We start from the raw sequence: 56856 nt of genomic DNA on the forward strand, positions 1-56856 counted from the left end.
CCCCCCCCCCCCCCCCCCACCCCCGCCCCCCCCCCCCCCCCCCCCCCCCCCCCCCCCCCCCCCCCCCCCCCCGGCCGCCCCCCCCCCCCCCCCCCCCCCCCCCCCCCCCCCGCCTGCAAGGCAGACTGTTACGGCGTCACAATGTTGAACATCGGATTGAAGCTGTCCAGCATGCTGAACAATTCAGTCACCTTCTGCGAATCGCCGGCCACCTTGGCCTTACCCGACTGCGTTTCCTTGTCGAGCGTCTGGCCACCCATCAACAACGATGCGAACCCATCCTTGCTCATGGTCAGCGTGGCGTCCGCATTCGGCAGCGTCGCGTCCGGCGTGTAGATCAGCACCGAATTGCGCAACTCGATTGCGTACTTCTCGCCGTTGCCGAGATCCCAGTTGATCGTGGTGTGCTTGCCGTCCGCCTTCGGACCGTTCAGGCGGATGCCCATGTAGTCCAGCAGCAGTGAGGGGCTCATTGCGGCGACCGCGTCCGGCGTCACCGTGTTCACGCCAGGCACCTTCGGCACACCATTACGCAATTCGTACGCGCCCATCAGATACTCATTACGCCACGTCGGGTTTTCGGTCTGATAGCCGAGTTGCTCGAGCGCGTCCGCTTCGAGATTGCGCGCCGCCTTGTTGTCCGGATCGGCGAACACCACCTTGTTCATTGCGGTGGCGACCCAGCGGTAGTTACCCTTGTCGAAGTCCTGCTTCGCCTTCGTCATCACTGCATCCGCACCACCCATGTAGCGCACGAATTCCTTCGACTCCTGTTCTGGCGGCAGCGGATGCAGGTTCGCCGGGTTCGAGTCGTACCAGCCCAGATAACGTTGATACACGGCCTTCGAATCGTGGTTCACCGAGCCGTAGTAGCCGCGGTTGTACCACTTCTTGCCGGTCGTATCCGGCACCTGGACCTGCTCGCCGATCTCCGTCATCGTGTAGCCCTCGTTCGCGAGGCGCAGCGATTGATCGTGGATGTACTTGAACATGTCACGCGTGCCGGCGATATAGCTGACCGCACGCTCCTGCCCCCACGTCGGCCACTGATGCTGCGAGATGACGACGTCGGTCTTGTCGCCGTAACGCACGATCGCCTCGTTCAACACCTTCCACCAGTTCGCCGCATCGCGCACCTGGGCACCGCGCAGCATGTACAGGTTGTGCAGCGTGTGCGTCGTGTCTTCGGCGGTATCGAGCAGCTTGAATTGCGGCATGTAGATCAGCATTTCGGACGGCGCTTCCGTGCCCGGCGCCAGCTGGAATTCGAACTGCACGCCACCGATGGTGCGTGTCTCGCCCGTCTTGCTGATCGTGTCGGTCGGCGCAATCAGGCCAAGCGTGCCGAACGAGGTGGTCTTGCCGAGGCCGGCATCGACCTGACCGCGCGGGCTGGCCGGCAGAAACGCACCGTACTGATAGAGCGTGCGGCGGCCCATTGCATTGCCGGCGAACACATTTTCGCTGACGGCTTCGGCGAGGAAGCCTTCCCGCGCGATGATCTTTACTTTGCCGCTCTTTACGTCCGCTTCGTCGACCACGCCCTTCACGCCGCCGTAGTGGTCCGCGTGGCTGTGCGTATAGATCACGGCCAGCACCGGCTTCTTCGGACGATGCTGGTAGTACGTTCCGCAGCGCCGCGGATCTCGAAGGCCGTACGAAGGCTGTCGGACCGTCGCGCGCGGGTTGGACGGCCGAAAGGGCGCGCTGTACTCGACGTGGCCTATCATTTTTCTGTACGCGACATTATGTCCGATGCGTCGGTCCGTTGATGGGCCGTAGGCGACATTCGCGCAGCTGCGAGTTTGGGCCTCCGCGAAAGGCCGCTATCCGGAAAGTTCGAATGCATCACGATGCACGAGCGACGTCCTCCGTAATGCAGTGGCGAATTGGTGGGCCACTTTCGAGGGTGTGTTTAGGCGTCGGGAATTGGAACCCGGGACGAAGACTTCACTTCGCGCAGCGCAAGGCTGGATTGTATCGACGCGATGCCTGGCTGCCGTCGTAGCACCCGCTCGACAAATTCACCGTATGCGTCCAGATCCGCGGCGACCACCTGCAGAATGTAGTCCGCGTCACCTGTGATTTTGTGGCACGAGAGGACCTCCGGTCGACTGCGAATGACTGCTTCGAAGTTGTCCGCGGTCTTGTCCGAGTGCACGTTAAACCGGAGATGCACGAACGCAAGGAGATTCAAGCCGACCGCGCGCCGGTCAACGTTCGCCTGGTAACCGGTAATTACACCTTCGTCTTCCAAGTGCTTGCGCCGCCTCCAGCATGGCGTCACGCTCAGCGAGAGTTTCTCCCCGAGTGCGGCATTTGATACGGCACCATCGTCCTGAAGCAGGCGCAACATTGAGCGGTCGACCGCGTCCATTTCGATTTTTGGGCGATTTGTGCTCATCTTTCATTCCCTCTAGAAAAATTTCCCAAAATTCTAGGCTTTTCCGCATCCGAAAGCAAAATCAATGCGCCGGTCGCTCAATAAACTGTTGGCTATCTTCAACGCGGTAGTCAGCCATGCTTACCATCTACAGTAGCGATCATCGCTTGCACCATGGCGTCGAACTCAAGGACGGCGCAATCTCCGATTCCTTCGAGAAGCCCCTTCGAGCCGAGACGGTGCTTGCGCAAGTCAGGGCAACCGGACTCGGCGATGTCATCAGCCCGAAGCCCTACGAACGCGCGGACTATGTAGGCGCGCACAGCCAGCGGTACATCGACTTTCTGGCAGCAGCGTGGCAAGAGTGGCTTGCGACGGGCAGAACTTGTCAGGCTCTGCCACTCGTTTGGCCCGTGAAGGGGTTGCCCAGTAACGAGTTGCCTGAATTCATCGATGGCAAGCTTGGCTTCTTTTCGATGGACGCAGGTTCCCCCATCAACGCCGGTACTTGGGGCGCGATCACCTCCAGTGCCAACTCAGCGTTGACTGGCATGGATGCGCTGTCGAGTGGCGCGCACGCCGCATTCGCGCTTTGCCGCCCGCCCGGCCACCACGCTGGTCGTGAATACATGGGCGGTTATTGTTATCTGAACAACGCGGCGATTGCGGCCCAGCATTGCATTGACGGCGGCGCAAAGCGCGTAGCCGTTCTCGACATCGACTTCCATCACGGGAACGGCACGCAGGACATTTTCTACGATCGACCTGATGTTCTGTTCATATCGATTCACGGTGATCCAACGGTTTCCTATCCATATTTCTCGGGGCATGCCGACGAACGTGGCGTCGGCGCCGGGGTGGGATTCAATCTGAACATCCCTCTTCCGAGAGGAACGGTCTGGGAGGGCTTCTACCATGCGTTGCGCCACGCCGGCATCGCGATCGGGCGGCACGCACCCGACGCTCTTGTCATTTCTCTCGGGGTCGACACGTTCGAAGACGACCCTATCAGTCACTTTCGCCTGCGCACGCCTGACTATCTGCGCGTCGGCGAGGCAATCGCAAGGTTCAACGTCCCCACGCTTTTCGTGATGGAGGGCGGATACATGGTCGACGAGATTGGAATCAACGCAGTCAACGTTCTGCTGGGCTTTGAAGGCAGAGCCTGATGTTGTTTCACCGCAGGTGGCGTCTTCGATGCCTGGACGTAAGGCGCGCAGCGCGCGATGAGGGGATTGACCAGCAGGTCGCTGGAGACGCGCACGTTGCCAGCCATAACTTTCAGCTAATGCCAAAGAGGAAGCGCCGCTTACTGGATCACCTAGCCCGCGTTCGCAATCTCGGCGGCACCGCTCTGGTCCGCGTACCAATGCACAAGACATTCCTTATCATGATGGCACACTGAAACTCGGCTATCCGCGCGAACTACGATGAAGGGTGGAGAACCGGTTCGTTGTATAGCGGATCCAAGATGCGTCGCGGGACGGTCGTCGACGCTAATGTCCGTAAGACCGAGAACTCGGTCCTCGAACGAACTTACAGGTCCGGCACGTATCTACGTTCTCCGTCAACGTTGTTGACAATCGGTTTTAGATGCAGTGACCGCCATTCCGCGCCATTTCCGACACGTTTTCAAGATCTGTTTGCACGATCGGGCTTGCCCAACCTCCGTGTGAATGTTCCGTCACCTGCGGCGTCAGCGCTCTGGTATTTAACGTGCTCGATGAACGCGCGCAATTTGGGCAAAACTTGGCGTCTGCCTGAGTGGTATAGGAAAACCCCGGGCGTTGTGACGGCGAAGGGCGTCAGCAACGCCCGCAATCGGCCGTCGGCAATTGGCGCTGCGGCAAGCGGTCCGGGCACTTGTGCAAGTCCCACACCTTGAATCGCCGCTCCGAGGAGTGTGGGATAGTCGTGGGCGATGAGCGGCCCGGAGACGATTGCCTCAACGGCCTTGTTGGCGTCGACAAAGCGCCAAGGCGCGATCGACCCGTTCGAGCGACGCATGCGCAGGCAAATGTGGTCACGCAGATCGTCGATGCGCTCCGGCCGATTTCGCCGACGCAGATAATCGGGGCTGCCAACGACCTCGAACGGGAACGGCGGCGTCAGTCGCACCGCGACCATGTCGGCCTCGATGAACTGGCCCATCCGGACGCCGGCGTCAAACCCTCCGGCCGCGAGGTCGACCAACTCCGCGCTTGCGACGATCTCAACCTCGACCTCAGGATAGGCCCGGCAGAAGGATGCGATCAGCGGCTCCAACACGATTGGCACGACCGCGCTCGGCACCGAGAGGCGCAACAGTCCGGTCGGTCGCTGTCCGAGTTCACGCGCCACCTCGCTTGCACCGACGAGTTCCTCGAAGGCCGGCTTCGCCCGCGAAAGGAATCGTTCACCGGCTTCGGTCAGGCCGACGCTCCGCGTTGTGCGTATGAATAGCGCGGCGCCGACGCGCGCCTCAAGTAGACGTACCGTTTGGCTGATGGCCGAAGGCGTCACCCCGAGCTCCGCGGCCGCTCTACGAAAGCTGCGGTGCCGGGCGACGCTCAGGAACGCCTCGACACCGTCGAGCGCGCCTTGCCGGACTGTGAAGTTTTGCTTCATAACCCGTCAATAGTATCGTGGATAGTCGCTCGCCGGAAGCGGTCCTAGAATCTGCTTGCGGATCAGGGAAGGCCGGCTCTGCATCCTGCCCGCGGTGTTCGATGCCACGTGGAGCAACCCCTGCCAGGAGTTCTGCAATGTCACCCGAAACCCTCTTCCAGACACAACTCGTTCTAGGCTATGTCGCGTGGCTGCCTTGCATCATCGTGTACGTCCTGCCCAAGCTTAAGACGATGGACCGCGCAGGCGCGCAACGGGCCATCGCTACGCTGCACAGCTTCCGCTTCTTCGGGCTTGTTTTCATCCTTCCAGGCGTCGTCGGTCCCGGTCTGCCAGCCGGCTTCGCCCAGTTCGCCGCTTATGCTGACTTCGGAACCGGAGTGCTGGCCATCCTGGCCGTGCTCACGTTCAAGGTACGTCGGCTCTTCTGGTTCTTTGTGTTCGCCTTCAATCTCGTGGGGGCGGCCGACATCATCGTCGACTATTACCACGCGACCCGGATCGGCCTTCCTGCAGTGGCGGGGCAACTTGGCGCCGCCTACGCGATCCCGATCATCTACGTGCCCCTGCTGATGATCACGCACTTCGTCGCATTCTATTTGCTAATGCGTCCGCTGCCCAAGGCGGCCTCATATCGCCGGTCCGCGACGAACCTCCGAGGTCGTTTAAGACACTATGACTTTCCGTGAGGCAGAGGCTGGTCCGCCGTGAGGAATCAATCGCGGGTTAGCATTTCTGCCAGAGCCGCATGGTGTGGACAGCGCCACACCCGGCGATTTCCGGCACGGAGGCCAGGATGGAAAACAATAGCACGGTGTACGTGGGACTGGATGTTCACAAGGAGTCGATCACGGTTGCCTACGCGATCGGTCCGGGCGAAGTGGAACTGCTGGGCAAGACCGGTACGACGAAGACTGATATCGACCGCCTGTGCATACGCCTGCGGTCGAAGGCGAGAGACGTACACATCGTCGATGAGGCGGGCCCTTGCGGTTACTCGACCAATTATCTGATTGACCTGCATGCAGGGATCATCGTTGACGTCGAGGCTACGCCCGCGAACCGCTCGCACGAGGTGGAGTCAACCAGGACGATGATTGACCGCGTATGGCTCAGCAGCGATGCTTGCCTGGATGATCGAAGAGAAGGAAATTGCACCACATGTTCCGGTCTGGAACAAAACGACGCGCAAGGACAATGCATTGTCCAGCAGCGAGTTCCAATGGGATGAACTGGCCAATGAATATCGCTGTCTTACCGGGCACGCACTACGCAGTGATCGGCGCAAATTCAGAAATCCGCGGAACGCGGCGCTGGTCGAGCTAGACGCGGCCGTCGTCGCCGTGCAGTCGCTCAACCATCAGGTCAAAAAGCTGCACAAGGGGATCAGCGATTCCGCGGTTGGTTCGCACGCCGTCCGTGCGTCACCCCGCAATGAGCCGCTTCTCCAGCCAGCGCGTGAATTGCGAAATCGGATAGCAATAAGCAAAAAAGATCACCAGCGTGGCGACATACGTGAGCACGGTAAAACTCGAACGAGCCACTGTGCTGCTCGCTATCTGCGCGGTGTCGATCAGATCGTGAATGCCGACCGATGACGACAGCGCCGTGCCCATCGTGATGATCGCGTATACGTTCATCCACGGCGGCAGCATGCGCCGAACGCATTGCGGCAGCACGATATGTAGCAGGATCTGGCTGCGCGAGAATGCCAGAGAACTTGCGGCTTCCCACTGGGTGGTCGGAATGGACGCCACCGCGCCGCGAAATACCTCGGCAATGTTCGCGCTGGCTGGCAGCGCGAGGCCGAGCGTCACCTTGAGCCAGTCAGGAAAGGGCAGCGTCGCACCGAATAGGGTGAATTCGAATGGAAACACATACGTGGTGAAGTAAATCAACACCAGCCACGGCGCGTTGCGAAACGCCTGCACCCACAGTCTTGGAAGGCGTCCCGCGAAGGAGTGGGACAGCGCGAGCGCGCCGGTCGCAAGGCCAATGATCGAACCGATCGTGATGGCGCCCAGGCTGATCAGCACATTCAATGCAAAGCCGTGCCCAAGCGCGGGCGTCCATTCGACAAAGCGTGCAAGCGTTTCGCCGCGCGAGCACGATCAAGTCGGGCGCCGGCCATATCCTGCTGGTCGATCGAGACACTCAGATTCCCGCGCTCAACGTATGGACCACGACATCCGCGGACCTGAAAGACCCGGCCAAGGTCGCGGCGCTCAAAGATTTCTTTTCGCGGATGTCGGGCTATTGGGCATGGCATGACGCGCATAAGGACGAAGTGATTGGCGTGCTCAAGGACACGCCGAAGATTTCTGACGACCGCGCCGCGTTCGAATACCAGGTGCGCAGCGGCAGCTTCGTCAAATTCGATGCCGGACTGCTCGATCAGGAGCAGAAAATCGCCGACATTCTGTACGACGGCCACGCGATCAGGAAGACGATGAAGGTCGATGTTGAATACGACCCGCAGTTCAACGCTGTGCAAAAGGCTATCTGGCCAATCAAGTCTAAAGACTGATACAGCATCGCAACCTCGCTGGGCGCAGATCTGATCAGAACGATCGCACTCGCGACGAGTCACCCGCGAGTGATATCGATATGAAAAATCGACTGTTGGCGCGCAGGCAAACCGGCGATACGATGAAGCGTCTCCTCTTCGACACTCCTCAAATTGGGATTTGCCCCGTTGCCTCGCGGTGACGGGGTTTTTTCTGCGTGCGTCCAGTATCTCTCCCCGTTCATCATGATCAATCGTTCTTTGCGAACTGCAACGCCGATGTATCCAGGAACGGGTCAACTGCGGGCCAGCCTGCGTTGTTGAGTGTGCGGTTACGCAACCGGATCGAGGCCGGTGTTCGTGTGAACATCCAGGGGCATGGTGTCGTTGCGGTCGGCGTGGCGGATGCAAAAGAGACGTGACGCACAGATTGCGACGGCTGGCGCAGCGGCGGTGTGGATTGACTGCTCAGCCGAACAATACCGAATCACCTTTCTCGACGTACGCCTGCAGCAAATGATGGGCAATGGCGAACGGCTTGGGCGTCGACAGTCCGCCCGCATGCGTTCCCGCGAGCATCGCCGCAACCTCTTGGCGTGAGAACCAGCGGGCATCTTCGAGTTCGTCCGTATCGACGACGATGTCAGTGTCGTTTGATTGCGCAAAGCACCCGATCATCAGCGATGAAGGAAACGGCCACGGCTGCGTCGCGAAGTAGACAACCCGTGCACACTTCACGCCAGCCTCCTCCATCACTTCGCGGCGCACGGCGTCTTCCGCGGTCTCGCCCGGTTCAACGAAACCGGCAAGCGCCGAGTACATTCCCTTGGCGAAATGGCGCTGACGGCCGAGCAGACACCGTTCGCCGTCTATCACCAGCATGATCACGACTGGATCCACCCGTGGGAAATGGCGTGTGCCGCAAACATCGCAGATGCGTTGCCAGCCCGCGTTCGTGACGCGGCTTGCGGAGCCGCAGTTCGCGCAGAAGGCATGGCGGCGATGCCAATCGAGCATCGACTTGGCCTCAGCCAGAATCCCGAGCGCTCCAGCGGCGACGAGGTCTTGCAGCGCGAGCGAGCGAAGGTCGATGCGTCCATACCCGGTGTCTGGCGCTGGGTCCGCTGGCGCGAAGCCGAGCGCGAAACGCCCGCTGCCGTCGCTTTCTTCCCCCAGGAAAACGCTATGAAGCGGCTGGCCGAAGGCAGCGGTTTCGCCGGCGACGAACCACGGGTCATACTCGCTGCCTCGCTTGAGCAAGGGCACGTCGCCGTCGAAGACGAGAAAGCGCGCGGCCGGATCGCTGCGTAGATGTTCGATCCAGGCGTGGTCGTCCCGCTTGTCGGAGCGGCGGTCGAGCGGGTTGAGGTTAAAGCCGATGGACGCGGAAATGGCGGTCATCACGGTCGTCGACATGTGGGCAAGAAGATCCGCAAGTATGGCACGGGGTCAGTCCGATCGCTAATTAAGGTTCAATTGGCACGGACACGAAGGCGCCAGTCGGCCTCGCAGGAGGTGATCACCACGTCGACAATGCCATCATCATCGCGAGCCTTCCTATTCGTGCCGTCTCGACTTTTCCTGATTTTCGTTACCGCGACAGATCCGATCATGGATGGCCGGGCAGGGCTCTGGCTTTATTTCGGGCAGTTGGTGGCGATGCAGGTGCGCGCGTGGCTGGTTGCGCGGCCACTGGCGCGTTTGCTGTTGATGCAATTGGGGCTGGCGCTGGCGGCAGTGCTGCTCATCGGTGTCTCGTAGTACAGCTTGCCGGCGCGGCGCCCGGCACCACTACGTTTTTCAGTGGCGATCAACGTCGATCTTTTTGACCATTGATCTGCGCGGTGCAATCAGCGCGGTAACCGATAGAATTGCGGTTTTAGCCCGGAATACGCCCATGTCTTTTGCTTCGCTTGGCCTGATCGATCCCTTGCTGCGTAATGTGCAGGACCTCAATTACCAGACACCTACGCCGGTGCAGGCCAAGGCGATTCCTGCTGTGCTCAGTGGCAAGGACGTCATGGCTGCGGCACAGACCGGCACTGGCAAAACGGCGGGTTTTGCGCTGCCGCTGTTGCAACGGCTGGTGCAACATGGCCCGGGGGTGTCCAGCAACCGCGCGCGTGTTCTGGTGCTGGTGCCCACGCGTGAACTGGCTGAACAAGTGCTGCAAAGCTTTATCGATTACGGCAAAGGCCTCGACTTACGATTTCTGGCCGCCTACGGCGGTGTGAGTATCAACCCGCAGATGATGAAGTTGCGCAAAGGCGTGGATGTGCTCGTTGCCACGCCGGGCCGTTTGCTAGATCTCAATCGCCAGAACGCAGTGCAGTTTGATCAAGTGCAAACGCTGGTGCTGGATGAAGCCGACCGCATGCTGGATCTGGGCTTTGCGCGCGAACTCAACGCCGTCTTTGCTGCCTTGCCCGCTCAGCGCCAGACCCTGCTGTTCTCTGCCACGTTTACCGATGACATCCGCGCCATGGCGGCGAGCATTCTGCGCGGCCCCGTCAATATCAGCGTCAGCCCGCCCAATGCGACGGCCAGCAAGATCAAGCAGTGGGTGGTGCCGGTGGATAAAAAGAACAAGCCTGAGCTCTTCATGCACCTTGTGGCTGAGAACAACTGGGAGCACGCGCTGGTGTTCGTCAAAACCCGCAATGGCGTGGATTACCTGGCGGCCATGCTGGATGAAGCGGGTTATGCGGTCGACACCATCCACGGCGACAAACCGCAACCCGCGCGCCTGCGTGCGCTGGAGCGCTTCAAGACGGGCGAAGTACCTATGCTGGTAGCTACCGATGTGGCGGCGCGCGGGCTGGATATCGACGACTTGCCGCTGGTGATCAACGTTGATCTGCCGATCGTGGCGCAAGACTATGTGCACCGTATTGGCCGTACCGGCCGCGCGGGCGCCAGCGGCGTGGCGGTGTCCCTTGTGTGTGCCGATGAAGCGCCGCAACTGGCTGCGATTGAAGCGCTGATCCGGCAAACGCTGCCCCGTAAAGAAGAGCCGGGTTTTGAAGCCGAACACCGCGTACCGCAAACTAGCGTGACGGGCCAGATCATCAAGAAACCCAAAAAGCCCAAGAAGCTCAAAGTGCCGCAAGCTGCGCCGGGCGCCGTGCAGGTGCTCAGCAAAAAACCGCGCCCGCAAAGTGGCGAAAACAAACGCAAGCCTGCGGCGCAACGCGCGGTGGCCGTAGGTAAAGGCACAAGCTTGACCAGCGGTAGCCCATTCAGCGTGCAAAAGCCACGCAGCAAACCCGCCAGCAAGCCAGCTGCGGGTTCACTTAAGCCGGCTGGCAAACCCGCTGGTGGCCGCGGCAAACGCCAACCCTGATCCGTGGGGACGAGTAACGCTAGCCCTGGAACAGGCTGGCGGTTTGTGGCCCGCTGGCCAGGCGGTCACAAGCGCGTCGAGGGACGCTAGCTCCTTGTCACGAGATCCCAAACGCTGAAGCAGCGAAATGTACTCCCTTCGCACCGCAATCACGCCTTCAGGCGTCACCAGGGCTTGCTCAACTTCGCGGAGTTGCCGTCGCAGCTCATCGGTCATTTCAATCCTCCCGACGGACGAACGCATCCTGTCCGTACGGGACACGCTCCACTGACTCCAGTGCCCCTGGCTCTCGTCGCTGATGCAGAAGGCTGCGGATAACCCGGCGAACTTCCCTGACTCGCATTAGCACTCTCTTAAGGGCGTAGTGGATTGACGCGGACTCCCTGGCGCAACGTGATCGTAAGGGCACGGTCTCGCTTGAGGCGTTCTCTCGCGTCCATAGGGACTCGCCAAAGTACTGTTTAAACGTACAGTATCGCGAGTTGCACGTAAAGGCCTAGACTTATTATTCCGACGCAAACGCGGAGCGCGCCAGGGTCATCACGACCGTCCGCTGGGCATTTTCCGGTCTGACTTCGGCGTTTTCGCCAAGTCCGAAGGGCAAGCAAGGGGGCGCATAGACCGTGAAATCGGCCCAGCAACGCGCCGACGAAGCTTGGAGACGCACGACGCACGGAGTCCTAAAGATCCGAAAGCATGATTTTTGGAAACCAGAAGCAGGACCGAGCCTGCCGTCCGAATTAGCTGTGATCGAAGCCGGAGACGAACCATGACTGCGCCGCAAAAACTTCACGGTGTGACGCTGAAGCCCCAGGCCAAGGCTCCGCGCAAGCTGATCGAAGTCCCCGACCCAGAGGCGCGCCCCGACCTTTTGGAAGCTGTTCGCCGAGCCGTGACGGAGAATCGGGAAGCTGGGGAACGACGACCCCGAGAATAATTCGGCCTGGTATGGTGGCCATGGCACATGCGATTTGAACTACCAGACATGGTCGCTCGGGTTGGAAAAACGATCGAATCGGGTTGCCTCGGGTTGCCTATGGATATGGCGTAGGGAATCGCTCCACGCCTAAAAGCAAAGGTCGGATGGCGGCCAAAGGTAACGCCGGGCAATATGGCGCGGTCGGACAGGGACTTCGCGAACTGGCCGTCAGATTCAAAGTAGGTTGGTCCGTCTCTAAAACCAATGTCTCTTTCCGAGCCTGGACGCGTCCCTCGACTGCAATCGGTCAACGGCTAAGTTGGGTCGACTCGAGCCCATCGCGTCAGGCCGTGCCCGGTCAACCCCCGGTCCCACGCCGCGCGGAAGCTGACATTCGCAGAATGCTGAACGACGGATCTCCGATAACCGCGTGGCCGATAGCGTGACGAATGTGACTGATGCGACAAACGGCTTCGGCGTATAGGGCCTAAAATTAAATATAGCGCCGGTCCCTTTGTGTGGGGCGGCTCGCCTTATCCTCTTCCATCAACGGCGGGGGGCCATGAACACTCACGATGTGCGTTTCGTTCGCCCGGCGCTGGCCGCACTTTGCGGGGCTTCGCTCGCGACACTCGTCGCGTGTGGCGGAAGCGCCTGCTTCGGCCTCGACGGCTGTGTCGGCGGAAACGGGATGCCAAACGTCGCTGTATCCGGCACGGCAGCCATTGGCAAGGCGCTCGCCAGCGCGATGGTTACCTTCAGTTGTGCGTCGGGTTCGGGCTTCACCCTGTCAGACGGCGGTGGACACTACAGCATTACGTTCAACGCCACGCTTCCCTGCATCCTCGCTGTGACCTCCGGCGGCACGACCCTGCATTCGCTGGCATTCACCGGCGGCACTTTCAATACGACACCCGAGACCGAACTGATGTTCGTCTACCTCGCTTCGCAACTTGCCCATGTTGAATCCGCGATCCCGATGACGGGCGCTTCCTGAGCTCGCGCCTTGAACTGCGGAAGCCTGGCTATCGGCACGAATCAACGATGCCCTGCCACGGCGCAGCTCGTCTGTTCATTCACTGCAATAGCCAGCGCAGTCTTTGCCTCTTCGACCCGGAATTCCCCCGGCAATGCCACACCGTTCTTGACCGCCGTCACCTCGGCGAGTATCGACACCGCGATTTCCGGTGGTGTGCGGCTGCCGATATAAATACCCACAGGCCCGCGCAACCGGGCAACTTCGTCTTCGCGAAGATCGAAATGCGTTTCGAGCCGCTCGCGTCTGGCGGCATTGTTCCGGCGCGAACCCAGCGCGCCGACGTAGAACGCAGGCGTCCTGACCGCTTCCATCAGCGCGAGGTCGTCGAGCTTGGGATCGTGCGTGAGCGCAATCACGGCGCAGCGCTCGTCGAGTTTCATGTCCAGCACGGTGTCGTCCGGCATCGTGCGCACGAGCGTCGTGCCCGGCACGTGCCATACGTCGGTGTATTCCTCGCGCGGATCGCAGACCGTCACCTGATAGTCGAGCCCGAGCGCGATCTGGCAAAGATACTTCGAGAGCTGGCCGGCACCGATCACGAGCATCCGGTAACGCGGACCGTGAACGGTCAGGAGCCTGCGTCCGTCGAAATCGACGCCGTCGGTCGAGTGCGCTGGCGCGAGCCTCGCCGCGCCGCTCTTCATGTCGAGCGAACGCGCGACGAGTCGCCCGGCAACCACCCGGCGGCACAGATCGTCGATGCCGCTCGCGCGCGTCAGCGTTTCGAGCACCAGCTCGATCGTGCCGCCGCACGGCAAGCCGAAGCGGTGCGCCTCGTCGGCAGAGATGCCGTATTTGAGGACTTCCGGGCGCGTCTGTTCGATGCCGAGCCGGCGCACGCGGTCGATCAGGTCGTCCTCGATACAGCCGCCGGACACCGAGCCGACAACCGAGCCGTCCTCGCAAATCGCCAGCATGGCCCCGTCGGGCCGCGGCGACGAACCCCACGTCCTGACCACGGTAACGAGCAGCACGCGATGGCCGCTTTCGATCCAGCGAACGCTCGCCTTCAGCACTTCGAGATTGACACTATCCATGAAAATACCGAGTGGTTGCCTGACCTGGGCTTCGGAAGACACCCGTTAGTGTCGCGACAGCGCCGAACGCAAGGACATTTCTCGTGCTGCTTCCGGCGTGATGGTTCTGTTGAGCATGAAGCAGGCGACACCTGCCGCCAGCAACGGCAACGCACCGAGAAGGAAGATCGTCCCGATCGGCGTTCCGACGGCGATCAGGACACCGGCAAGCAGCGGGCCGACGATGGCGCCGATGCGCGCCACCGCGAAGGAGGCGCCGGTCGCGGTCGAGCGGATAAAGGTCGGATAGATCATGCTCGAAATGGCGTTGAGGCCGATATTCCCACCCAGGACCAGCAGACCCGAGACCAGCGCCATCGCCATGGTGAGACCGGCGCTCGTACCGACGGCCAGCCCCAGGGCCGCCACCGGAATGGCGCCGAGGATCATCGTCAGCGTCATCACCCGTACGCCCTTCCTGTCGATCATCCAGCCGAAGAACCAGCTGAAGCCGGCACCGAGCTGGAACAGGGCCTGGCTGCGGGCGGCATTGGCGAAGCCGATTTCGTCGGTCAGCAGCGTCGTCATCCACTGCGACAGGAAGAAGTGGGTGACGAAGGAAAAGCCAAGCGCGAGCCACAGGAAGGCGGTCATGGCCGAACGGCCCTCGGTGAAGAGGTGCCTCACCGGCACACCCGTGCGCGCCTGCTCCTGGATGGTGAAGCGCGTGTCGTCCGCGAACTGCGCGCTGGGCTTCAGCTTGCGGGCATAGGCGAGGATGCGGTCGCTGGTGGGATTGCGCAGGCTCAGATAGCGGATCGATTCAGGCAGTCCGACGAACAGGATGATGACCGCCACCACGGCGCCCGCTCCACCGAGATAGAAGACCGAGCGCCAGCCATACGCCGGGATGATCTCCGCCGCGAGAAGGCCGCCGCCGGACGAGCCGGCGGTGTAGCCGAGATAGAGGAGGGTAATGATCAGCCCACGCTTACCCGAGCGGGCGTAGTCCGTGATCAGCGAGACCGCCATCGGCATGCCGCCGCCGATGCCGAGCGCGGCGCAGAAGCGCAGGATCGACAGTTCGACCAGATTGTGGGCGAAGGGCACGGCGAAAGTGAAGCCGCCGAACAGCGCGGTAGCCAGCAGGATGGCGCGCCGCCTGCCGATGCGGTCGGCCAGCATGGCGAAGACGACCGAACCCGCCATCCAGCCGACGATGCTGATGTTAAACACGGGCGTCATCAGGGCCCGGTTGATGCCCCATTCCTTGATGATGCCGGGGGCGGCGTAATTCAAAGCCTGATTGTCGAAGCCGTCCGCCAGCATGACGAGGGCGCACAGAACGAAGAGGGTCACGGTGAACCAGCTGCGCTCCTGCGTCTCGACGACTTGGGCGATATCGACGGTATTCTTTTGAGTCATGTCGGTCTCCGGATGCCTCTGCTCCTGGGGTTGTTCACAGTCGGGCGGCGCGTTGGCGCTCACTCGCTGTGGCCGCCCGACGCATCGCGCACCGGTGTTTCCGGCTTCACGCCGCCGCGCCGGTTGGCCCAGGTCCGCTCGCCCGTCTCGCGCCAGCCGCCAGAGGTAGCCGCTTCTGCATACTCATCCCAACGCTTGTCCCAATCGCCCAGGTGATAGCCATGCCATGGCGGCTGCGGTGTGAGGACGGGGAGTTCCAGCTCTTCCCAGATCTTGCGTGCCGCGGTCATGTACTGCTCCTTCGGCAGGGCCAGCGGCGGCATGGCGTGCTTCAGCGTCGCGTCGATCAGCAGCGTACTTTCGAGTGGCGCGCGACCGGACTTGGGACCGTGGCCGCTGGCGCGGTAGGGCGTCACGTGCAAGTCATGTGTGAAGTCGGCCCGATAGGCCAACGACCAGAAGATCGCATCGGCGTTTTCCGGGTTGATATCCTCGGAGACCGCGATCACCAGCTTGCCGCACTGCGCCTGGAGCGTCGCGGCACCTTGCAGGCCCCGCCACACCTCCGCCTGCTGTGTGCCGCGCGCGAACTGGAGGAAGATCACCTTGCGCAGATTGGTCAGCGGCTCGTGCATCACCACCCGCTCGATGCCGCGCACGCCCATCACCTTGCGCAGATGTTCGAGGTACAAGGGCTCGTAGGCGACTTTCTTCAGCACGGAGCTTTCGCTGGGCGTTACCTGACTGATGATCGAGACGAAGACGGGCTTCTTCTTCATCGTGATCGCGGTGACGTGCATGGACATGTTGTAGTCTTCGAGCGCGATGTGGCCGTGGCTTTCGCCAAACGGGCCTTCGGGTTCGAGCGCATCGGTGTCGATCAGGCCTTCGATCACGATTTCGGCATCGGCGGGAACGACGAGATCGATGGTTTTGCAGCGCACCACCTCGACCGGCGCGCGCATCAGGCCACCGGCAACGGCCATCTCGTCCTGATCGATCTGCAGCTTCTGCGGCCCGGTGAACAGCACGGCGGGCGCGCAGCCTAGCACGATGGCACACGGCATCTGCTGGCCCTTGGCCCGATATTTCTCCCAATGGAGATAACCACCCGCTCCCGACAGGCGGCTCGCCATGCGCACACCCAGCCGGTTCTCCGACTTCAGCGCGGCGCGGTAAGTGCCCATGTTCTGGACGCCACTTTCCGGATCTTTGGTCACGCAGAGCGTGGCGGTCAGATAGGGCGCCGCGTCGAAGCCGGGCGTGGAAACCGGCACCGGCAGGCGCGACAAGCCTTTTTCCTTCAGTGCATCGCCGCTGATCACCACCTCCTGGCAGGGCGCCTGCGTCACCATGACGGGTGGAACCGGCTCGGCGATCGCCTCTGTCCAGGCCTTGCCAATCTGCTCGACCGGCAGACCCAGGCCAGTAGCGTAGATCTCCGGCGAGGCGGCAAGCCCGCCGATCAGCACCGGGATGTCATAAGTCTGGCCGTCGCCGTCGACCACGTTGGTGAACAGGAAAGCGCGGCGCTGATCTTCGTGCAGGCCGCCCTGGAACTGCCAGCGCGCCAGCGGGTGCAGTTCCGTATCCTTGTTGATCGGCCGCTCGATGCGGGTCAGCAGCCCCTTGGCCTCCAGCCGGGCGATATGTTCCTGCAGGTCGCGCGGGGCACCGCCGGCAGTTGCCGTTCGCGAAAGATCGTGAGGCGATGATGACATTCTGTCTCCTTACTGTGAGACCCAGCGGGTGGGTAAGTTCGTGTGATTGTATGATTGCATAACAGGATCGCGGATGTCAACGCGCGTTCGGCCATCGACGCCCGGTGCCGCGGCGGTGGGCTGGACTGCCGTCGAACGACTGCCGGGCGCCGGTCCTGACGTGATGGATTCGGTCGGTAACCGGCGGCCGCCGCGGCATTGCTCAGAGACCACCCATGCATAGGTACTTGATCTCGAGATATTCCTCGATGCCGTACTTCGAGCCTTCGCGACCGAGGCCGGATTGCTTGACGCCGCCGAACGGCGCGACTTCGTTCGAGATCAGGCCCGTGTTGATGCCGACCATGCCGTATTCGAGCGCCTCGGAAACACGCCAGATCCGGCCGATGTCGCGGCTGTAGAAGTAGGCGGCGAGACCGAACTCGGTGGCGTTTGCGGCTGCGATTGCCTCTGCTTCATCGTTGAAGCGGAAGAGCGGGGCGACAGGGCCGAAAGTCTCCTCGGTTGCGAAACGCATCGACGCGGTGACGCCATCCACCACGGTCGGCTCGAAGAAAAGCTTGCCCGCCGCATGACGCTTGCCGCCAGTGAGCACGCGCGCGCCGTGCGCCACGGCGTCGGCGATGTGCGCTTCGACCTTCTCGAGCGCCGCCTCGTTGATGAGCGGGCCCTGCGTCACGGCGCTTTCAAAACCGTTGCCGACCTTGATGCGACCGACCGCCGCCGCGAATTTTTCGGCGAAGGCGTCGTACACGCTGTCCTGCACGTAGAAGCGGTTCGTGCAGACGCAGGTCTGACCGGCATTGCGGTACTTCGAAGCAAGCGCGCCCTCGACGGCCGCATCGAGATCGGCGTCGTCGAATACGATGAACGGCGCGTTGCCGCCGAGTTCGAGCGAAAGTTTCTTGACCGTCGGCGCGCACTGACTCATCAACAGGCGACCCACCGGCGTCGAGCCCGTAAACGAAAGCTTGCGCACGATGGGGTTGCTGGTCATCTCCGCGCCGATCGAGCGAGGATCGCCGACGACCACGCTGAACACGCCGGCCGGCACGCCCGCGCGATGGGCGAGTTCGGCCAGCGCGAGTGCCGACAACGGCGTGGCTTCAGCGGGCTTCACGATCATGGCGCAGCCGGCGGCGAGCGCGGGCGCGACCTTACGCGTGATCATCGCGGCCGGGAAGTTCCATGGTGTGATCGCGGCGCAGACGCCGATCGGCTCCTTCGTCACCAGCATCCGCTTGTCGGCGGCCGGTGAGGCGAGCACGTCGCCGTCGATCCGTTTGGCCTGTTCCGCGAACCATTCGATGAACGACGCCGCGTAGCCGATCTCGCCTTTGGCTTCGGCGAGCGGCTTGCCCTGCTCGGCCGACATGATGATCGCGAGGTCGTCCGTACTCGCGACCATCAGCGCGTGCCAGCGCTTGAGGATCGCCGCGCGTTGCGCCGCGGTGAGCGCGCGCCAGCCGCGCTGCGCGCGTTCGCCGGCTTCGATCGCGCGGCGTGTCTCGACGCCGGTCATGAGCGGCACGTCGGCGAGCTTCTCGCCAGTGGCGGGATCGTCGACGGCGAACGTGCGGGCATCGTCGGCGCCGCACCATGCACCGTCGACATAGGCGAGCGAGCGCAACAGGCTCGGATCGGCGAGCCGGGAAAGCGGATTGGATTCAGTCATGGTCATCGCAAGAGGCGGCTCGCCGGCAGCGCTGCGCGGCGGGCCTGTGAGGTGGGTGGTGAAAGCGGGGCGATGCGTGGGTTACGACTCCTGCGGCTGGTCTTTCCAGCGCTTGACCACACCGGTTTCGATGTCGAACAGATCGAGCATGCGGCCAATCGTGTGATCGACGATGTCGGCGATCGTTTGCGGCTTCGAATAGAACGCCGGGACGATCGGCGCGATGATCGCGCCCATGTCCGAGAGCTGCACGAGCGTGCGCAGATGTCCGCCGTGCAGTGGCGTTTCGCGCACGCCGAGCACGAGAAGCCGGCGCTCCTTCAGCACGACGTCGGCTGCGCGGCTGATCAGCGAGCTCGTAATGCCGGTGGCGATCTCGCTCATCGAGCGCACTGAGCACGGCACGATCAGCATTCCCTTCGTTTTGAACGAGCCTGACGAAATGGCCGCGCCGATGTCCGCGGGCGCATACCATTTCGATGCGCGCGCGCGCAAATCGGCGGCGCGGATGTCGGTTTCGTAGGTCATCGTCAACTCGGCGGCCTTGCTGACCACGAGATGCGTCTCGATGCCCGCCTGGGCGAGCAGTTCGAGCGCGCGAATTCCGTAGATCACGCCCGACGCGCCTGTGATGCCAACGATGATCCGTTCCGGCGTGCCGTTATTCGTCGCCATGATCGCCCTCGATGCCGCGCACCGGCGAATTTGGTTCGACGCCGCTCTTGCGGCGCGCCTGGTAGGACGCATCGCGCTGCATCCATTCGCCGCGCGTCGCCTGTTCGGCGTTGCGGTCCCATTCGTCGGTCCAGTCTCCGAGTGAGTAGCCGTACCACGGCGACTCCGGCTTCAGCTTAGGCAAGCCGAGGCGCTCCCACAGCACCTTGGCGTTCTCCATGTATTCCTTCTTGGGCAGCGCGAGCGGCGGCATGGGCGCCTTCATGGTCGCGTCGATCAGCATGGCCGAATCGAGGCCGGTCGCGTGGTCCGAGCGCGGCCCGTGGCCCGGCTCGCGGTAGGGAATCAGCTTCACGTCTTCGACCGGATTGCAGCGATACCCCATCGCCCAGAAAACGGCGTCGGCGTTGTCCGGATCGATGTCGTCGTCGATGGCGATCACGAATTTGCCGATCGCGGCCTGCAGCGACATCGTGCCGTACAGCGCGCGCCAGACTTCGGTGCGCTTCGCGCCGCGCTCGAACTGCAGGAACACGAAGCGGCGCAGATTGGTCAGCGGCTCGTGCAGCGACACCTTCTTGATGCCGCGGATGCCGAGATGGTCGCGCAGGTGGCGCAGGAACATTGGCTCGTAGGCGAGACGCTTGATGACGCTCGATTCGGACGGCGTGACCTGCGAGATGATCGAGGTCAGCACCGCGTCCTTACGGCGCGTGATCGCCGTGACTTCGATCGAGAGGTTGTAATCCTCGAGCGCGACGTAGCCGTGGCTTTCGCCGAACGGACCTTCCGGTTCGAGATATTGCGGATCGACGTAACCCTCGACGACGACTTCCGCCTCGGCCGGCACCAGCAGATCGACGGTGCGGCCCTTGACGACGCGGATCGGCGCACCGGCGAGGCCGCCTGCGACGCTCAGTTCGTCGACGTTCGGGCGCAGCTTCTGCGGCCCCTGGAACGCGACGAGCGGCGGCGCGCCGAGCACGATGGCGACCGGCATCTTTTCGCCCTTCTCCGCGTACTTGCGCCAGTGGTCGAGACCGCCCGCGCGCAGGTTCACGAGCATCATCATGCCGAGACGCGTCGCCGACTTCAGATGGCCGCGGTACGTGCCCATGTTCTGCACGCCGGTGTCCGGATCGCGCGAGATCACGCCGGTCATGGTCATGTACGGCGCGGCATCGAAGCCCGGCGTCGAGATCGGCAGCGGCAGCGATTCGAGTCCGTTGCCTGGACCTTCGAGGTCTTTGCCTTCGATCACGATGTCGTGCACGGGGCCGCTTTCAACGAGAACGGGCGGCACCGGATTGTCGATCGCGCGGTTCCAGGCGTCGCCGATGTCGTCGAGCGTCGGCACGTTCATGCCGATCCGGTAGATCTCCGGATTCGCCGCGATGCCGCCGACGATGACCGGAATGTCGTACTTCCGGCCTTTGCTGTCGACGATATTCGTGAAGAGAAAAGCCTTGCGATCGGTTTCAGGAATGCCGCCGCGAAACTGCCAGCGCACGAGCGGGTGCATTTCGGTGTCTTTGTTGACGGGCTCGTCGATCCGGTACAGCAATCCTGCTGCTTCGAGGCGCGCGATGTGTTCGTGCAGGTCCGCGTAACCCGGGTTCGCGGCAGACGTGGAAGTGGTGTCTTGTTCAGCCATGGCTAGAAGTCCCGTGTAGCACCGCATTGCGCGGCGCCCGTATTGCTTGAAGTGTTGCCCGGCGCGGGCGGATATTGCGTGTTCGATCTGTTCCGTAGGTGCCGGGCGAATGTGTCGCGACGGCGCCTCACTGATGGTGCGCTTGCGTCTTAACGGCGCATCGACGTCATTGCATTCGCGAGCGAGGCTCCCGCCACTTCGCTCGCCAGCGAGAAGTCGGGAATCGTGATCTCGCGGAAGTACGTCTTCAAGGCCGCGATGGCAATCCGGTCGCGTGTGCAGATCGAGGCGACCATTGCGTCGGCGCGTTCGCTCAGGCTCGCGGCCGGCACGACTTCGGCGACGATGCCCCACTCGCGCGCATTCGCGGCGTCGATGGTCTCGGTCAGGTAGACCATGTGCGCGGACGCTTTGGGCGGCACCTTGTAGCGCAGCACGGACAGCACGAGCGTAGGCGGCAGGTTTTTCTGCAGCTCGGGCAGGTTGAAGCGCGCGCTGTCCGAGGCGACGGCCATGTCGCACGCGGTGACGAGCGCACAGCCAAAACCTTCGGCATCGCCTTGCACTTCGGCGAGCAGCGGCACTTCGCTTTCGTGCATCGCGCGGTAGACGTCGAGAATCGGATCGGCCACGTTGCGGCGGAACTGCGCGGAGGTCGGCGGCGTGGCGGGCGGCGCGCCGACCGCGCGGCCGCGGCAGAACGCGGGACCGGATGCGCGGATCCGGATGATTTTTACGGCACTGTCGCGGCCGGCCTTGCGGATTTCGGCGGCCAGTTCGCGCATGGCGTCGAGCGTCAGCATGTTGCCGAGTTCCGGTTGGGCAAGGGTGATCCGGTATTCGGATTCGTGGAGCGCTGCGGTGAATTCGGTCGTCATGGAGAAGAGGTCCAAACAATGAAAACAGGGGATTGGCGCCGGCGACGAGCCGGCGCTGCGCAGGTCAGCGCGCGTAGGCGCCGGCCTCCTTGAGTTTCTGAAACACGCGCTGCGGGACGAGCGGCGCTTCGGTGAATTCGACGCCGTATTCCGAGAGCGCGTCCTCGATGGCCGCGACGATCGCCGCCGCGGCCGGGATCGTGCCGCCTTCACCCGCGCCCTTGACGCCGAGCGGGTTCAGCGGCGACGGTGTTTCGAGGTGCACGATGTCGACGTTCGGCACGTCGGTCGCCATCGGCAGCAGGTACTCGCCGAAGTTCGTCGTGGTCGGCTGCGCGTTCTCGTCGTACTGCATCCATTCGAGCGTCGCGTTGCCGATGCCGTGCGCGACCGAGCCGATCACCTGGCCGTCGACGATCATCGGATTGATGAGCTTGCCCGAATCGTGCGCCATCACGTAGTTGAGAATGTTGATATGGCCGGTCTCGCGATCCACTTCGAGTTCGACGACGGCGGTGCCGTTGCAATACGTCGACTGCGCGGGCGAGAAGTACTTGGTTTCCTCGAGGCCTGCGGTGAGGCCTTTGGGCATCGTGAAACCGGGCATGCCCTGCGAGATCTTCGCCAGCTCGCCGTAGCTCATGCGCTGTTCGATGCCCGAGCGGCGCGCCACGTGACCCTCGACGAGCACGAGGTCGCTGGTTTCGCACTTCCACAGGTGGGCGGCGAGCGTGAGCATCTTTTCGCCGACAGCCTGGGCGGCGATGTAGACCGAGTTGCCTGCGTTGACCGTCGCGCGGCTCGCGAACGTGCCGACACCCATCGAGATGCCGCCCGTGTCGCCGGTAATGACGTCGATCGTTTCGAGGGGCACGTTCAGCTGCTCGGCACAGATCTGCGCGAAGGTCGTCTTGTGGCCTTGACCTTGCGGCGATGCGCCGGTAATCACCACGACGCGGCCGCTCGCCTGCACGCGCACCGTCGCGCCCTCAAACGGGCCCATGCCGGTGCCTTCGACAAAGCTCGCCATGCCGATGCCGATGAAGCGGCCCTGACGGCGCGCCTCGGCCTTGCGCCCGGCGAAGCTCGCGTAGTTCGCGCGATCAAGCGCCGCTTTCTGACAGGCGGGATAGTCGCCGCTGTCGTAACGCAACGGGCTGCCGTCGCGATAGATGAAGCCCGCGTCGTACGGCATCTGTTCCGGCTGGATCAGATTGCGCCAGCGCAACTCCGCACGGTCCATGCCGAGCGTGCGCGCGGCCTTGTCGAGAATCCGCTCCATGGCGAACACGGCTTGGGGACGGCCCGCGCCACGCACCGGCGAGGTTGCGCACTTGTTCGTGTAGACGACGTCGAGTTTGGCGTGCATCGCGGGGATCACGTACGGGCCCGGCGTCGTCGTGATCGAGATGTAGGGCGTGATGATGCCCCACGGCAGGAACGCGCCGTTGTCGTGCACCATCTCCAGCTTCACGCCGCGGATTTTGCCGTCGTTCTCAAGCGCCATGCGCACGGTCCACCACTGGTCGCGCTCCTGCGTGACCGCGAGGAAGTGCTCGCGCCGGTCCTCGATCCATTTGATCGGACGCTTGAGCGCCACCGCCGCGATCGCGACGAGTGCCTCCTCGGGATAGAACGGCAGCTTCGGACCGAAACCTCCGCCGACGTCGTTCATCAGTACGCGCAGTTTCTCGGGATCCCACTCGAGCAGTTCGACGAGGTTCTTTTTCTCGTGGTGCGGCGCCTGACCCGACGACCAGACGGTCAACTCGCCGTTGGTAGCGTGATATTCGGCGAGATAACCGCGCGTCTCCATCGGATGCGCGGAACCGCGGTTCTGCCAGTAGGTTGCCTCGACGACATGCGGCGCATCCCTGAAGGCGGCGTCGATGTCGCCGAAACCCATTTCGATATGCGCGACGACGTTGTCTTTCGCGTCGGTGTGGCACAGCGGCGAATCGGGAAGCAGGCCAGCGCGGCACTCGGCGACGGCGGGCAGCGTGTCGTACTCAATTTCGATCAGACCGCACGCGTCTTCCGCGATGTAGCGGTTGTCCGCGACGACGAACGCCACCGCTTCGCCCGCGAACGTGACTTCCGTCGAGGCGAGCAGTTCCTGGGTGCGTTCGAAGCGGATCGCGGGGTTCGGCAGCATCGACGGCGCGCGGCCACGTGCCCGGCCGCTCAGATCCGCATGCGTGTAGACGGCATGCACGCCCTTGAGTTCGCGAGCGGCGGTGCAGTCGATCGAGACGATCTTCGCGTGCGCGTGCGGGCTGCGCAGCACGGCGGCCTGCAGCATGTTCGGTAGATGCACGTCGTCGACGTAGGAGCCTTGGCCCTTCAGCAGCTTCTTGTCCTCGGTGCGCGCAACGCGCTTGCCGATGAAGCGCTGGTCGGTGGGGGCGCCTTTCAGGTCGGAAATTTCCATCGAGTTACTCCGTAGCGTGTGCCGCCGGTGCGGCGGCACGCTGGTCGCGGATGCGTTGCGCGGCGAGCAGGGCCGCGGCGACGATCGGCTGGTAGCCCGTACAGCGGCACAGATTGCCCGTGATCGCTTCGCGGATCTCGGCTTCGCTAGGGGCATCCGTTTCGTTCAGCAGTTCGGTCAGCGTCATCAGCATGCCGGGCGTACAGAACCCGCACTGCAGCGCGTGCGTTTCGCTGAAAGCTTTTTGCAGCTCGTTGAGCGTGCCATCCGTGTGGGCCAGCCCTTCGACGGTGGTCAGCGAGCGGCCATTCACCTGGGCCGCGAGCGTCAGACAGGCGCGCGCGGTGCGGCCTTCAATCAGCACGGTGCAGGCGCCGCATACGCCGTGTTCGCAACCGTAGTGCGTGCCGGTGAGTTCGAGGTCGTGACGCAGGAAGTCACCGAGCATGCGGCGCGATTCGACCTCACGCTCGTAAGCGGTGCCGTTGACAACGACTCTGACAGTACGAGTCTCCATGTCCATCTCCTTTGTCACTCTACGATTGTCTTGCGACCCGCGAGAACGCCGTCTTCAGCGCTCTTTCGGTCAGGACGCCGGCGAGATGCTGGCGGTAGTCGGTACTCACGTGCGCGTCGGTCATCACGTCGAGCGCGCGTGCGGCGTCGCTCGCGATGCGCAGCGCGCTTTCGTCCATTGGGCGATCGCGCAGGGCGGTTTCGACGTCGTGCATCCGCACAGGGCCGGGCGCGACGCCGCAGATCGTCAGCGAAACGCGGTCGAGACGTCCCTGTGCATCGGCGGTGCAGAGCGCCGCGACGCCGACGATGGCGTAATCGCCATGACGCCGCGCAAACTCTTCGAATGCGTAGCCGTGGCCCTCGGGCCAGATGTCGAGCGAAATGCCGGCCAGCAGTTCGCCTTCTTCGAGTGCGGGCGTCATGTACATCAGCGCCCACTCGGACATGGGCAGCTCGCGGTGCGTGACTGTGCCGTCCTCATAGCGCGCGATCGTCAGTACGCCGTCGAGCGCGGCCGTGAAGCATGGCTGCTCCGACGACGGATCGAGCTGGCACAGGCTGCCGCCGAGCGTGCCGCGATTGCGGATCTGCTTGTGGCTCACGAGCTGGTACGCCTCGCGGATCAGCGGCGCGCGTTTCGTGACAAGCGGCGACAGTTCGATGTCGCGCTGCCGCGCCATGGCGCCGATGTGAAGGCGGCCGCCGCGCTCCTCGATGCGGGTCAGAGCCTCGACGCCGTTCAGGTCGATCAGGTGACTCGTCATCAGATACCGGAAGTTCATCATCGGCATCAGCGACTGGCCGCCGGCGAGCACTCGGGCATCCTCGAGCGTACCGAGCAACTGCGCGGCTTCGTCGACGGTGGTCGGCGCGTGATACAGAAATTCACTGGGTTTCATGCGTGCTCCGATAGTGCAGCAGTGGCTTCTTCAATGATGCTGTTTGACGCCGAAGAGCCGCGCGAAGAAATTCCGGATCGACTGCCACATTGCCTTGCGCATCAGAGCGCCTGCGTCGAGCGGCACGACCGGCGCAGGTGCGGGCGGCGGCCGGCGCGCTTCGGCGGCCGGGCGGGGCGCATCCGCTGTGGCAGCCGTGTTCGGCACACCGGGCTCGCTAGCCGTGTCCGGCGCCGCGGTTCGAGTGGCTTGAGTGATTTGAGCGGATTCGGCGGCTTGCGCAGGTGCGGCGGTCTCGGCGGCATATGCCGCGTCCGACTCGATCAGCGCCGTCAGGTTCTTCGCGAACTGGTTCAGCAGTTGCTGCGAAAGCGCCTCAATCATCCCGGCGCCGCGCCCGTACTGCGCGACCGTGCCCGACAGGTTCACGTCCGAGACGACGTCGACCTTTGTCTTGCCGCCGTCCGCGTCGGTGACGGCCGCGTTGATCTGCGCATCGGCGCCGCCGCGGCCTTTCGTGTCGGTGCCGCTTGCGGACACCACGACCGTGCGGTCGGCGTCGTTCTGTCCAGCGATCTTGAATTTGCCCGCGAACTTCAGCGTGAGCGGGCCGAGCTTGACGGTGAAGCCACCCTTGTAGCTGCCGTCGGGCTGCTGTTCCTTGAGTTCCGCGCCCGGAAAACACGGCGCGGACCGTTCGATGTCGATCATGGTCTTCCAGACGTCCGAGGGCGGTGCATCGACGGTGAAAGACGAACGGATTGTGATTGCCATACTGCCTCCTTGGCGCGATCGGCCCTGATGGACGCCGCTCCACTTATTCGGTCACTACCGAGCCGCACGGCGCGTGAGATTGTCCTCGCGCGCGGGCGGGCTAGCGTTTCATTTCATTGAGCAAGGCCCGACAGAAAATCGTCGAATACCGTTGCGAAGATTTCGCGCATGTCGAATGCGCCAAAATGCGCGGCGCCTGGAATGATGACGAAACGGCTGTCAGGCAGCGCGTCGGCGATCTTCTGCGATACCGCCGGCGGAATGCTCGCATCGGCATCGCCCGCGACGACAAGCGCCGGCGCGCTCACGCCCGGCAGTTCAGCGAGATTGTCGAGCAGCGAGATCGCCTGCCAGTTCGCGCTCCAGCTATACCAGTCGTCGGCGGCGAGACGCGCGCGACATTTCTGGACGAGGTCGGGGCGCGGCGTGTTGGCGGCGAACCAGCGCGCGATCGTGTCGTCGATCACTTCGGACATCGAGCCCTGGCGGCCCATGTCGCCGCGCGCGAGAATGCGCGGGCGCACTTCGTCGGGGAAGCCGCCGGCCGTCCCGCAAAGAATCAGCGCGCCGGCGAGTTCCGGAAACTGGATCGCGACACGCTGCGCAATCATGCCGCCCATCGAGACGCCGATCAGCGTGGCAGCGCTCACGCGCTCCTTGCGCAGCACGGCGGCGACGTCGGCCGCATGGTCGGCGAGCGTGACGGGCGAAGTGACGGAGCTGGACTCGCCATGGCCGCGAATGTCGATCGCGATGACGTCATACGATGCGGCCCAATGCTCGACGTATTCGTCCCACCAGCTCCGGTCGACGCCGATCGGGTGAAGCAGAACCAGCGGCCGGCCCGTCCCGCGACGGGAGTAGGCAATGCGGCCGGCCTGAATTTCGCAGAAAGTTGAATGAGACATGACTTATACGGGAAATGCGCGGGGGTGACAGGTGCTTAGCGCTCGGCTACCGGGTCGGCAACCCACAGCGCGCAACGCCTGCGCCCCCGGGACCACGAGGCATATGAGCCTGGAATGAGACGACGAATCGCGGAGCGCCTTGGCGAATCGCAAGCTAATCAGGCAGTCGCCGCGGCTTTTGCTTTCAGATCGAGCACGACAGCCTTCGCCCGGCGCAACCCTTCTGCCGCGACAGGAATGCCTGCATAGACGCCGGCCTGCAGCACCACCTCGGCAATTTCCTGTTCCGTCACACCGTTGTTCACCGCGCCGCGGGTATGGACTTCGAATTCGTGCCAGCGACCGAGCGACGCCAGCATGGCCAGGTTCAGCATGCTGCGCGTGGCGCGCGTGAGGCCCTCGCGGTTCCACACGTTGCCCCAGCACACATCTTCCGTGTATTCGAGGAACACGTTGTCGAACAGATGGGGGGTCGCGTTGCCCTGCGTGTGGCTCGCGCCCAGCACTTCCTTGCGGATCTTGGCGCCGATGGCACGACGTTCGGATAGCGTGATGTCTTCCATGAGTATCCTTCGGGTTTATCCAGTGGTTGTAGGATTGTATAATGAGAGGCAGTATCGGAGCTTCGCTGTCGAATGTCAATATGATTGTATTACGAAGTACAGCGCTCCTTATTTTTTACGGCAAAGGGATGGAATGAATACCAACAGACTGGTAGTGCGGCCGGTGGCAACGCTGCGCCAGCAAGTGATCGACGGTTTGCGCGCATGTATTAGTGACCTCACGTTCAAGCCGGGCGACCGGCTGATCGAGCGTGAACTCTGCGAAATGCTTGGCGTAAGCCGCACGCTCGTTCGTGAGGCGTTGAGTCAACTGGTGGCCGAAGGGCTTGTCCAGATCATTCCCCACAAAGGTCCGATCGTCTCCGTCATGACAGCGGACGAGGCGCGGGGTCTCTATGAAGTGCGCGCGGTACTCGAGGCGCTGGCGGGCCGCCAGTTCACCGAACGGGCGACCGACGACCAGCGCGTCGCGCTGAATGCGGCGTTGAAGGAACTGGCGTCGATGCGGGACATGCAAGGGCAGGAGGGCACCATGCTCTTCCTGAAGCAGAAGGCACAGTTCTATGACGTGATGCTCGAAGGCGCCGGCAATCCGGTACTGACCGAGATGCTGCGTCTCGTCCATACGCGAGTCATGATGTTGCGCGCGACGACGCTCTCGCAGGAAGGGCGCCTCCAGCAAAGTTACGACGAGATTGCGATGATCGTCGACGCCGTGATGCGCAACGACGCCGACGCGGCTGCGGCGGCGTGCAAGCGCCATGTCGAACAGGCCGAAAGGCTAGCGGTTCAGGTGCTTGCTGTAGCGGTTAATACCTAGATCGACCAGGTCGACCGACCGCGCGTCTGCTCGGCTTGCTTCGTGCCCGATCCACCGGGCACGGGCGGGAAGGTTCGGGCCGCGGCGGGCCGGCCGGCGCGAAATCGCCAGCTTCTTCCGTCTCGCGACCTTGTTCGATGGACGCAACCCGTCGATTCTTGTCCAGTAATACAATAATCTGTATTGCAATATAATTGCATTACGCTATACTGCGCCCAGTGACATAAGCGGGCCCTGAGACCCGTGTCAATCAAATCGCTCGCCTTTGCGGCGGTAGATTAGGAGACGGGAACAATGGGCACATCGCAGAGCGCCAAGGCGGCGTCGGTGGCTTCGGCCGACGCGCAGGGTTTCAGGTTGTCGCGCTACCAGTGGCTGGCGCTGATTTCGGCGTTCCTCGGCTGGATGTTCGACTCGATGGACCTGAATCTCTTCACGCTCGTCCTCGTGCCAAGCGTCAGCCAGTTGCTGCACAGCACCGACGCAACGGAAATCAGCAAGATCGGCAGCTACATCATCGCGGGCAAGCTGCTCACGTGGGGTATCGGCGGCGTGCTGTTCGGCGTGGCCGCCGACCGGCTCGGCCGCTCGCGCATCATGGGCTGGACCATCCTGATCTATGCGGCCTTCACGCTGCTGAGCGCATTCGCGAAAACATGGCCCCAGCTTGCCGTCGCGCAGGCGATGGCCGGTTTCGGCATCGGCGGCGAATGGGCGGCAGGCGCTGCGCTCGTTGCCGAATCGTGGCCGGGCCGGCAACGCGCTCGCGCCATGCAGATCATGCAGATGGCGTTCGCATTCGGCTTTCTCGCGGCGGCGCTCGACAATCTGCTGCTCGGCCGCTTCGGCTGGCGCGTCGTGCTTGGCGTGGGCGCCGCGCCCGCACTCGTGACGATTCTCGTGCGCCGCTTCGTGCCCGAGCCGCAGCGCTGGGTGCAGGTGCGCGACAGCGTCGTCGCCGAATCGGCGATGCAGACTTTCACCGCGATTTTCGCACCGGGATTGCGCCGCAAGACGATCATCGGCGTGGTCGTTTCGTCGGCCGCCATGCTCGGCTGCTGGGGCGGTCTCACGTTCCTGCCGAGCTGGATTCATCAGCTTTCCGCTGCGGCCGCCGATCATCGCGACGTCGGCAATACGGTGAGCTACGCATTCATTCTCATGATGATCGGCGCGACGCTCGGCTACCTGACGCTGATCTGGATGCTCGACGCATTCGGCCGGCGCATGTCGTACTTCATCTTTTCGTTAGGGTCGCTCGTCGTGTCGCTCGTGCTGTTCCTGACGGTGCACGACGTCAGCGGGGTGCTATGGCTGATGCCGGTGTACGGTTATTTCGTCATTGGCGCATTCGGCACCTTCGCCGCTTATCTGCCTGAACTTTTCCCGACCCGAGTGCGCGCGACAGGCCAGGGTTTCTGCTGGAACATGGCCCGTGCGCTGACGAGTATCGGTCCGATCGCCGGCAACGCGGTGGTCGCGAAGTTCGGATCGTTTCCGGCGGCATCGGCTGCGGTGTCGCTCCTCTTTGTGGTCGGCATGGTGTCGATCTGGTTCGGTCCCGAGACAAAGGGCGTTCCGCTCGACAACTGAGGATGACTGAAGACAGGCGGCGAGCGATTTATCCGCCGCTGGGATGCAAGTGCTTCCTTCGTGCGATCGCATTCGAAGGACGGAAGCGGCGCGGCCGGGGTAGGCGTGCGTCGTCAGACAGGATTTCGTTTTGGTCCAATGGAACACACCTTGAGTACAGACATGCCGAAACCCGGCGTTTCAACCCGAGAGGGCACCGCAGACAATCCGCCGGCGCGCGTCTTCGATATCGGAATCAACGAGCGTTTGCCGCTGCCGCAACTGGCTGTGCTCGCACTGCAGAACGTATTCGGAATGACCGGCATGTTCGTTTTTCCTGGACTTCTCGGTCGCTCATTTCATCTACCCGATCCGCAGATCGCATACCTGTACGGAATGACCTTCATGGTGTGCGGGATCATCACGATCCTGCAATCGGTGCTGCTATTGCGCTTACCGGTCGCGCAGGGACCTTACGCAGGCAGCTTTGGCGCGCTTTTGACGGTCGGCCATTTGCAGTCGGGCGGGCTCGGCACCGCATTCGGGTCGTTCTTCGCCGCTTCGCTGATCTGGTGCCTGCTCACGCTACCGATCCGCGGGCGCAGCGTGGCGGGCATGTTCGCGCGGCATCTGCGCCTGCCTATCATCTCCGGGATGATCGTGATGCTGATCGTGGTGCAGATCGCAAGCGTCGCGTTGCCCACCTGGATCGGCGGCCCTAAAAGCCCCGGTTTTCCGGTCGTGAACCTGCTTTCGGGCGCGGTGGCGGTGGCCGGTATCGTGTTTGCGATGCTGTGGGGCGGACAACGCCTGCGTCGGGTCGCGATCCTGCTCGGCCTCGCGCTCGGCACACTGGCCTATACGCTGTTCCAGCCCGTGTCGTTCGCGGCGGTGGCCGCTGCGCCGTTCCTCGTCGAGCCGCGCATCTTTCCGTTTGGCTTCGGCGTGCGCCCCGATCTCGTCGCTGTGTTCCTGCTCGTGCTGATTCCGGCCGGCATGGGATCGATGGCGCTTTACCAGGCCGTTGCCGAATGGGGCGACGAGACGTTGAGTCCGGGCCGCATGTCCGAAGGGCTGTTTGGCGTCGCGCTCGGTTCGGTCGTCGCAGCGGTCTGTGGCGGCTTCAGCACTATCGCGTATCCGGACAACATCGGTATTCTGCGCGCCACGCGCGTGGGCTCGCGCTTCGTGACCCTCGCTGCCGGCATCCTCCTGATCGTGCTGGGCGGCTGCGTGAAGTTCGATATGCTGCTCGTCGTTGTGCCGATCCCCGTGATCTCGGCCGCCGCGACGCTGCTGTTCGGCATCGTCTTCATGCACGGCGTGCACATTCTCGCGCAGGTGGAATGGGACGATCGGCGGCTGATCGCGTCAGGGCTTGCGTTTCTCGTTGGTCTCGGCGGCCTCTTCATCTCGCACGAAGTCATCCATGCGATGCCGCTGATGCTCCAGCTTGTGCTTCAGCAGCCGGTGATTTCGGGCGGTTTGACTCTCGTCGTATTGCACTCGCTGCTTTGCGCGAAGCAGAAGCCGTCGAACACGCCGTCGGCCGCACCGTCGCGCACACAGAATCAGATATAGATAAGGCGAAAAAATTGGTCCGGGCGGGCGGCCCGTCCGGACCTATCTCCGCATCATCCGTTTTGCCGATCGTGCGAGACCGCCTGGAAATCAGGTAGTGCAGATGTAATATTTAGTCATACTTATCAATAAAGAAAGCGAAACATCAGAGCGTGCTTCGACGCATGTCAATGTGTTCGAACGCCCACCGCTTCGCAGCCGTGAATCCGGGTTTGGACAGGCAGGAGACAAAGATGAAATTGAAATTCGGGGTAACAGCGCTCGTTGTTGGCGCCGCGCTGTTCGCTGAAGCTGCTCACGCGCAATCGAGCGTGCAACTCTATGGGCTACTCGATGCGTTCATCGGCTACAAGAAGCCGATGAACGGTCAGTCGAGTGTGATCGCCGGCAACGGCGGAATGACGGCGCCGTACTTCGGCCTGCGCGGTACGGAGGACCTCGGCGGCGGCACGAAGGTCGTTTTCGACCTCGAAGGCTATTTCAATATCCAGAGCGGTGCGATGGGCCGCACCGGTTTCCCGCATGACGGGCTGTTCTCGCGTAACGCGTACGTCGGCGTGACCGGTCGATACGGTACGGCAACGTCCGGTCTGATCCCGCCGTTGCTATGGTTCTCGACGATCACGTTCAATCCGTTTTTCAACTCGTTCGTGTTCTCGCCGATCGTGCTGCAGAGTTACGTCGGCGTGAACGGCCAGGGCGTATTCGGCAACGCGGGCGAATGGTGGAACTCGGTGTATTACGCCTCGCCGTCGTTCAACGGCCTCGTCGGGCGCGCAATGTATTCGTTCGGCAACGAGCCGGGCCATCTCGGCCAGAACAAGTGGAGCGGCCAGGTCTCGTACAACAACGGCGGTTTCGCGACGTCGGTTGTGTATCAGCAGATCAAGTACAGCCTGAACGCCGGCGACCTCGGCACGGTGTTGCCCGGACTGACGACGCAGTCGGTGGTGAACCTCGGAGTGTCGTACGACATGAATTTCGTGAAACTGTACGGCCAGTACCAGCACGTCCGGGATGCGATCTCGACCGGTGACGTCGGCATCGACACCGGCCAGATCGGCTTCGCGGTTCCCGTGGGCGTGGGCAGGATTCTTGGTTCGGATGCCTATTCAAAGAGTTCTGGCCATAGCTCGGTTTATCGCAATACGTGGGCGTTCTCGTACGACTATCCGTTGTCGAAGCGGACCGACGTCTATGCGGCGGTGTTGTCCGATCGCGCGAGCAGGATGTCGACCGGCACCACGATCGGCGGCGGTCTTCGCACGCAATTCTGATCGGCTGCGTGCTGCCACGCGCGCGAATTCCTCGCGCGATCCACGATTGACGGTACGGAGGAGTGCGGCGCACGGCACTTCCTCCCGCCCCACAAAGCAACGATTTCAATGGAGGAGATATGTTTGAGACTGGAGCAACAGGTAGCGGCACACGCAGGATCGGCCTGCGGCGCTCGCTAGCCGCAATGACCTTGTTGGGGCTGTCGGGCGGTGCCGCGCACGCGCAAAGCAGCGTGACGCTGTATGGCTCGCTGGATGGCGGTCTACGCAATGTCGTGAACGGTACGAAGGCAGGCGGAGCGGCGCTGACAATGGCATCGAATGGCGTCTACAAATCGAATCGCTGGGGTTTTCTCGGCGTCGAGGACCTGGGCGGTGGATACTACGTCCGCTTCAATCTGGAAGCGGGCTACATTCTTTCGACCGGCGCGAACAGCAGTACGACCAACCAGTTGTTCCAGCGTACGTCGACCGTCGGATTCGGCGGACCGTTCGGTCAGGTCAACATCGGCCATCAGTTCACGCTGCAGCACAGGCTGATCAAGGACTTCGAACCGTTCGACCTGCACTATCTGGGCATTACCGAAGCGGCGGCGATTTCGGGCGGCACGAGCGGCCGCGACGACAACGCTATTCACTATCACGGCGACTTCGGTCCGTGGACGGCTCGCGCCGTCTATGCACCGGGCGGCGTGGCGGGCAGTTTGGCGAGCGGCACCATGGTCGCGGGCGGCGTGAACTATCACACGAAACTGTTCAAGTTCGGTGCAGGCTATACGCATCGCTCGAACCCGTTTTCGGCTACGTCGAGCGCGTATTTCGCCAATAATCAGTACACTGCGGGCGGCGCCGTGACGCTCGGTCCCGTTGATCTGATGGGCGGCTATTCGCTCGCCACGCAAGCCGTTCCCTCAACCGTGCACGGCGAGACGCGCAATCAGTACCTGTGGGGCGGTTTCCGCTACAAGGCGTCGGGGGCATTCAGCGTAACGGGTGCCTATTACGACGACAACAACACGACAGCCGGCGTGGACGGCAGGAAGGACGTCGCCATTCTGGGCGTCAGCTATTCGCTTTCGAAGAGCACCGAGCTTTATGCCGATGTCGACTACACGCATTTCACGGGCGGCTACGTGACCAATGCAACGCTGAACCCGTCCTTGCATAGCAAGCAGACGGGCTTCTCGTTCGGTATGAACCACTTCTTCTAGAAGCGGGCACTACGAGCCGGACGTGAGGCTTGCGATCATGGCGAACGATACTGACGGCATACTCCTGCAGCTTGTACGGCCGGGACAGAAGTGATGCTGATCAGAATACTGGCTCGACCTCACCACTGAAGGTCGGGACAGACGAGTGGAAATACCGGAAGCAGCTGCCTTGACCCGGTCACAATGCGACACGACGGACAGGTTCCGTGACAGCTCCCCGTCGTCGCGCGAGCGTTCATAACGCTGCGTCCGCTCCAATTGCCTGAACCGGCTTGCGCTGATAGCCCGTGGTCGCGAGCAGCAGGCGGCGCGTGTACTCATGCTCGACCTGTTGTGCGCGAATGGACGCGATATCGCACTGCTCGACGATCTCGCCATTACGCATGACCGCGACGCGCGAGCAGAGAAAGCCGACCACCGCCAGGTTGTGGCTCACGAGGATCATCGTCAGGTTGCGTTCGCGGTGAAGCCGTCGCAGCAGGTTGAGAATCTCGGCCTGCACGGACACATCGAGCGCGGACGTCGGCTCATCGAGCAGCAGCACGCGCGGTTCGACAATCAGTGCCCGTGCGATCGCGACGCGCTGCCGCTGGCCCCCTGACAACTGATGCGGATAGCGGAAGCGATACGCCGGACCCAACCCGACTTCGTGTAGCGCATCGACGATGCGTTCGTCCTGCCGGTCGATGCCGTTGATGGTCAGCGGTTCGCGCAAGGTCTGATCGACTGTGAATCGCGGATGCAGTGAGCCGTACGGATCCTGAAAGACCATCTGCACGTCGCGTCGAAAGGAGCGGTTGATCTTTTCTCCGGGCACATGCGAGCCAATCGTCATATTGCCGCCAGCGATGGGCGCGAGGCCGGTCAACGCGCGCAGGATCGTCGACTTGCCGGATCCGGATTCGCCGACCAGCCCGAAAACTTCTCCTTCGCCGACGTGAAAGCTCGCCTCGCGCACTGCGTCGAAGTAACCGGTCTTCGTCCTGAAGCGGACCGTAAGGGCGTTGACGTCGATCATGCTGACGCTCCTGTCGATTGCGTGAGCCACGCTGCATCCCGCTTCAGCACGGGCAGTTCATCGGGCGGATCGATGAGCGGGGGATTCGCCGCGAGCAGGCCCCGCGTATAAGGATGCTGGGCGTGGATGAGATCGCGTGCCGCGCAGGTTTCCACCACGCGCCCCGCGTACATCACGACGACGCGGTCGCAGAACGACATCACGAGCGGCAAGTCATGGCTGATGAAAATGAGGCCCGTGTCGTGCTTTTCAATCATTTCGTCGAGAATCCCGAGCACCTGCATCGAGACGAGCACGTCGAGCGCGCTGGTCGGCTCGTCGGCGACGAGGAGTCGCGGGCCGGACGACACCATCATGGCGATCATCACGCGTTGTCCCATGCCGCCCGACAACTCGTGCGGGTACGCATCGGCGACACGCTCCGGATTGCGGATGTGCACCGCTGCCAGCGCCGCGATGATCTTCTCGCGCATCTCGCGGCGGCCGAGCTTCGGGCCGTGCAGGTGGAACGCTTCGCGCATCTGCTGCGCGACGGTCATCACCGGGTTCAGCGAGTATTTCGGATCCTGCAGGATCATGCCCATCTGCCGGCCGCACAGTTGCCGGCGCTTGCGTGCCGACATCGTCAGCAGATCCTGACCATCGAACTTCATCGACTTCGCATGGCATTGCGCCGCAGGCGGCAGCAGGCCGAGCAGCGCGCGCCCGGACAACGATTTGCCCGAACCGGATTCGCCGACGATACCAAGCCGCTCGCCGCGATGGAGCGTCAGCGACAGGCCGCGCACGGCTTCCGTCAATTCGCCGTCGTGGCCGCGAAAGCCAATTCGCAAGTCGTCGATTTCACACAGGGGTTGGGTCATATCGGCTGGCCTGTCAGTTTCCATGGCGCGGATCGAAGACGTCTCGTAGACCGTCGCCAAGCAGGTTGAAGGCGAGGCTCACCAGCAGAATGGCAAAGCCCGGAATGGTGGCCACCCACCACGAATCGAGCAGCACGTTGCGGCCCGACGCGACCATGTAACCCCATTCGGGGCTCGGCGGTTGCGCGCCAAGGCCGAGGAACCCGAGACCCGCGACGGTGAGAATGATGCCGGCCATATCGAGGGTCGCGCGCACGATCACCGACGACGAGCACAGCGGCACGATATAGCGCAACAGGATGCGCATCCGCGAGGCGCCCTGCAGCCGCGCGACGTGAATGAAATCGGCTTGCACGAGTCGCAGGGTCTCCGCCCGCGCGAGACGCGCATAAGCCGGCCACGCCGTAATCGAAATCGCGATCACCGCGTTCATGACACCCGGCCCCAGCGCGGCCGCGAATGCGAGCGCAAGCACGATCTTCGGAAACGCAAGGGCCACGTCGGTGATTCGCATCAGCGCGTTATCGACCCAGCCGCCAAAGAAGCCGGCCGTGGTGCCGATCAGGAGGCCGACGGGAACCACGATCACCACGACGAGAATCGCGATCGAAAGCGTGAGCCGCGAGCCGTAGATCAGCCGCGAGAGGATGTCGCGGCCAAGCTGGTCGGTGCCGAACCAGTGCGACGGCGAACCCGGCGGCAGAAGGCGGTCGGAGAGAACCTGCTGCAACGGATCGTGCGGCGCGATCAGCGGTCCGATTGCCGCGACGATGATCAGCAAGGCGAGAATCACAAAGCCGAACACAGACAGCGGATTGCCCGCGAAGCGTCGCCAGCGCCGATAAGCGAGCCCGAGCGCGGCCTGTTTGCGTGACGCGGGCGTGTCGCTCAGCAGCCAGTCTTTCCATCGTCGGGGCGCGGCATTCATCGGCCAGTCCTGCGTTTGCGTTGATTGATCCAATGGGGGAAGCACGAAAGAAACTTCCGCAGCATCAGCGGGCGCGCGGATCGAACACGCGATAGAGCGCGTCGGTCAGCAGATTGAGCGCGATGAACGTGACGCCGATCACGAGCGTGCTGCCAAGCACGGCGTTCATATCGGCATTCAGCAGCGCGCCCGTCAGATACGAGCCGATACCGGGCCAGGCGAAGACGATTTCGGTCAGCACCGAGCCTTCGAGCAGATAGCTGTACGTCAGCGCGATGATGGTCAGAAGCGGCACGGCGATATTGCCGAAAGCGTGACGCCAGATCACCCGGCGCTCGGGCAAGCCTTTTGCGCGTGCCGTGGTGATGTACTCCTGGCTCAACTGCTCGAGCATGAACGAACGCGTCATCCGGCTCAGATAAGCGACCGAGTAGTAGCCGAGAATGGCCGCAGGCAGCGCGATATGGGAGAACGCATTGAAAAACACGTCCCATTCGCCCGCGATGAGTGAATCGACCAGTAGGCTGCCCGTATGCGTGTCGACCATACCGTCGAATACGGGATCGACGCGCCCCGGACCGGCTACCCAGTGCAGCTTCGCGTAGAACAACAGCAGTCCCATCAGTCCAAGCCAGAACACCGGCACCGAGCTGCCGACGAGACCGACAAAGCGTGCAACATGATCGATCCAGCGGTTGTGGCGCACGGCGGCGATCACGCCCAGCGGCACTCCTATCAGCACACCGATGATGGTCGATAGGGTCGCGAGTTCGAGCGTCGCGGGGAACACGCGCTGGATGTCTTCGATAACAGGGTGCGCCGTCAGCAGCGACATGCCGAAGTTGCCATGCAGCACATCGCGCACGTAGATCAGGAACTGCACGGTGAGCGGCTTGTCGAGCCCGAGCTGCAGGCGTGCCGCCGCGTAGGCCGCCGCCGAGGCGCGATCGCCGAGAACCGCCAGTACCGGGTCGATCGGTATCTTGCGGCCGATCACGAACGTGACGGCCAGCAAGCCGGTGAAGGTAATCACGAGCGTGAAGATCCAGCGTACGAGGCGCAAGGTCCAGCGCACGCTGGCGCTTTCAGCCGAAAGCGCGCGCATGCGCTCGAGAGTCGTGAGAGGAGTCGACATGATGGGTTCCCCGGCCGAAGGCGAAACCAGGACAGTTTCGCCTTCGCCGCCTACGTTACTGCTTCTTCAGGTCACGATACGACACGAGGTCGTTGATCGGACCCACTTCAAGCCCCGTCACGCCCGGCCGCGCGGCGACCTGCGAGACCTGTTGGAACATGATCACGAAGGGTGAGTTCGCAAGCATCTGCTTCTGCATCGTCTGGTACAGTTCGGCGCGCCTGGCGGTCGACGATTCGGCGAGCGCCGCGTTGGTTTCCTTCGTCAGATCAGGAATATTCCACGAGTTGCGCCACGCGAGCATCTTGTAGGCCGACTTGTCGGAGTTGTCCGGATTCCAGGTGAAGCCCTGCGCATTGCTGTGCGGGTCGATGTAGTCCGCCGACCATTCGCCGATATAGATGTCGTGCGAGCGCGAGCGGTACTTCGCAAGCGTCTGCTTGTTGTCGCCCGGGATGATCTGAACCTTGATGCCGCCCTGGGCGAGATTGGCCTGCACGGCCTCGGCGATTTCACCGTACGGGTAGCCGTTACGCACGTCCATCGTCACGGAGAAGCCATTCGGAAGCCCGGCTTTTGCCAGCAGCGCCTTGGCCTTTGCGACGTTCTGCTGGTAAGGATTCGTGTTCAGCACGCCGAGAAAACCTTCCGGGAGGAAAGTTTCGTGCACCTTGTAGGTGGTCTTCGCGACATTGCTCTGGATGCCGTTATAGTCGATCAGCCACTTCATCGCTTCCTGGACTTCCGGTTTCGCCAGGTTCGGATTCTTGACGTTGAGGCCGAGGTACAGAAGCGTCGCCTGCGGCACGGCGCTCACATGCGCCTTGCCGGACTTCGTCAGCGAGGCGAGGTCGTCCGGGCTCAGATTGCGCGCCACATCGACGTCGCCGTTCTCGAGCAGCAGGCGCTGGCTCGATGCTTCCGGCACGTGACGCAACACAATGCGCTTCATCGCGAGCGGTAAGCGATAACCGTCGAAGCGCTGCAGCACGATGCTGTCGTTGGCCGTCCACTTGACGAGCTTGTAGGCGCCGGAGCCCGCCTCGTTCGTGCGCAGCCAGTCGTTGCCGAAGTCATTGCCTTTCTGGTGCGAGAGCAGCAACTGTTTGTCCACCACCGATGCAGGCCACGCGCCAAGCACGTTCAGGACAAACGTCGGGGCGTATTTCTGGTCGGTCGTCACACTGACGGTGGTGTCATCGATCTTTTTCACGTTACTGAGCGCGTTGTCCCTGGTCAGGCCGATGCCTTGCAGCACGGCGGCCGCGCCTTTGTCGAGCAGGACCGTGCGCTGGATCGACCAGGCGACGTCGTCGGCGGTCAACGGATTGCCCGAGTGGAACTTGAGACCCGGGCGGATCTTGAACGTGAAGGTCAGACCGTCGGGACTGACGGTCCATGATTGCGCGACATCGCCGTTGAACTTCGATGGGTCTTTCAGATCGACTCGCACCAGCCGGTCATAGGTATTCGCCACATATTCTTCTGGCACCAGCTCGTAGACTTCGCCGGGATCGAGCGTGGTGAATTCGTCGAGGAAAGTCGCCATGACGAACATGTCTTTCGGCGTTGCCGCCGCAGCGGGGCTGGCCGCCGTGAACGACAGGGTCAAGGCGGAGGCGATCGCTGCCGCCGCCAGTGCATTGCGCAATACCAGTTTCATACTCGCTCCATAAGAAATGGGGTAGAGCCTGTCACGGAACAACGGATGGAGAATCGAAAGCCACTACATGAGACGTAACGGGCCGCTTTCACTGTTGTCGATCAGAGGCAGCGCACGGGAGCCCGGCAGCTCGTAATGCCACCATTCGTTCCTGATGTGCGCGAAGCCCGCGGCGTGCATGATGCCGAGCAGCAACAGGCGGTTGCGCTGCACGTGCTCGGGCAGGCCCGGATGGAAGTGCTCGGATTCGATCGTCATGGCGTCGAAGCCCGTGCCCATGTCGAGTTCGTTGCCGCTGGCATCGAGCAGCGTCAGGTCGATCGCCGTGCCGCGGCTATGGTTCGAACCACGGCCAAGCTCAGCGATGTAGGTGGGATCGGGCAGGAAATCCCACAGCACCTGCTGCGCCTGGGGCGGACGGTAGGCGTCGAAAATCCGCAGCGTCAGGCCGGCGTCGCGGGCAATCTTGACTGCCCTCCGCAGACCGGCTTCGGCTGGTTCGAGCAGCAGGCAGTGGGCCTTCTTGTAGATGGGCTTGCCGGTCAGGTTACGCTCGGTGGCATAGACGAGGTCGATGTCGACGCCGTGTGAGGCGGCCGTGATTTCGATGAGTCGCGGTTCTGTCATGGAGGGCGCGGTGGAATATCCAATGAAAGAGAGTTCAGCGATCGAACCGGTTAAATTCGCCTGGCAGATTCGCAGCTATGGGCGTGTCAAAAGCCGGAGGATGCGCGGATCCTGCCGCACCTCAATGGCCATACTGATTTCAATGAGCGACGCATCCTTATGGGCGGGATTGAGAATGAAGTTAAAGGCAAAAGGCATCACGGCGCTGGGCACCTTGAGAAGGGCAGAAGTCGCATGCGCGAGCCACTCCGTCCCGGCCGCCTGGGTCCAAGCCTGGTCGTCGCGCCAATCGGGCGGGAAACCATCCTCATCCATTTCGGCGATCGTCATGCCGTCGTCGACTTCGACCTTCAGCAGTTGATAGGTGTCGGGGAGATCCGCGGTACCGCTGATTTCCTGATGCACGAGGGTTTCGAGAAGGGCGCCAGCAGGGTGCTCTGCCAGATAGACCACAGGTTGCCCTGCAAAATGCCATCTCCCAGGTGCACGAAGCCCGCCAATTCCTTTCAGATCGGCAAAGTTGCTGATTCTCCATAAGACCATCAGGCGAAGTATCCTTCGTCGATCTGGATCAATGCATCCTCAACCAGACGCGCCCCATGTTCAGTGCTAGCCATCTCAAGCGCACTGCGGCCTGTGAAGCGCTTCTGCGGGTTTCGCAGCCAGTGCATCGCTTTTGCAGTGTTTCCGAAGACCGCCGCCGCCTGCGCCAGGATGCGCGCCAGACGGATCGCCCGGTCGGATTCCTCCGTTGAGAGACGTTCGTGCTGCTGACGCCTGTGAGTCAGGGTGCGACGTGGGATGATGAATGCGAGTTCATCCGCCTTCAGTCCCTGAGCCGTCAAGCGGTCGATAACTTCAACGGCCACCCGTTCGCTTGCCAGCTCGGCGAGATCGGTCTCGTTGCGAATGCGCGCGTCAAGCAACTGCCCGAGCATTGTCAGTTCCGCCCGGCGCGGATTTTCGGCACCGGTAGGCACGAAGGCAATTGTGGTCATGGCAGCTCCGTTTCGGCAAAATGCTCACTCATTATAGGCATTCTGCCGAATTGCGGTTGGTCGATAGTGGCATCCGACTGATCTGGTCCGGCCACCGGGATGTTGTTGCCGTCGACATGCATAGTTTTATTCCCGCGCGTGGCCAATCGAAGTGTGGCAGGTAGGGCGTCGAGAACTGCGCTGTCAATGTAGCTCGCTTGCCGTTTGGCTCCGCTACGTGAGGCCTCTGACCAATACCTGCCTCGCCTGTGACGGCGTGATAGCTGCGCAATCCCGAAAACCTTCGCAATATTCAGCGGCGTTGATTCTAAATTGCAACTAACAGTCAGATTCATCTAAGCCCACTACCAAACCTGAAAAAGCTGCTTGCAAACACGACGGCAGGCTTCGAAAGTCATTTGCGGGTACTCGTTTAGCACCTAGCGATACGGGACGCCCGGCGACTCTGAGAGAACACTTCTGGTTGCCGCGCGGCGCGAACTGGACGAATACCCTCAGGACGTTTGAAAACGGTCGCGACCGGCTCACCGCCGTGGCACAGAGAAAGATACTGGCGCGGCCGAGCGACCCGCTGTGGCTGACCTAAGCGACTTCTTCATCCGATAGCCTGATGTGGGCTGAGAAGGCCGGCGTGTACCGACTCTACAATCGCCCCACGGATAAAAGCACGATCATTCGATGTCGAGGCCATTCTTGAATGTCCGCTTTCCGGCTAAGTTGAAATGTCCGGTTTTAAAGGGGGTGAGATTTGTCTTTTCATGGGTCACAGATCAAGCAGTGTTGAAGGACCGCCTTGAACGGGCAGGGCGTGTCAGTCCGTTCAGCCGGATCCTGCAGACCGACGGCCAGGTTTGCGTGTTTGGTTCGGCTGTCTGCGTTGTGCCAGTTCCGTGATCACGTCGTTGATGTCGTCCTGGGTGAATTCACGCTGCTTCTTCGTGCCCTGCGCGCGTTCCGTTGCCCGAACCGGTTGTCCCTGATTCGTGCGCGCAGGGGAGCCGGAGATGCGCCGGTTGTCGCGTTGCGCCTGGATTGCCTGCGCGACCTGCAGCACGTGACTCAGGCGTTTATGTTCAATGACTGCACCCTGATCAATCTCGGCCAGCCGGTCGTATTGCCGGCTCGGCAATACCCGACCATCGGCGCGGATCTCGATGCGTCCGTCCGGGTACTCCCACACGTCGATGTAGCGGTGGATCAGCTTCCGGTTCTCCGGCGTGTCCTCCAGCAGGTACATCACCCGGTCGTACTGCACCGTCAGCGACTTCGTCACGCGCCGCGTCTCGCGCCACGTCATCAGCAGGTCGAGATTCTCGTCAGCCCGCAGCGGCCGGTGCGCGTCGAAATCGCTTTTAGGCGGCTTTGCGAAGCGCACGTTATAGGCCGCGATGAAGGAGGGCGCATACGCATTGCCCTGCGCCACCGTACTGATGCCACGCAGCCTCAGCTCCTTCACCAGCCGGTCCTGCAGCGTCAGGTGGGCGCGCTCGACGCGGCCCTTGGCTGAACTGCTGTTCGCACAGAACGTGTCGATGTTCAGCTCGTACATCGCCCGGCCGAAATGTGTCACGCTGCTGCCGGTTTCATGGGCTTTGCCACTGCGAAACACGCTCGCCTTGTCGCTGTAGAACGCCACCGGCTTGCCGTGGCATTCGATGTACGCACGCGTCGCCTCGAAATAGCTGAAGGTCGATTCGCTCGCCGTGAAGTGCAGATGCATCAGCCGGCTGGTCGCATCGTCGACGTACACCAGCAGCGTGCAGGCTGGCGCCCGTTCCTCGAACCAGCGATGATCGCTGCCGTCGATCTGCACCAGTTCGCCCAGACACGCACGACGGGCCCGCGGCTGGTAGATCTTCGGCGGTCGCTGCCGGCGCGGCACCCATAGACCCGCATCCGTCATCAGCCGCCTGACCGTCTCCTTGGCGAGCCGGATGCCGTGGCACTCCCAGAGCTTCTCGCAGGCCAGCGTCGGCCCGAAATCGGCATAGCAATCACGGATGATCGAGAGCGCCCGATCGGCCTTCACAGAATCCAGACGGTTGTTGCTGGGCTTCGAGCACCGGCGCGATACCAGACCACCCGGACCGTGTTCGCGCAGTCGCGCAACGAGGCGCCGGATCTGTCGCGTGGTCAGCCTGAGCCGTTCCGCCGCCCGCCACGGCTTGAGCCTGCCGTCGGCAACATCCTGAATGACCTTGAACCTGTCCAGTTCGCGCATCGTCATCGTTATCCGTTCGGTCGCAGCCATCCATGCCTCCAGTGCCGGGGTACCGGCCGCTGGTCAGCATACGCACCGCGAAAGCGGACATTTGAACCTAGCTAGAAGCGGACATTACAACTTAGCCTCTACATTCGAAATGTTGATAAATTATGTTATGTCAAATCGAATAGGCAAGCTACCCCTCCTTTCAGCCTTCGTTGGTTTGCATAAAACTGTTCCCGCCTCTCGCAGAAATCTGTTTCTAGCCGCTGGACGTGAAACAAGCGCCGTGTGATACCGCGGACCCGGTCTCCCCCTATGCCGTGACCAATCTGAGGTTCTCCGAAAGAGCCAGCGTGTTTGCCGATGCCAAGATGACGACAGCGCTGCTCGACCGTCTCACATCCTTGTCACATTGAAGAAACAGGCGACGATAGCTATCGTTTCGGAAACAGCACACGCAACCAAAAAACGAGATAAAGAAGGCTAGGATACGCACCGAATAACCGCAAAGCTGGTCCAACGGGTGGGTCAGAATTCAATGCAAATCGTGGGTCAGGATTCCGTGCAAATCAACACCCTACGGTTCGAGCGGCCCTGACTCACCGATCGTAATGAAACTTGCCCAGTAGTAGGGATGGCTACGTTTCGGATCCTGAAGCATGGCCAGTTGCGCCGCGCGCAGCGCCGCCGATCGGCCCATTCCAGCCGACAGTCGACTGTAGTACAACGCGGCCGTCGCGCCGCTCGACCAGCGTGAGGAATAGCTGACGAGCCACCGATCGGCATTCGGGCGCAAGTGCGTCGAAGTTCTCTGACGCATGATTGTCGATTGCGAAAGCGAGCTTGGGGGTCGGCGCGATTTCCTGCGTGTCGCCTGCGTTCGAGTCCGCCCGGCGAGGCGGGGCGCACACCACCTCGAAGTCGCCCTCCTCGATTCGTTGACGGCCGTTCGCGTGGGCCCGATTCCACATCCGGAGCAGGGCGTGCTCCAGGATTGGCAACTCGTCCTCGCCGCCGAGTGTGTTGATGAGCTTGCTGACCAATACGGGATCGATCTCGCCGCCCGCGAGCGCCAACGGAGAAGCGATCACCGACTTGAGCTGTTCAGGGCCGAGCCGCGGAGTGAGATAGATCCCGCTGTTGATTGCCTCCGGCAAACCGAAAAACGCGACGCAGTTACCCAGAAAATCGGAGCGCATCGTCACCACGACGTAAATCGGGACGTCTTCCGATGCCGATCGCAGCAAAAGCTTGATAAAGGCCTCCGCCTCGTCGACGTTTTTTTGACGATAGCGAAAGATCTCTTCGAACTGGTCGACCACCAGCAGCAGCGCCTGTCCGGCGAAACGGTCCGACCTCTTGAAATAAAGCTCGGTCAAAGCGAGCGGACTCGACGCCAGCGTTGCACTCAGTGACGACACCGACATCGCGCGGTCGTCGTCGTCGACCCAGCGCTCGTCCTCGGTGAGCGCGAGAGCAAGATGAGCGAGCGGCGCGTTGCCCGGATTGATGACGCACACGTTCCAGTTGTGTCCGGCAGAGGCGAACGCTCCGCGGTGGAGTGCCGGGATAAGCCCGGCGCGCACCAGCGAAGACTTCCCAGTGCCTGACGCGCCAAGCACCGAAATGAAGCGCTGCCGGTTCTGCAGTTTGAGGAGCAGTTCGCGCACGTGTCCGTCACGGCCGAAGAACAGCGGCTCTGTTGCAAATAGAGTCGGCGAATCGGTTAGAGTTGTCGGAGAAAAACGAACTGATGACCCGCGATGAGCAAGCTGAAGAGTCTGGAGGAGTTGTTCGGTGGACGTCATTTTGATCGGGAGATCATCATTCTGTGCGTTCGCTGGTATCTGCGCTACAAGCTCAGCCTGCGCGATCTGGTCGAGATGATGGCCGAACGGGGATTATCGCTGGCCCACACGACGATCCTGCGCTGGGTGAGACGTTATACGCCCGAGTTCGTCAAACGCTGGAACCGCTTTGCTACGCCAGCCGGTCGCTCGTGGCGCGTCGACGAAACCTACATGAAGATTCGCGGCAAATGGGTCTACCTGTACCGGGCGGTGGATCGGGCTGGCCAGACTGTGGACTTCATGCTCAGGGCGAAGCGCGACGTGGCCGCGGCCAAAGCCTTTTTCAGCAAGGCTATCAGGCATCAGGGCCAGTCGCCGGAGACCATCACGCTCGATGGCTACGCTGCCTCGCACCGCGCGGTGCGCGAGATGAAAGCCGATGGTCTGCTGCCTGAAGACACGAAGGTCCGGTCCTCAAAATATCTGAACAACGTGATCGAACAGGATCATCACCACATCAAGTCCAGAACGAACGTGATGCTTGGATTCAAGCGGTTCAGGAGCGCCGCGACGACAATATCGGGTGTCGAATTGACGCATCGCATTCGCAAGGGCCAGTTCGATCTCACGGAGCTCAGCCTCAAGGAGGCCGCTGCGCCCGCCGTATGGAATGCGGTCCTGTCCACTCGATAAGTTATCCTGCCTATAGGCCACTTCTCAACCCGCTTTTCCTATTTGCACCAGAACCCCTTCGACGACCTGCCGCATCAGGTTGCCCGCAGCAGGCAGCTTGCCGGTCAGCAGCAGTTTGGTCGATACCACGAGGTCATCGAGCACGCCAAACACGAACGCCGCGACGAGCGCGGTGCGCCGCGTCATTGCTGCCGTGCACGCGCCGCGAGCAGGCGCACGATCGTGATCGGGCGGCTGCTGCCCGCGGTGGTCTCGAAGTCGAGCGCCTCGTCCACCGCGTCGACGAGCAATACCTGGGGCGCAGCTGGTGGGGTGATCGCGTTGAGCGGGCCAATGACCGCGCGCTCGAACGCACTCGCGGGATCCAGCTGCACGTCGTCGAGCCAGTGGCGCGCGTCCGGATCGGCTTCGACGGCCGACCTGTATTCCGGCAAGGAGGCAGCGAGTTGCGCGGCCACGCTGCGGACGAATGTTGCCGGATTGAACGTTTCTATCGTGTCGTGATGGCAGAAGTGGTGGGCCGCGACCTGAAGGCCGTGAACATTGTGCGTGAGTTCGGCCATGAAAGCCGACTTGCCGACGCCGAAGTCGGCGCAGACCAGCAGCGCCTGCGCGCCGTGATCGTCCTCGTACCATCCGCGCACCGCGTCGAACAGCCAGTCGCGTCCAATAAAGGCAGAGCGCTTTTCAGCAATGTAACCCGTGAAGTCCCAGGGTCGCGGCCACTGGAAGGACGCTGGCTGCGCCGCCGGATAGTGATGGTGGTGGTATTCGACAGACGCTGTGGCGCCAGGACCGTACGCCTGCGCGATGCCCTCGCCCTGAGCGGACTGCGACCCACTGTAGGGCTCACTCATCTTTCGCAGGGGATGGACCGTCGAAGGTCACGCTCGCGTTGCTGCCATCACTAGCCTGCGCGATGCCAGTGCCACGAGCGATCTGTACGTTGTGCTTTGCTCCGGGTATTGCCTTGATCTGGTCGAGGAGCGCCTGGGCGGCCGCGAGGAGTTCCGGGTCGCTCCCCGCGTTCACCGCTTGCAGTTCGTCTCCCACGGTTTGCCGGCGCCCCGCGGCGTCCGGCTTCTTCTCGAGTTTGTCGACTGCGTCTGCGACGTCACTGTCGCTGCCAAACTTTTTCTTCAGCAACGCCTTCAGGCCATCGTAGCCATCGACGAGGGCCTTTTTGGCAACATCGCCGGCCGCGCTGCTCGCCCCCGCCTCTACTGCGGCGATGATAGCCAAGGTCACAGGATCCATTTCTAGGTACCTCCGGGAATCGACGGTGAGCGCGATGCTCGGCAAACCCTGCATAGAAAACGGTACTGCCCTGGAATTCAGAATAGTTGAGCATTTCCGGTTTGGAGGCGTTTTTCGGCTTACCGCCGGGCTTATGGCCGGACCCGCCTCTATCCCGCAGCCGGAAGGGTTGCGAGTCATGCGTGCAGCTGGGCCGTTGTGGAGACAGGACGGGCGAAACCGGGTTTTCACAACAATTTCTGTTATTGCATTGCGAAAGAGCGTGCGGCGGCTCCTTCCGCAACATTTAGATCCGCCGGCCCCGGGCTGCCCCGTGTGCTACTTGGGAAAAGTTTCAGCGGTGTCAACCTTCAGGAAGTGAACGCGTCCGCTCGCGTCGCCTGCTGCGAGAACTCTTGCGCGTGTTGCGAAGGCAAGCGCCTGAACCTCGCCGTCAGCGACAAACCGTACCTCCGCCGTCCAGTGGCCGTCACGCACCCGCCAGACCCGGATCGTTCTGTCCGACGATCCCGACGTTAGCTGTCCGTCGGCCAGTACCGCGAGCGCGCCTATCGAGTGGGAGTGGCCCTGAAGCGTTGCTTCGCACGCGCCGTTCGCCGGCTTCCACAGCCTGATCGTTTCATCCCACGACCCCGACGCGAGCCGCCCGTCGGCCAGCAGCATGAGCGCGAACACCGGACCCGTGTGTCCTTCGAGCGTCGCCTCGCACACCCCACTCGTCAGGTTCCATAGCCTGACCGTGCGGTCCTGTGATCCCGATGCGAGCCGCCCGTCAGTCAGTACCGCAAGCGCAGTTACGTTTTCCGTATGTCCTTCGAGAGTCGCTTCGCACGCGCCACTCGTCAGATTCCACAGTCTGATCGTCGTGTCCGACGAGCTGGATGCGAGCCGGCCGTCGGCGAGCACCCCCAGTGCGGAAACTTCCCCCGTGTGTCCTTTGAGTGTCACCTCGCAAGTGCCGCTGGTCGGGTCCCACAGCCTGATCGTTGTATCCGCCGACCCTGACGCGAGCCGCCCGTCGGCTAACACCGCGAGACCATTTACCGCACTCGCGTGTCCTTCAAGCACTGCCTCGCAGACACCGCTTGCCAGGTTCCATAACCTGATCGTGCTGTCCCGCGATCCCGAAGCAAGCCTTCCGTCAGCTAGTACCACGAGTGCGGTTACCTCGGAGGCGTGCCCTTCGTGCCTCGCCTCGAACGCGCCGCTCGGCGGCTGCCACAGCCGGATCGTGGTGTCCGACGATGTTGACGCGAGTTGTCCGTTGGACAGCGCCACGAGTCGGGTTATCGAGCCCGAGTGTCCTTCGAGCGTCGCTTCGCACGCGCCGCTCGAAGGGTTCCACAGCATGATGGTGGTATCCCACGATCCTGACGCAAGTCGCCCATCGGTCAGCACCGCGAGCGCGGACACCAGGTCCGTGTGCCCCTCGAGCTGTGCCTCGCACATACCGCTGGCAGGATTCCACAGCCTGAGCGTCTTGTCCCCTGCCCCGGATGCAAGCCTCCCGTCGGTCAGCACCGCGAGTGAACGCACCGGGCCCAGGTGCCCTTTAAGTGTCGCCTCGCACGCGCCGGTGGTCGGATTCCACAGCCTGATCGTGCGGTCGTACGACCCCGACGCCAGTCGCCCGTCGGCCAGTTCCACGAGCGCGAATATGGGTCCGGTGTGCCCTGCGAGCGTCGCCTCGCACGCGCCGCTCACCGGGTCCCACAACCTGATCGTGGTGTCCGACGACCCTGACGCGAGCCGCCCGTCGGACAGCTCCACGACGGCGAATACATCAAATTTGTGTCCTATGAGCGTCATGTCGCACTCGCCGGTCGCCAGATTCCACAGGCTGATCGTGCAGTCAGAGGATCCCGCTGCGAGCCGCCCGTCGGGCAGCGGCGCTAGCGCATATACCATTACCATGTGTCTCTTCAGGGTCGCCTCACAAATGCCGCTTTCCGGGTTCCACAGCCTGACCGTTTCGTCCCCCGACGCGAGCCGCCCGTCGGACAGCACCGCAAGCGCGGATATCGTTCCTCTGCCTCCTTGGAGCGTACGTAGCAATGCTTCGACGGATCGCAAGCTGTCGGTCAGAGGCCGCCACCCCCCTTGGAGGGTGGGCAGCCCGGCCACCTGCGCGCACAGGTCCTGGATCTCGGGCTCGGCCTGAGACAGCAGGCGCCCCAGAATCTGTGAGGCAAGCAGGTCAGCCCCTGACCAGTCACAGTCGTCGTGTCCGAGCACGTGGGCGCTATGCCGAAGCGCTCGAACCAGCGCTGTGAGCGCGGGTGTCCCGTCGACCTCCGCGAAGTCAATCAGCAATGCATTGACCCCGCCTGCGCGCAAGCGGGCATTAAGCCAACGGAAGTCGAGCAACAACCTGCCGAATTGAACCTTGCGCTCCTGCGGGCTCAGGTACACGCCAAGATGCCGCGCCAGATACACCGATTCATGCGCGCGGCCTGCGGCAAGCTCGCGCCGCGCCCAATCGACAATGCGCAATTCGGCGTCTCCCGGCGCAATGGAAAACCTCCTTGCACGAGGAAAACCGTCTTCGTTTTCCTCACTAAGCCATTGCGCGAGAGACAGATGGTCGAAGGCGTAGCGCTTCGCGCGTACCTTGAGGAAGTCCTCGAGCCTCCCGAGCATTGTGGCGATCTGCGCCTCGCTGGTGCGCCGGATTGCCGCCAGTTCTGCCCGCGACAGCGGCTCACGCTGGACACAGAGCACCCCCAGCAGCGCGGCGACCGGCGCGTAGTCTTCGCGTTCCGGAAAGCGCCGCTCGAAAGCGTCGAGATAGAACCCGTCCATGCCGGGGGGCAGGTCATTGACGCGATCAAGGGGCAGCGTGCCTGACTCGACGTCGTTGAGGACCCTGACGGCGTAAAGGACTTTGCCGCCACTCAGCCCGGGCCCCGACAGCAACGCCGCGATCTCGCCGGCGCTCGTGTCGCCTTGTTTCAGCACACGCGCCAGTGGCTCACGCGCGCAACGAGCGGCCACGTAGCGGCGGATATCGTCGAGGTTGCGGGCATCCTCGCCGTCCAGCTTCTCGCACCGGAACGCGCTCTGGACCGACTGAAGGACTTCCTGAACCCGTCGGCTCGTGGCGAGAATTCGCAGCCATGTGGGCAGCCGTCGTGCACGGGCTGCGAGGAGGCGCACAATCGTCGCCGGACGGCTGCCGGCCGCGACGGACTCGAAGTCCAGCGCCTCGTCCAGTGCGTCGACGAGCAACACATAAGGCGCAGCTGGAGAGTCGATCACATTCAGAGGCCCGATGACCGCACGCTCGAATGCACTCGCCGGATCCAGTTGCACGTCGTCGAGCCAGCGGCGCGCGTCCGGATCGGCTTCGACGGCGGACCGGTAGGCCGGCAGGGAGGCGGCGAGTTGTGCCGCCACGCTTCGCACAAACGTCGCCGGATTGAGCGTTTCAATCGTGTCATGATGGCAGAAGTGGTACGCAACGATCGGAAGGCCGTGCGCATCGGACGTGAGCTCGGCCATGAAGGCCGACTTGCCGACGCCGAAGTCCGCGCATATCAGCAGCGCCTGTGCGGCGTGATCATCCTCGTACCATTTGCGAACTTCGTCGAACAGCCAGTCACGGCCGGTGAAGTCGTGGCGCTTTTCGTTGATGTAGCCGGAAAAATCCCAAGGCCGCGGCCAGTTCCAAGATACCGGCGGCGCCGCAGGATAGTGATGCTGGTGCTGATGGATTTCGACCGACGCCCTGGCGCCAGGACCGTACGCCTGCGCGATGCCCTCGCCCTGTGCGGACTGCCGCCCGTTGTCCCGATCAGTCATTTTTCGGAGGCGGTGGCGAACCGTGGAAAATGACGCTCGCGGGCCTGGCATCACTGGCCTGCGCGATGCCAGTGCCATGAGCGACCTGCACGTTGTGCTTTGCTCCTCGCATTGCCTTGATCTGGTCGAAGAGCGCCTGAGCCGGCGCGAGCAGTTCCGGGTCAGCGCCGGCTTTCACCGCCACGATTTCGTCTTCCACGGTTTGCCTGCGCCCTTTTGGGTCAGACTGCTTCTCGAGCCTGTCGACTGCGTCTGCGACGTCACTTTCGTTGCCAAACTTTTTCTTCAGCAACGCCTTCAATCCATCGTAGCAATCGACAAGCGTCTTTTTGGCGACATCCCCGGCCGCACGGTTCGCCCCTGCCTCTACTGCGGCGATGATAGCCGTGGTCACGGGATCCATTTTCTCAGTACCTCCGGGAATCGAGAGTGATGGGCAAACCCTGCATACAGAACGGCATGACCCGCACTTAATTCAGATTAATTGACCATTTCCGGTTCGAAGGTGTTATTTCAGTTTGACGCTGGTTGGTGACCGAACTCACATCTATCGCGCAGCCGGACGGGTTGTAGAACGTGCGTGCAATTCGGCCGTTGCGGGAACGTGGGGAGATCCATCACTATAGAACGTGAATACGCACGCGGTTGTCACGAATATTGGCAGGCCGCTATAGATTTTCAAAACCGGCTCGCTATGCAGATCACGGAAGAGGTCGAGGATGTCCAGTCCGAATAATTGGCGTGGCACCTTGAAGACCACAGCTTGGAGGTTGCGCGTTGATCCGGCAGCTCGGGGGCAAGCCTCGCAGTTGCTGAAAACGTTGCGCAATGTCCTGGGCCATCGCCCGCGTGGTTCCAGTCAAGAACAAGATAGCGACTCGGTCGTTGTTTGAAGGACCATTGCTTACAGTGGCCCAAAGATCAACGCTGCTTCGCGAATCGAATGGCCGATCGCTGGGGCGGAGCTGACGTTTGAGTGTCCGACCGACTCCATGCGTGAACGGCCGCTCGTGTTAAGCGTTGTTCGACGCCTGCCCATGTCTGCCGGCGCGTGAGCACACGACGACGCATGGGGGCAGGCGTTGGACAACGCTTAACAAAATCGGTCCTATGGCCACACCGGTCCTTCATGCATTTATTCGGACTCTTCAAGGGGGGCGCCAAGTAACCGTGTTTTGCGAAATCAGGGAAATCACGTAACCGTCCGACCGTGACCGTATAGACGCCCGATGAAGGCGACGCCATGCTTTGCCGGGGCACATATGTCACTGTGCCCATAAAGGAAATCATGGACACAGTGACTGAATTCACAGAAATCAAAGGCGCCCGCAAGTATCGCCGGCGTACCGTGGACGAGAAACGCCAGATCGTCGAAGAGACGTTATCCAGTGGACGTTCGGTGGCGGAGATTGCACGCAGTCACGAAGTGAACGCGAATCAGCTGTTCGACTGGCGCAAGCAGTATCTGGATGGACGACTTGGCGTGAACGGTCGCGAATGCGCCTTGCTGCCGGTCACCGTAAACGGGGTCAACGATAGCAGCGCCGCCGAAACGGTGGCATGTCCGCCTGCGGCAGCGGCGCCTGGCATAATCCGGATCCAGTTGCCACGAGGCGAGGTACACGTTGAAGGGAGCGTCGATCCCGACACGCTGCGCGTGGTGATCCAGTGCCTGAGCCGATGATTGGTCCGCTGGCAAACACGCGCATCTGGGTTGCCGCTGGATTCACGGATATGCGTTGTGGCTTCGACGGCCTTGCCGCGAAGGTACAGACCGTACTGGCGAAGGATCCATTCTTATGTGACGCGCAAGAATATGTGGCGGGAAATGCGATGAGCGTCGTTCCACGATCAGCGGATGCACTTTGGCGCCACATAACAATCATATCCGCTCAAGCAATCGCAGTACCGCGTCCTTCGGCTTGAAACGAGCGCCGGTGGCGGCGAAGATGCCGGCCTTATCCAGTCCGGCTCGCATCATCTCTACGTCAGCTTCGGCATATCGATGAGTTGTCGCGACCTGCGCATGCCCAAGCCACGCCTGAATTGTGAGCAGATCTACACCCGACTGCAATGACGTTGTCGGAGCAACTGTCAGTCGACCGTCGAGTTACTACCGCGTGACCGCAAATTCCGGGCGTACCCTACCTGCGCGAGCAAGCCCCATCATGTCACGCGCTTCGGCAGGCGTCGCCGGCTCGTATCCCATCTCCCGGACAAGGCGCACCACTCGCTCCGTCAACTGTACGTTCGTCGCCAGTTCACCCGGACCGTAGTAAAGGTTGTCTTCGAGTCCCACCCGGACGTGGCCGCCCAGCAGCAGCGAATTCATCGCCGAGGGCAACTGGGCGGGTCCAATACCGCTAACGCAAAAGATGCTGCCTTTGGGGAGCAGGTCTACCATTGACTGCAACACACGGGGCGTGTACGGCATGGCATTCTGAAAACCTTTATGTACCCCTAGCACGAGGTTGATGAAAAAAGGCTCTTCGTCGAAACCTGCCGCCGTCAAGGTCGCCACATCCTGAACGATATGCGTGGGACTGAAAACTTCCCACTCCGGTTTGATGCCGCGCTTTTTCATCTCCTGGGCCAGATACTTTGAGCGCTCCGGTGAGGTGTGCATCAGCAACTCCTTGCCGCCGAACGTCGCGATGATCGTCGTCGCATCGAGTGTGCACATCTCCGCGCCGGCGTCCATGCCTTTCAGGCGTTCTTCCCACAAGATTTCCCAGTATCCGTTCGGTGCCTCGCCGATCATGTCGCCATGCACACCACCACCCGTCGAATTGTTGATGACGATGTCGCATTTGTCGCGGATGCGGCGATTGATGTCGTGATAGATCGCCGCATCGCAGGTCGCGCCATCGTCTCGGCGGCGTGCATGCACGGCCGCCACGCTGGCGCCTTCGTTGTAGCAGTCGTAGACGTCCTGAGCGATCTCGTCGGGCTGCGTTGGCAGATGTGGATTTTGCGATTTGTGCGCCATGCCGCCGGTCGGGGCGATGGTTACGATCACCTTCTGCTTGCTCACGCTTATCTCCTTGTTTTTTTGGTTGTGGCAATAACGATTGCCTTCACGCTTCCGTGTAGTCGCACACAGCCCATTCGAAGTACGTTCGAAGTTCCGCCGCGAGCGCAACGTGGGCGGGGTGCTGCAAAAAACGCTGAACGGCCGCCCGATCGTCGAACGCCGATTCCAGAACGTAGTCCCAGCAGATGGGCCGGTCCAGTTCGTTTGCCGACAGTCGCCACGTCCGCGCAAAATCGATCTGTCCACTCAAGCCGCGCATCCGCTCGACCAGAGAAGCTTCGATTTCGCGTTGCGCTGCGATGTCCCGCAAGCGGCGGAACATCACGAGATGTCTGATCATCGTGCAGCTCTCAAGGACGCACGACATCGAGCAGCGCCATCTTGCCGCTCTCGAAGCGATACAGTGCAAGCTGCGGATCGGCGACATCGCCATTCGTGTCGAAGCGGATCGTACCAATCAGGCCCGCATAGTTCGTGGAGGGTAACTCGGCCAGTATCTTGCGATGATCGGTGGAGTTTGCACGCTTCATCGCATCGACGATCACCATCACCGCATCGTACGCATATGGCGCATAGATCAACACGGGGACGCCAAAGCGCTTCTGATAGGCATCGGAAAATGCCGCGCCCCGTGCCATCCGTGATGTCGGTTGTCCTGCAACCGAGCAGACGACGTTCTCTGCTGCCACACCTGCCAGTTTCGCCATCTCGTCGGAGCACAGACCATCGGCGCCAAGCACGCGCGCATTCACCTGCAACTGACGCGCCTGACTGGCGAACGGACCGCCGGTCGCATCGAAGCCGCCGTAGAACACCGCGTCCGGACGCTCGGCCTTGATTTTCGTCAGAATCGCCTTGAAGTCGACCGCCTTGTCAGTGGTTTTTTCGTGCGACAGCACTTCGCCGCCATTGGCGCGTACCGTCTTCTCGAACTGATCGGCAAGTCCCTGGCCGTATTGCGTCGCGTCGTCGACGACCACGAAGCGCTTCGCCTTCAGCGTGCGCATCGCGTAGTTCGCCAGCACCGGTGCCTGCAGCGCGTCGGTGGCGACCAACCGGTAAGTCGTGTTGTAGCCCTGCAGCGTGAACTGTGGATTGGTCGCGTTTGGCGAAATCTGCGCAATCTGCGCGTCGTGATAGATACGCGACGCGACAATAGAAACGCCTGAGTTGAGATGGCCGACCACGGCCACCACGCCATCGTCAACCAGGCGCTGTGCGACCTGGGTACCGAGCCGTGGATCGCCGCCATCGTCCTGCGCATCCAGTTCGAGGCGGATCTTCTTGCCATCGATCACAAGTCCGGCGCGGTTCACGTCCTCGACCGCGAGCCGCGCGCCGTTCTCGTTTTCCTTGCCGAAGTGCGCAATGGGACCGCTTGTCGGCGCCGCACTGCCGATCTTCACCACGGTCTCATCCTGCGCCGCGGCCAATGAGGCCACGCCGAGCAGGCATGCGGCCAATGAAACGTACCTGACTTTCATGCAATTCCTTTTCGGTAGAGCGCGAGCGCCGCAACGCTATTTGACGAGATACTTCGCAACGATCTCTTCGTTCGGCACCACGCCGATGCCGGGCTCTTCCGGCAAAAGCGCATAGCCGTCCACGATGCGGACCGGATTGCGCGCGAGACTGCTGGTCAACTCGCTCGGCTCGACGCAATACTCCATGACCAGTGCGTTCGGAATCGCACACAGGAAATGCAGCGACGCGGCACTGTTGAAGTCAGTCGTGAAATTGTGGTTACAGACCTTACGGCCCTTCACATGCGCGTACGCGGCGATCTGCATCGCCTGGGTCAGCCCCACGCGTGTGATGTCGATCTGCACGATGTCGACACCGCCTTCATCGATCAGCCGCTGATACTCGGATACGGTGCATTGCTGTTCGCCCGCCGCTATGTGCTGGCTGGTCGCGGCCGACACGCGGCCGTAGCCGACGTAGTCTTCCGGGCGCAGCGGTTCTTCAATCCAGAACAAACGGTACGGTTCGAATAGTTGTGCACGGCGGATCGCGGTCTTTGCGTCCCACGCCTGCCCCACGTCGAGCATGAAATCGTTGCGCTCGCCGATCGCACGGCGTACGCCTTCCACATAACGCAAGTCGGCGGCCTCGTCGAGGCCGAAGGGCGGCCAGCCAAATTTCACGCCTGTGTGCCCTTCGTCGATGGCACGCTTCGCGCGCTCGACCGTCTTTTCCACGGTTTCCTGAAAGAGGTTCGACGAATACACCCGCATGCGTTCTCGCAGCGCGCCGCCCAACAGGGTGACGACCGGCACGTTGAACGCCTTGCCCTTGATGTCCCACAGCGCGATGTCGACGCCGGCCATCGCCTGGATCACGGCGCCCGCCCGGCCGTAGTACAACGTTGACGCGTGCATCTTTTCCCACAGGCGCGTCGTATCAAGCGGGTCCTCGCCGATCAGCAACGCGCGCAGACCGATTAC

50 protein-coding genes and 4 pseudogenes (1 of these 54 only partly in view) are annotated in these 56856 nt (G+C 62.2%); 16 read left to right on the top strand and 38 right to left on the bottom strand.

Going from position 1 to position 56856, the window contains the following annotated elements:
- Positions 1-128: 128 nt before the first annotated feature.
- Together PQR32_RS13790 and PQR32_RS13795 are read right to left on the bottom strand one after the other, a co-directional pair.
- Entirely contained in the window at positions 129-1730 is a 1602-nt protein-coding gene (locus PQR32_RS13790) for an alkyl/aryl-sulfatase (protein WP_408227255.1), read from the bottom strand.
- 185 nt (positions 1731-1915) lie between these two features.
- Positions 1916-2404, bottom strand: coding sequence for an Lrp/AsnC family transcriptional regulator (locus PQR32_RS13795; RefSeq protein WP_408227258.1), 489 nt, complete (start codon positions 2402-2404; stop codon positions 1916-1918).
- Between the two features lie 116 nt (positions 2405-2520).
- Between PQR32_RS13795 and PQR32_RS13800 the strand changes: the two genes are divergently transcribed.
- A complete protein-coding gene (locus tag PQR32_RS13800; protein ID WP_408227261.1) occupies positions 2521-3552 on the top strand; it encodes a histone deacetylase family protein in 1032 nt (343 codons plus the stop codon).
- A gap of 463 nt (positions 3553-4015) precedes the next feature.
- On the opposite strand, the gene PQR32_RS13805 is transcribed toward PQR32_RS13800, so the two are convergent.
- On the bottom strand, positions 4016-4990 hold the full coding sequence (locus PQR32_RS13805; protein WP_408227264.1) for a LysR family transcriptional regulator: 975 nt from the start codon (positions 4988-4990) through the stop codon (positions 4016-4018).
- Between the two features lie 137 nt (positions 4991-5127).
- Between PQR32_RS13805 and PQR32_RS13810 the strand changes: the two genes are divergently transcribed.
- Together PQR32_RS13810 and PQR32_RS13815 are read left to right on the top strand one after the other, a co-directional pair.
- Positions 5128-5679, top strand: a complete 552-nt coding sequence (locus PQR32_RS13810; RefSeq protein WP_408227266.1) for a DUF8737 domain-containing protein — start codon at positions 5128-5130, stop codon at positions 5677-5679.
- Between the two features lie 107 nt (positions 5680-5786).
- A pseudogene (locus PQR32_RS13815) lies at positions 5787-6297 on the top strand (hypothetical protein); the annotation flags it as partial.
- A 117-nt stretch (positions 6298-6414) separates the two neighbouring features.
- On the opposite strand, the pseudogene PQR32_RS13820 reads toward PQR32_RS13815, so the two are convergent.
- Positions 6415-7092: pseudogene (locus PQR32_RS13820) on the bottom strand (amino acid ABC transporter permease); the annotation flags it as partial.
- On the opposite strand from PQR32_RS13820, the gene PQR32_RS13825 reads away from it, so the two are divergent.
- Positions 7074-7517 carry a type 2 periplasmic-binding domain-containing protein gene (locus PQR32_RS13825; RefSeq protein WP_408227269.1) on the top strand — a complete coding sequence of 148 codons (444 nt, stop codon included), beginning with the start codon at positions 7074-7076 and terminating at the stop codon, positions 7515-7517. The pseudogene PQR32_RS13820 and the gene PQR32_RS13825 overlap by 19 nt on opposite strands.
- A 447-nt stretch (positions 7518-7964) precedes the next feature.
- On the opposite strand, the gene nudC is transcribed toward PQR32_RS13825, so the two are convergent.
- Positions 7965-8912 carry an NAD(+) diphosphatase gene (gene nudC / locus PQR32_RS13830; RefSeq protein ID WP_408227272.1) on the bottom strand — a complete coding sequence of 316 codons (948 nt, stop codon included), beginning with the start codon at positions 8910-8912 and terminating at the stop codon, positions 7965-7967.
- A 147-nt stretch (positions 8913-9059) separates the two neighbouring features.
- On the opposite strand from nudC, the gene PQR32_RS13835 reads away from it, so the two are divergent.
- From PQR32_RS13835 to PQR32_RS13845, 3 genes and pseudogenes are all read left to right on the top strand, one after another.
- On the top strand, positions 9060-9257 hold the full coding sequence (locus PQR32_RS13835) for a hypothetical protein (protein ID WP_408227275.1): 198 nt from the start codon (positions 9060-9062) through the stop codon (positions 9255-9257).
- Positions 9258-9393: 136 nt separating this feature from the next.
- The gene (locus tag PQR32_RS13840; protein WP_408227278.1) at positions 9394-10839 is read left to right on the top strand and encodes a DEAD/DEAH box helicase; all 1446 of its coding nucleotides are present in this window, start codon (positions 9394-9396) and stop codon (positions 10837-10839) included.
- A gap of 1481 nt (positions 10840-12320) precedes the next feature.
- Positions 12321-12713 (top strand): annotated as a pseudogene (locus tag PQR32_RS13845) (hypothetical protein); the annotation flags it as partial.
- An 83-nt stretch (positions 12714-12796) separates the two neighbouring features.
- On the opposite strand, the gene PQR32_RS13850 reads toward PQR32_RS13845, so the two are convergent.
- The 13 genes from PQR32_RS13850 to PQR32_RS13910 form a co-directional block, all read right to left on the bottom strand.
- Positions 12797-13834 (bottom strand): XdhC family protein, encoded by a 1038-nt coding sequence (locus PQR32_RS13850; protein WP_408227281.1) that lies wholly within the window; start codon positions 13832-13834, stop codon positions 12797-12799.
- 45 nt (positions 13835-13879) lie between these two features.
- Positions 13880-15238 (bottom strand): MFS transporter, encoded by a 1359-nt coding sequence (locus PQR32_RS13855; RefSeq protein ID WP_408227284.1) that lies wholly within the window; start codon positions 15236-15238, stop codon positions 13880-13882.
- Between the two features lie 59 nt (positions 15239-15297).
- Positions 15298-16959: a UbiD family decarboxylase gene (locus tag PQR32_RS13860; RefSeq protein WP_408227287.1), complete on the bottom strand. Its 1662-nt coding sequence runs from the start codon at positions 16957-16959 to the stop codon at positions 15298-15300.
- 202 nt (positions 16960-17161) lie between these two features.
- The gene (locus PQR32_RS13865; RefSeq protein ID WP_408227290.1) at positions 17162-18634 is read right to left on the bottom strand and encodes an NAD-dependent succinate-semialdehyde dehydrogenase; all 1473 of its coding nucleotides are present in this window, start codon (positions 18632-18634) and stop codon (positions 17162-17164) included.
- Between the two features lie 81 nt (positions 18635-18715).
- Entirely contained in the window at positions 18716-19309 is a 594-nt protein-coding gene (locus PQR32_RS13870; RefSeq protein WP_408227293.1) for a UbiX family flavin prenyltransferase, read from the bottom strand.
- Positions 19296-20963, bottom strand: a complete 1668-nt coding sequence (locus PQR32_RS13875) for a UbiD family decarboxylase (RefSeq protein WP_408227296.1) — start codon at positions 20961-20963, stop codon at positions 19296-19298. The genes PQR32_RS13870 and PQR32_RS13875 overlap by 14 nt, the downstream gene beginning before the upstream one ends.
- Before the next feature lie 149 nt (positions 20964-21112).
- Positions 21113-21841, bottom strand: coding sequence for an enoyl-CoA hydratase/isomerase family protein (locus tag PQR32_RS13880; protein WP_408227298.1), 729 nt, complete (start codon positions 21839-21841; stop codon positions 21113-21115).
- A 64-nt stretch (positions 21842-21905) separates the two neighbouring features.
- Positions 21906-24272, bottom strand: a complete 2367-nt coding sequence (locus tag PQR32_RS13885; RefSeq protein ID WP_408227301.1) for a xanthine dehydrogenase family protein molybdopterin-binding subunit — start codon at positions 24270-24272, stop codon at positions 21906-21908.
- A gap of 4 nt (positions 24273-24276) precedes the next feature.
- Positions 24277-24789 carry a (2Fe-2S)-binding protein gene (locus tag PQR32_RS13890; protein ID WP_408227304.1) on the bottom strand — a complete coding sequence of 171 codons (513 nt, stop codon included), beginning with the start codon at positions 24787-24789 and terminating at the stop codon, positions 24277-24279.
- A 19-nt stretch (positions 24790-24808) separates the two neighbouring features.
- The gene (locus tag PQR32_RS13895; protein ID WP_408227306.1) at positions 24809-25690 is read right to left on the bottom strand and encodes an FAD binding domain-containing protein; all 882 of its coding nucleotides are present in this window, start codon (positions 25688-25690) and stop codon (positions 24809-24811) included.
- A gap of 30 nt (positions 25691-25720) precedes the next feature.
- Positions 25721-26464 carry an SRPBCC family protein gene (locus PQR32_RS13900; protein WP_408227309.1) on the bottom strand — a complete coding sequence of 248 codons (744 nt, stop codon included), beginning with the start codon at positions 26462-26464 and terminating at the stop codon, positions 25721-25723.
- A 113-nt stretch (positions 26465-26577) separates the two neighbouring features.
- Positions 26578-27372 (bottom strand): alpha/beta fold hydrolase, encoded by a 795-nt coding sequence (locus tag PQR32_RS13905; protein WP_408227312.1) that lies wholly within the window; start codon positions 27370-27372, stop codon positions 26578-26580.
- A 158-nt stretch (positions 27373-27530) separates the two neighbouring features.
- Positions 27531-27935: a carboxymuconolactone decarboxylase family protein gene (locus PQR32_RS13910; protein WP_408227315.1), complete on the bottom strand. Its 405-nt coding sequence runs from the start codon at positions 27933-27935 to the stop codon at positions 27531-27533.
- A 133-nt stretch (positions 27936-28068) separates the two neighbouring features.
- Between PQR32_RS13910 and PQR32_RS13915 the strand changes: the two genes are divergently transcribed.
- The 5 genes from PQR32_RS13915 to PQR32_RS13935 all read left to right on the top strand — a co-directional run bounded on the left by PQR32_RS13915 (position 28069) and on the right by PQR32_RS13935 (position 34396).
- Complete coding sequence (locus tag PQR32_RS13915) at positions 28069-28755, top strand: GntR family transcriptional regulator (RefSeq protein WP_408227318.1); 687 nt, start codon at positions 28069-28071, stop codon at positions 28753-28755.
- Positions 28756-29049: 294 nt separating this feature from the next.
- On the top strand, positions 29050-30348 hold the full coding sequence (locus tag PQR32_RS13920) for an MFS transporter (RefSeq protein WP_408227321.1): 1299 nt from the start codon (positions 29050-29052) through the stop codon (positions 30346-30348).
- 150 nt (positions 30349-30498) lie between these two features.
- Positions 30499-31908: a uracil-xanthine permease family protein gene (locus PQR32_RS13925; RefSeq protein ID WP_408227324.1), complete on the top strand. Its 1410-nt coding sequence runs from the start codon at positions 30499-30501 to the stop codon at positions 31906-31908.
- 233 nt (positions 31909-32141) lie between these two features.
- Positions 32142-33185, top strand: a complete 1044-nt coding sequence (locus PQR32_RS13930) for a porin (protein WP_408227327.1) — start codon at positions 32142-32144, stop codon at positions 33183-33185.
- A gap of 119 nt (positions 33186-33304) precedes the next feature.
- Complete coding sequence (locus tag PQR32_RS13935; protein ID WP_408227330.1) at positions 33305-34396, top strand: porin; 1092 nt, start codon at positions 33305-33307, stop codon at positions 34394-34396.
- Between the two features lie 235 nt (positions 34397-34631).
- Here PQR32_RS13935 and PQR32_RS13940 read toward each other — a convergent pair whose 3' ends face one another.
- The 9 genes from PQR32_RS13940 to PQR32_RS13980 all read right to left on the bottom strand — a co-directional run bounded on the left by PQR32_RS13940 (position 34632) and on the right by PQR32_RS13980 (position 43879).
- Positions 34632-35414, bottom strand: a complete 783-nt coding sequence (locus tag PQR32_RS13940; RefSeq protein WP_408227333.1) for an ABC transporter ATP-binding protein — start codon at positions 35412-35414, stop codon at positions 34632-34634.
- Positions 35411-36277, bottom strand: a complete 867-nt coding sequence (locus tag PQR32_RS13945; RefSeq protein ID WP_408227336.1) for an ABC transporter ATP-binding protein — start codon at positions 36275-36277, stop codon at positions 35411-35413. Before PQR32_RS13945 ends, PQR32_RS13940 begins: the two co-directional genes overlap by 4 nt.
- Before the next feature lie 13 nt (positions 36278-36290).
- Positions 36291-37205, bottom strand: coding sequence for a nickel transporter permease (gene nikC / locus PQR32_RS13950; protein WP_408227339.1), 915 nt, complete (start codon positions 37203-37205; stop codon positions 36291-36293).
- A gap of 64 nt (positions 37206-37269) precedes the next feature.
- Positions 37270-38340, bottom strand: a complete 1071-nt coding sequence (locus tag PQR32_RS13955) for an ABC transporter permease (RefSeq protein WP_408227342.1) — start codon at positions 38338-38340, stop codon at positions 37270-37272.
- Between the two features lie 55 nt (positions 38341-38395).
- Complete coding sequence (locus PQR32_RS13960) at positions 38396-40003, bottom strand: ABC transporter substrate-binding protein (protein WP_408227345.1); 1608 nt, start codon at positions 40001-40003, stop codon at positions 38396-38398.
- Between the two features lie 63 nt (positions 40004-40066).
- On the bottom strand, positions 40067-40630 hold the full coding sequence (ddpX, locus tag PQR32_RS13965) for a D-alanyl-D-alanine dipeptidase (protein ID WP_408227348.1): 564 nt from the start codon (positions 40628-40630) through the stop codon (positions 40067-40069).
- A gap of 75 nt (positions 40631-40705) precedes the next feature.
- The gene (locus PQR32_RS13970) at positions 40706-41176 is read right to left on the bottom strand and encodes an RES family NAD+ phosphorylase (protein ID WP_408227752.1); all 471 of its coding nucleotides are present in this window, start codon (positions 41174-41176) and stop codon (positions 40706-40708) included.
- Positions 41173-41628 (bottom strand): Xre family toxin-antitoxin system antitoxin, encoded by a 456-nt coding sequence (locus PQR32_RS13975; protein WP_408227351.1) that lies wholly within the window; start codon positions 41626-41628, stop codon positions 41173-41175. The genes PQR32_RS13970 and PQR32_RS13975 overlap by 4 nt, the downstream gene beginning before the upstream one ends.
- Positions 41629-42448: 820 nt before the next feature.
- The gene (locus PQR32_RS13980; protein WP_408227354.1) at positions 42449-43879 is read right to left on the bottom strand and encodes an ISNCY family transposase; all 1431 of its coding nucleotides are present in this window, start codon (positions 43877-43879) and stop codon (positions 42449-42451) included.
- Between the two features lie 278 nt (positions 43880-44157).
- Between PQR32_RS13980 and PQR32_RS13985 the strand changes: the two are divergent.
- Positions 44158-44311, top strand: a pseudogene (locus PQR32_RS13985) (ATP-binding protein); the annotation flags it as partial.
- Positions 44312-44411: 100 nt separating this feature from the next.
- Here the strand turns inward: PQR32_RS13985 and PQR32_RS13990 are convergent.
- Both PQR32_RS13990 and PQR32_RS13995 read right to left on the bottom strand, forming a co-directional pair.
- Positions 44412-44516: a CHAT domain-containing protein gene (locus PQR32_RS13990; protein ID WP_408227755.1), complete on the bottom strand. Its 105-nt coding sequence runs from the start codon at positions 44514-44516 to the stop codon at positions 44412-44414.
- Positions 44473-45642 carry an nSTAND1 domain-containing NTPase gene (locus PQR32_RS13995; RefSeq protein ID WP_408227357.1) on the bottom strand — a complete coding sequence of 390 codons (1170 nt, stop codon included), beginning with the start codon at positions 45640-45642 and terminating at the stop codon, positions 44473-44475. The genes PQR32_RS13990 and PQR32_RS13995 overlap by 44 nt, the downstream gene beginning before the upstream one ends.
- Between PQR32_RS13995 and PQR32_RS14000 the strand changes: the two genes are divergently transcribed.
- Entirely contained in the window at positions 45598-46317 is a 720-nt protein-coding gene (locus PQR32_RS14000) for an IS6 family transposase (protein ID WP_459252005.1), read from the top strand. The genes PQR32_RS13995 and PQR32_RS14000 overlap by 45 nt on opposite strands.
- A gap of 24 nt (positions 46318-46341) precedes the next feature.
- Here PQR32_RS14000 and PQR32_RS14005 read toward each other — a convergent pair whose 3' ends face one another.
- From PQR32_RS14005 to PQR32_RS14025, 5 genes are all read right to left on the bottom strand, one after another.
- Positions 46342-46503: a hypothetical protein gene (locus tag PQR32_RS14005; protein WP_408227360.1), complete on the bottom strand. Its 162-nt coding sequence runs from the start codon at positions 46501-46503 to the stop codon at positions 46342-46344.
- Complete coding sequence (locus tag PQR32_RS14010; RefSeq protein ID WP_408227363.1) at positions 46500-47174, bottom strand: ATP-binding protein; 675 nt, start codon at positions 47172-47174, stop codon at positions 46500-46502. Before PQR32_RS14010 ends, PQR32_RS14005 begins: the two co-directional genes overlap by 4 nt.
- Positions 47167-47574 (bottom strand): Het-E N-terminal domain-containing protein, encoded by a 408-nt coding sequence (locus tag PQR32_RS14015; RefSeq protein WP_408227366.1) that lies wholly within the window; start codon positions 47572-47574, stop codon positions 47167-47169. Before PQR32_RS14015 ends, PQR32_RS14010 begins: the two co-directional genes overlap by 8 nt.
- Before the next feature lie 318 nt (positions 47575-47892).
- The gene (locus PQR32_RS14020; RefSeq protein ID WP_408227368.1) at positions 47893-51375 is read right to left on the bottom strand and encodes a P-loop domain-containing protein; all 3483 of its coding nucleotides are present in this window, start codon (positions 51373-51375) and stop codon (positions 47893-47895) included.
- Positions 51368-51778 carry a Het-E N-terminal domain-containing protein gene (locus PQR32_RS14025; RefSeq protein ID WP_408227371.1) on the bottom strand — a complete coding sequence of 137 codons (411 nt, stop codon included), beginning with the start codon at positions 51776-51778 and terminating at the stop codon, positions 51368-51370. Before PQR32_RS14025 ends, PQR32_RS14020 begins: the two co-directional genes overlap by 8 nt.
- 840 nt (positions 51779-52618) lie before the next feature.
- Between PQR32_RS14025 and tnpA the strand changes: the two genes are divergently transcribed.
- Complete coding sequence (gene tnpA, locus PQR32_RS14030) at positions 52619-53059, top strand: IS66-like element accessory protein TnpA (RefSeq protein WP_408227374.1); 441 nt, start codon at positions 52619-52621, stop codon at positions 53057-53059.
- Positions 53056-53301 carry an IS66 family insertion sequence element accessory protein TnpB gene (gene tnpB / locus PQR32_RS14035; protein WP_408227761.1) on the top strand — a complete coding sequence of 82 codons (246 nt, stop codon included), beginning with the start codon at positions 53056-53058 and terminating at the stop codon, positions 53299-53301. The genes tnpA and tnpB overlap by 4 nt, the downstream gene beginning before the upstream one ends.
- A 187-nt stretch (positions 53302-53488) precedes the next feature.
- On the opposite strand, the gene PQR32_RS14040 is transcribed toward tnpB, so the two are convergent.
- The 4 genes in view from PQR32_RS14040 to PQR32_RS14055 are tightly spaced (at most 43 nt apart) and all read right to left on the bottom strand, a layout consistent with a single transcriptional unit that may run on beyond the window.
- Positions 53489-54409, bottom strand: a complete 921-nt coding sequence (locus PQR32_RS14040; protein WP_408227377.1) for a beta-keto acid cleavage family enzyme — start codon at positions 54407-54409, stop codon at positions 53489-53491.
- Between the two features lie 43 nt (positions 54410-54452).
- Complete coding sequence (locus tag PQR32_RS14045) at positions 54453-54749, bottom strand: Dabb family protein (RefSeq protein WP_408227380.1); 297 nt, start codon at positions 54747-54749, stop codon at positions 54453-54455.
- A gap of 10 nt (positions 54750-54759) precedes the next feature.
- Positions 54760-55893 carry a branched-chain amino acid ABC transporter substrate-binding protein gene (locus PQR32_RS14050; RefSeq protein ID WP_408227383.1) on the bottom strand — a complete coding sequence of 378 codons (1134 nt, stop codon included), beginning with the start codon at positions 55891-55893 and terminating at the stop codon, positions 54760-54762.
- A 36-nt stretch (positions 55894-55929) separates the two neighbouring features.
- Positions 55930-56856: the 3' portion of a mandelate racemase/muconate lactonizing enzyme family protein gene (locus PQR32_RS14055; RefSeq protein WP_408227386.1), read on the bottom strand. Its footprint extends 186 nt past the window's final position; 927 of the gene's 1113 nt are visible here — the last part of the coding sequence; the start codon falls outside the window, past its right edge; its stop codon occupies positions 55930-55932.

Source organism: Paraburkholderia dipogonis (assembly GCF_046027395.1).
GTDB lineage: Bacteria > Pseudomonadota > Gammaproteobacteria > Burkholderiales > Burkholderiaceae > Paraburkholderia > Paraburkholderia dipogonis_A.

Excerpts from the sequence above, each read along its gene's own strand:
- PQR32_RS13790 (WP_408227255.1), bottom strand. The coding sequence starts at position 1,730 with ATGATAGGCCACGTCGAGTACAGCGCGCCCTTTCGGCCGTCCAACCCG.
- PQR32_RS13795 (WP_408227258.1), bottom strand. The coding sequence starts at position 2,404 with ATGAGCACAAATCGCCCAAAAATCGAAATGGACGCGGTCGACCGCTCA.
- PQR32_RS13800 (WP_408227261.1), top strand. The coding sequence starts at position 2,521 with ATGCTTACCATCTACAGTAGCGATCATCGCTTGCACCATGGCGTCGAA.
- PQR32_RS13805 (WP_408227264.1), bottom strand. The coding sequence starts at position 4,990 with ATGAAGCAAAACTTCACAGTCCGGCAAGGCGCGCTCGACGGTGTCGAG.
- PQR32_RS13810 (WP_408227266.1), top strand. The coding sequence starts at position 5,128 with ATGTCACCCGAAACCCTCTTCCAGACACAACTCGTTCTAGGCTATGTC.
- nudC (WP_408227272.1), bottom strand. The coding sequence starts at position 8,912 with ATGTCGACGACCGTGATGACCGCCATTTCCGCGTCCATCGGCTTTAAC.
- PQR32_RS13840 (WP_408227278.1), top strand. The coding sequence starts at position 9,394 with ATGTCTTTTGCTTCGCTTGGCCTGATCGATCCCTTGCTGCGTAATGTG.
- PQR32_RS13850 (WP_408227281.1), bottom strand. The coding sequence starts at position 13,834 with ATGGATAGTGTCAATCTCGAAGTGCTGAAGGCGAGCGTTCGCTGGATC.
- PQR32_RS13855 (WP_408227284.1), bottom strand. The coding sequence starts at position 15,238 with ATGACTCAAAAGAATACCGTCGATATCGCCCAAGTCGTCGAGACGCAG.
- PQR32_RS13860 (WP_408227287.1), bottom strand. The coding sequence starts at position 16,959 with ATGTCATCATCGCCTCACGATCTTTCGCGAACGGCAACTGCCGGCGGT.
- PQR32_RS13865 (WP_408227290.1), bottom strand. The coding sequence starts at position 18,634 with ATGACTGAATCCAATCCGCTTTCCCGGCTCGCCGATCCGAGCCTGTTG.
- PQR32_RS13870 (WP_408227293.1), bottom strand. The coding sequence starts at position 19,309 with ATGGCGACGAATAACGGCACGCCGGAACGGATCATCGTTGGCATCACA.
- PQR32_RS13875 (WP_408227296.1), bottom strand. The coding sequence starts at position 20,963 with ATGGCTGAACAAGACACCACTTCCACGTCTGCCGCGAACCCGGGTTAC.
- PQR32_RS13880 (WP_408227298.1), bottom strand. The coding sequence starts at position 21,841 with ATGACGACCGAATTCACCGCAGCGCTCCACGAATCCGAATACCGGATC.
- PQR32_RS13885 (WP_408227301.1), bottom strand. The coding sequence starts at position 24,272 with ATGGAAATTTCCGACCTGAAAGGCGCCCCCACCGACCAGCGCTTCATC.
- PQR32_RS13890 (WP_408227304.1), bottom strand. The coding sequence starts at position 24,789 with ATGGAGACTCGTACTGTCAGAGTCGTTGTCAACGGCACCGCTTACGAG.
- PQR32_RS13895 (WP_408227306.1), bottom strand. The coding sequence starts at position 25,690 with ATGAAACCCAGTGAATTTCTGTATCACGCGCCGACCACCGTCGACGAA.
- PQR32_RS13900 (WP_408227309.1), bottom strand. The coding sequence starts at position 26,464 with ATGGCAATCACAATCCGTTCGTCTTTCACCGTCGATGCACCGCCCTCG.
- PQR32_RS13905 (WP_408227312.1), bottom strand. The coding sequence starts at position 27,372 with ATGTCTCATTCAACTTTCTGCGAAATTCAGGCCGGCCGCATTGCCTAC.
- PQR32_RS13910 (WP_408227315.1), bottom strand. The coding sequence starts at position 27,935 with ATGGAAGACATCACGCTATCCGAACGTCGTGCCATCGGCGCCAAGATC.
- PQR32_RS13915 (WP_408227318.1), top strand. The coding sequence starts at position 28,069 with ATGAATACCAACAGACTGGTAGTGCGGCCGGTGGCAACGCTGCGCCAG.
- PQR32_RS13920 (WP_408227321.1), top strand. The coding sequence starts at position 29,050 with ATGGGCACATCGCAGAGCGCCAAGGCGGCGTCGGTGGCTTCGGCCGAC.
- PQR32_RS13930 (WP_408227327.1), top strand. The coding sequence starts at position 32,142 with ATGAAATTGAAATTCGGGGTAACAGCGCTCGTTGTTGGCGCCGCGCTG.
- PQR32_RS13935 (WP_408227330.1), top strand. The coding sequence starts at position 33,305 with ATGTTTGAGACTGGAGCAACAGGTAGCGGCACACGCAGGATCGGCCTG.
- PQR32_RS13940 (WP_408227333.1), bottom strand. The coding sequence starts at position 35,414 with ATGATCGACGTCAACGCCCTTACGGTCCGCTTCAGGACGAAGACCGGT.
- PQR32_RS13945 (WP_408227336.1), bottom strand. The coding sequence starts at position 36,277 with ATGACCCAACCCCTGTGTGAAATCGACGACTTGCGAATTGGCTTTCGC.
- nikC (WP_408227339.1), bottom strand. The coding sequence starts at position 37,205 with ATGAATGCCGCGCCCCGACGATGGAAAGACTGGCTGCTGAGCGACACG.
- PQR32_RS13955 (WP_408227342.1), bottom strand. The coding sequence starts at position 38,340 with ATGTCGACTCCTCTCACGACTCTCGAGCGCATGCGCGCGCTTTCGGCT.
- PQR32_RS13960 (WP_408227345.1), bottom strand. The coding sequence starts at position 40,003 with ATGAAACTGGTATTGCGCAATGCACTGGCGGCGGCAGCGATCGCCTCC.
- ddpX (WP_408227348.1), bottom strand. The coding sequence starts at position 40,630 with ATGACAGAACCGCGACTCATCGAAATCACGGCCGCCTCACACGGCGTC.
- PQR32_RS13975 (WP_408227351.1), bottom strand. The coding sequence starts at position 41,628 with ATGACCACAATTGCCTTCGTGCCTACCGGTGCCGAAAATCCGCGCCGG.
- PQR32_RS13980 (WP_408227354.1), bottom strand. The coding sequence starts at position 43,879 with ATGGCTGCGACCGAACGGATAACGATGACGATGCGCGAACTGGACAGG.
- PQR32_RS14000 (WP_459252005.1), top strand. The coding sequence starts at position 45,598 with ATGAGCAAGCTGAAGAGTCTGGAGGAGTTGTTCGGTGGACGTCATTTT.
- PQR32_RS13995 (WP_408227357.1), bottom strand. The coding sequence starts at position 45,642 with ATGACGTCCACCGAACAACTCCTCCAGACTCTTCAGCTTGCTCATCGC.
- PQR32_RS14005 (WP_408227360.1), bottom strand. The coding sequence starts at position 46,503 with ATGACGCGGCGCACCGCGCTCGTCGCGGCGTTCGTGTTTGGCGTGCTC.
- PQR32_RS14010 (WP_408227363.1), bottom strand. The coding sequence starts at position 47,174 with ATGAGTGAGCCCTACAGTGGGTCGCAGTCCGCTCAGGGCGAGGGCATC.
- PQR32_RS14015 (WP_408227366.1), bottom strand. The coding sequence starts at position 47,574 with ATGGATCCTGTGACCTTGGCTATCATCGCCGCAGTAGAGGCGGGGGCG.
- PQR32_RS14020 (WP_408227368.1), bottom strand. The coding sequence starts at position 51,375 with ATGACTGATCGGGACAACGGGCGGCAGTCCGCACAGGGCGAGGGCATC.
- PQR32_RS14025 (WP_408227371.1), bottom strand. The coding sequence starts at position 51,778 with ATGGATCCCGTGACCACGGCTATCATCGCCGCAGTAGAGGCAGGGGCG.
- tnpA (WP_408227374.1), top strand. The coding sequence starts at position 52,619 with ATGCTTTGCCGGGGCACATATGTCACTGTGCCCATAAAGGAAATCATG.
- tnpB (WP_408227761.1), top strand. The coding sequence starts at position 53,056 with ATGATTGGTCCGCTGGCAAACACGCGCATCTGGGTTGCCGCTGGATTC.
- PQR32_RS14045 (WP_408227380.1), bottom strand. The coding sequence starts at position 54,749 with ATGATCAGACATCTCGTGATGTTCCGCCGCTTGCGGGACATCGCAGCG.
- PQR32_RS14050 (WP_408227383.1), bottom strand. The coding sequence starts at position 55,893 with ATGAAAGTCAGGTACGTTTCATTGGCCGCATGCCTGCTCGGCGTGGCC.